Below are 57,671 nucleotides of genomic sequence, written 5' to 3' on the forward strand. Positions count from 1 at the left end.
CGATACCAGCACGTCGACCTGCCGAAGCTTCGCGACGATCTCTTCCGGCTTGTGTCTCTTCTGTCCCATTCGTTCGTCCTCCATCTGGCTCGAAAGCCTACTTCAAGAAGGACCACTTTTCTGGGGGCAGACCACTCCGCGTCAGACCCCGTCAATAGCCCCGGCCATATCGGCCAAACCCACCGCCAGAGTCTCCGTCAAACTGGATAAAACTTGGGGGCAACGTCACCTGGCGAAGCGGGCCGATCCGGCGTGAGTGTCGGATCGTGCCCGGCGGGACGCAGTCCCTCGGCCTGATCCAGCGCGCAGGACCGCAGGCTTGCTAGAAGCGCACCTCAAGTCTCGCGTTGGCGCCTTGTTCCACGGCATTGCGTCCGAAGCGCCCCTGATAGGTGAGCCCGACCTTCGCGCGGTCGCTGAAGTTGAAGCGAACGCCGGCCTGCAGGAGTGCGCTGTCGCGATCGATGGGCGCTCCCTGAACGGAGAAGCTGTCCAGGCCCGCAATGGCGAGGCGCCTCTCGGCCGTGACGCTGCCGATGGCATGCTGCCAGCCGAGACGTCCGGTCAGCTCGGTGGTCATGCCATCGCGCGTCGCCAGGGTTTTCGACAGGCGCATGCCAAGGTTCGTTGTCCCGAAGAACTGCCCTGAGGCCTTGCCGGAAAGCGCCACTTCGGCGGATCCGGTCTCCTTTATGGCGCCGGCATGGTGATGAACCACCGCGAGGCCGGCGTAGGGCTCAAGTCCGAGCCAGGGCGTCTCGACCCGATAGGAGAGGTCCGCGAAGGCCTGTGCGGTGCGCGATCCGTAGTCGGCGGTGACGGTCTCGTCGATGCCACCGAAGGCGACGTGACGGCTGGTCGATACCTGATGCCAGCTGTGGGAGACACCGGCGTCGACGCGAAGTGCGCCGGTGCGAACCGCGCCATAGGCGCCAAGCGTGAAGCTCTCCGCCGTAGCATTTGATCCGCGGTTGTCGACGCTTGCCGTTGACCGCCCGAAGCCGGTCAGGAGGCCGAGCCTGATATCCCGCGTCGGGCTGGATTCCACACCGAACAGCCCTCCACCGGTGCTGCTCGAAAGCCGGGCGGCATTGCCGTCACCATTGAACATCGCGTAGGCGCCCTGAGCCTGGCTCCAGATCTGCAGGTTCGTGAGAGGCTCCTGCGCTGTCGAGGGAGCCGCCTCGCCGTTGTTTTGGGCGAGGCTGTCGAAGCCGCTGGCAATGCGGTTGGTCACGGCATCGCGCAGACGGCCACTTTCGCTCACGAACATCGCCGGCAAGGAGGCGTGGATTTCGCCGGACAGACTGTCATAGGCGGCGCGGGCCGACGCGGCGTCGAGGCCGATCAGCGCGCCATAGAGCGTGGCGGAGGTTGCCGGACCGTCGAGGCTCGTGGCGACGGCCAACTGGTTGGCGGTCCGTGCCTGCGAGGCGAAATTCGCGCTGTTGCGGGTCAGCTCAAGCACCACCGCATTCGGCTGGTAGACGAGCGTTGCATCCAGGAAAGCGAAGCTCTCCGTCACGCTGTCGAAACTCCCGAAGACGCCGCTAGCGCCGGTCATGATCGTGTAGCTGGTCGACGGGGCAAGGGGAGCCGTACTTCCGCTCAACAGCGAAACATTGACCGTTCCGCCCGTCAGGTCGATGCGTCCAGTCGCCGTCGTCAGATCGCTCGCGCCGGTATCGTCCACCTCGACGGCGTAAATGCTTCCCGGGCCGAAGGAGGCGTCGCCGGCCACATTGATGGTCCCGATCGAGTTGCCGGGCGCAAGCGTTCCCCCCGAGGCCAGCGACAGACCGCCGATCGTGCCGTTGCCATGGAGCAGGGCGCCGTCGTTGACGGTAAAGCTGCCGGCAAGCGTGGTGTCGAGCGCATAGACGACACCCGAGTGCAGTTCGACATCGCCGGTGAAGTTCGATTGAAGCCGTGCCGCACCGGTGCGGTAGATCTCGGCCGAACCGGTAAAGCCGGAATAGTCACCCGAGAGCAGCGTCTCGCCGTTCCGGAAGGCGAGCGTGCCGTCGCCGGTGACGTCGGCTGCAAAGTCATAGGCCGCATCCCCGTGATTGAAGACGATGCTGCCGTCACCCGCGCCGAAAGCGACCGTGCCGGCCAGCAGCGTCCCCGCGCCGACCGGGGTCGCACCTTCCTCTGAGCCGAAGACGAGCGTGCCGCTTGAGTCGGCCGATGTGCCGAGTTCCAGCGTCCCGGTTCCGCCGCCGATTTCAGCAACGCCGTCTTCCGACAACACAAGCATTCCCTGCCCGCCGGAGCCGCTTCCCACCGCCGCAGCGGTTGCAATTGACAAGCGGCTGTCGGCCCCCGCGACAGTGACCTTAGCGCGGGAAGAGCTTCCGACGTCGAGGCTCGCGGCGTTGACCACGGCCTTATCCCAAATCCACAGGTTGCCGCTTCCGCTGCCGCCGGTCTCGCCCAGGGTCAGGTCCGAGCCGATGGTCCACAGCGTTCCCGCACCGGAAATCTCGAACTCGGCATCGCTTGTGCCGGCCGCGGTGATTGACCCACGCCCGCTCGACATGGTCTTGCCACTGCCGAAGCTGAGAACGCCCTCGTCGACGCTGATCGCGCCGGAGACGGTCGTGTCGCCGCGCAGAAACACGGTTCCGAACCCCGTCTTCGTGAGGTCGCCCAAGCCGGAGATTTCGCCGGAAAAGCGCGTGACGTCATCCTGATCCAGGACCAGGTCCGCTTCAGAGCCAGTGCTGGTCAGCGTGCCGCCGGTTCCCCACAGCCTCGACATCGTCAGGTCATGGCCCGCCAGGTCGAGGGTTCCGCCGTGGATCTCGTATTGGGTGTTGTCGGCGAAGGCGTTTGCGCCGCCGGCGCGCAACGTGCCGCCGTTCACCACTGTCGTGCCGGTGAAAGCGGAGTTGTTGCCGGTCAGGGTCGTGGTGCCGGCGAGGCCGGCGATCGTCCCGCGGCCTTGTATGTCGGTGGCGAAAGTGTAGCCGCCATCGGTGTGGTTGAAGACCAGAGAACCGTTACCGTTTCCGAAGGTGAGCGAACCGGCGGTCATGGTGCCGGCCGCTGCTGCGGTTTCGCCGGCTGCGGCGCCGATGTTCAGGACGCCCGCGCCACTGAAGCGCGCCACATAGACGGTCGAGGCTGAGTTCAATGCGCCGCCGTCGGTCAGGGTCAAGGTGGCGCTTTGCCCGTTCTGGCCGATGGTCACAACGCTGGCGGCATTGATTGAAGATCCCGGGCCTGTGACCGTGACCGTGGCGTTTGAGTCGGTCATAAATCCCAGGATAAGCAAATTTGATGTCTTGAGCTCGGCGCCATTGTCGATCGTGACCGTGCCGTTGCCATATGAGCCGATGAACATGTTGTCGCTTGCTGTGAAGGACGATCCCGGCCCAGATATGTTGAGCGTCCCCGTTGAACCGCCGAGGTGGCCGACGCGGGTGATTTCCCCCACCGACACTTTCGCACCGTTCGCAATGGACAGGTGACCGGTGCCCAGATAGCCTACCCTGAGATTCTCCGTAATTGACCAGGAAGAGTTCGCCCCCGTCACATTGACGGTGCCTGTGCTGTTCGCCGCCTCGCCGAGAAAGGCATTGTAACCGGTGGTCAGGCTGGCGCCCTCCGAGATGGTCAGGCTCCCGGCATCACCGCCCGCATAGCCGAGATAGGCACTATTGGAGCTGTTCAGTGACGTTCCGCTTCCCGAAACGGTCAACGTGCCTGTCTTTCCCACCTGGCCGCCCAGGTAGATGCGGTAGCTGTTGATGCCGGACCCGTTCGAGACCGTCGCCTCGCCATCCGCCACGTGAAAATTGCTTACGCTCGCCGTTGCCCCGTCGAGGTTGAGCGAGCCGCCTGAAACCGTCAGGTCTCCGAGCGCGGCACCGGCTGTGCCGGTCATGGTCCAGGTGGAGCTGCCTGTCTTCGACATGGCTTCAAAGCCGGTGTATTTGGTGCCGATATCGCCCAGATCGAAGCTCGCGCCAGGGCTGGTATCTCCTCCCAGGACAAGTGTGTCGCTCCCGCCACCCGCGACGACATTGCCGGTGATCGTTGAACCGGATCGTAGCTCCAGTGTGTTGGTGCCTGAGGTGAATTCGATGGCATTGGCGCGGACGCCGTCGCCGGAGAGCCCGCCGGCAATCGTGCCGCTGTTGACGATCGTCAGGTCTGAGCCGGAGATGCCGGTCCCGCTGACACCTTCGTTTCCGGCAGACCCCGTGCTGGCCATTATGGAACTACCGCCCGCGCCCCCTTGACCTCCCGCGCCACCGGTGATCGTCCCGGAGTTGTCGATGGTGAGGTTGCTGCCCGCGATGCCGGCCCCACCCGCACCGCCATTGCCGCCCCTCCCGCCATTGTCGGAGTGACGGAAGCCGCCATTGCCTCCGTTGCCACCGTGTCCGCCCGTGAGTGTGCCGCGGTTCTCGATCATGCCGTCGCTGCCGGAGACGGCGGCGGCGCCAGCTCCGCCGCCGCTGGCGTTCGCATTGACGGAGTCATAGGCGCCATTGCCGCCTGAACCGCCGTTGCCGCCGGTTGCGGACCCGGTCAGCCGCAGCGAAACCCCGCTCCCCGTAACGGCTGTCGTGCCAGAATCTCCCGCAGTGCTGGCGGCAGCGTCTGTTGCGTTGCCACCGTTGCCCCCATTCCGGCCGGCCGCAGTGCCCGACAAGGCGGCGGTGAGTGCATTGGTGGACGACTCGCCCGACAGCACCAGCGATGTGCCGGATGCGGCGAAGGGAGAGCCGGTGATCTCGACCGGGGCGCTTGCACGGACCGTGACGTTTGCCGCAAAGGCGGGCAATGTTCCAGTGACAGCAATGTTCGCGATGCCGGGATCGATCTCGATCACGTCGCCGTCCGACGAGGCATTCGCAATTGCCCAACTCAGCGACCCTGCGACCGTTCCGCTTCCGTCATCCGTTGCCTGCGTAACCGCATAGGTCGCCGCCTGTACCGTCTCGACGGACAAGGTCATGAGCGACGCGGCGCACAGGGCCGTCGAGGCGAGAAGCCGCACGGCACACCGGCGCGCGGGACTCGTCCGGCGGGCTTTCTGGCGGCTTTCATGCCTGTGAGCCCAGGGCCTTTCTGCACGGCTCGACATGTCATGTAGCGCTTCGCAAGGTGCGCGAGATGTCGTGTCGATCATGGCCATGGTTTCTCCCTCGAGCCGCACCGTCAGGTCATGTGACGGCGCGCCGCAGGAAAGCCGGCACGGCTCTCCTGCGGCGCAAGTCGTTTTCACAAGCCGCTTATGGCGTCGGAGGGGGAGGGAGTTGTATCCCCTGTTTAGGGGTTATTGTTCGATATCAGGCCTTTGCCGAGCCACAGAGCCATCAGGCTTGAGCGGCTGGAAACACCATATTTGCGGAAGATCCGCTTCACATGGTCATGAGTGGTATGCGGGCTCTGGTTGTTCTGCTCCGCGATGCGCTTCTCTGTCAGACCGAGCAGCAGCCCCTGCAGGACGAGCTGTTCGGTCGGGGTGAGTGGTGCCGAGGCGACACCAACCCCTTCGCCAAGCAGCTGGTGCCGGTAGAACCAGCGAAGCCCGCGCAGCGCATGGAAGATCAGGGCCTGATCCTCGCGGGAGAACGGCGTCTTTTCGAAGCTGCGGTGGAACCCGATTTGCAACTCCGCGTCGGCGCTCACGGGAATGCCCGCCCAGATGGAATCGTGCCGGTCCAGGGCTTTGTAGTAGCGCAGATAGGACGGCCCCTCGAACCACTCCGGCGTGGCCAGTTCGCTCAACAGCAGGACCCGGAACGTTCCGGCCAGTTCCACATTGCGCGTCGTGGTGATGTCCGGTTCGCCCTCGTCCATCTCCGCAAAGGCCTGGTCGATCGCCTCACTGGTGAACTCGCAAGGGTTCAGCGTGAAGAGACTGCGGGGCCGCCATCCCTTCATCGGATCGCCGCCCTGGTTCCAGTCCAGCCGCACGCAGCCGATCCAGTCCGCATTCTGCGCATCCACCATGGTGCAGATCTCTTCCAGCAGAAACCTGCGCGACGCCTGTATATCCACCGCGTCGAAGGCGGAAAGGTCGTCCCATAGCTCGTAGATCCTGTCGAGACTGGAAAAACCGATTTGCATGAAGAGTCCGTGAAATGATGAGGGAGCGTCGTAGACAATATAGCGAGTGCTGGCCCATGGTGTGATCCGGTATAACCACCTGATCGCAGTGCGCCTCATGGCGCTGCCAGTCCTCCCTTATGATCAAGGGGGAAAACTCCGCGATCCGGCGGTCCACGCTTGGGGAGCCGACCGCCGATGATTCCTCTCAAGCGAGGCTCTCGTTTTATCTTCGTTCTGTCGGCAGGACTGCTAGTCCCCAGTCCTCATTGAAGCCTTGTCATCGATGCTGACGGCGGACATCCAAAAAGTTGCAAAACTGCGCTCCCGATCAGCCAATGGAACCGCCTTCGACGACGCTGACGGGCATCAGAAGATGCTGAGCTTCTGCCCCTTCCGCGTCGATCAGGCCGATGAGTATCTTACTGATTTCATGACCGATTTCATAGGCAGGGGAGGCAACGCTGCACAGGGTTGGCTTGGAGAACTTCTGGAACAGGAAGGCGTTGTACCCGGTCACCATGAGGTTGCCGGGAACGGAGAGCCCGCATCGCTCTGCAGCCTGCATTGCCGCAAGGCCAAGCTGATCGTTGCCGCCCATCACCGCATCGGTGTTCGGGTGGCTCCGCAACCACGATTCGATCTCGTCGATGGATGCTTCGAAATCGTCTTCACTACAGGACAGATAGTCGATGCCCGCCCGGTTTCCCGCAGCCGCAGCCGCAGCGGCCGCCCGTCGCTCCATGGCCGGCCAAACCTGCCGAGAAGCTACGAACAAAATACGCTTGGCTCCCTTGTCGAGCAGTCGTTCGACAAGCATTCTTGCCCCTGCGCCATCGTCCTGGCGGACCGAAGAGACTTCAGGCAGGTCCGGAGGAGGTTCGTCCTGGATGACGACCATGGGGGGCGGCAACTGCGCAAGCTTTCTATAGACCTGCACCCTCTGTTCGCGTTCACCCGAGACCATGACGGCAAACCCGTCACAGCCGAAGCTGCGCTCCATCAGCGTGTCCAGTGCCTCCGGGCTGCGCAACCCGTTCACCATGAGACTGTAGCCTATGGTGGCGAGATAATTGCTCATCCCGGCGGCAACCTGGGTAATGTAGGGATCATCGAGAAAGCGTCGGTCTGGGTGCAGTACGGTCAGGCCGAGCGCAAATTCCTTTTGCAGCCTCAGGCTGCGGCCACTGCGTTGGGGCCGGTAGTTGAGTTCGCGAATTGCCTCGCGCACGCGCGCGGTCACTTCGTCGCCAACACGGGCCATGCGCCCGTTGATGACATTAGACACCGTCATCATGGAGACATTGGCAAGTTTTGCCACGTCCTTGAGGCTCGGCTTTTGTGACCGCCCGACGGCGGACTTCTTGGCCATATCGCGTTCAACCCAACTACCGCCCCGCCACAGGGGCCTTCAGCTTGCTTCCATTGATATACGCCGAATTGCGGCTGGAAGACCCTGGAGACTGTGGATAATCGGAGACTTATGCGCCCGGAAATGCGCTTATCCGCCCTTCCGGGTGCGTCCTTCAGCAGTTTGGCGCCTTCAGGCGGTGTGAAGAGACTTCACCAGTTCGATGGCGGATTGCCGGAAAACGGCTTCGGCATCCTTCGAGACATAGCAGGCAAGCTCCACCTCATAGCCGCCCTCGGCATAGCAGTCGGCTGGTGGCAGATAGCCTTCGGTGCCGTTTGTGTAGCCTCCAACAAAGGTCATTGCGAAGGGCGAAGCCTCGCGGATGGCAAGCCCCGTTGCCGAAAAGATCTCCATCGGAGCCGACACCAGCACCGCATCGCCGATGCGCAACGCGCGTATCGGGATCGGCACAGATGAAACATTCTGCACGCGCTGCGCCATGACGAGCATGATGTCGGCGCGCCGCGCCCGGAAATGGACATCGGCAAGCGTTTCGTGGTCCGCACCATTGTTCTTCAGCGCATGGAGTTCCGCCTTGGTTGCAGCCGCGCGTTCTTCCAGAACATCGATGGGTTCGAACGGCTTTACGGGCAGTTCGGCAACGGCTTCCGCCACGCGGATCGACGCGGGATTGTCGGCAAGCACCGTCTTCTTCTGAACACCGAGCGGGGCTCCGGATTCCACCACGTGGCTATAGTCCATGCGGTAGTTCATCGGAGACATCGCGGTAAGCGCAGTTGCGGCATCCGCCGCGATCCGGTTGCCGATCCGCTCGGCAAGCCGCACGTCGCCGCTCAGGGCTTCGAACGGGATCTGGTCGCCCGCGCTGCCCTGCAGGAACAGGCAGATACCGCCGACGAGCTTTTCGACGCCCTCTTTCAGGGCTCCGGGAAATTCAGCGCTGATCGCCGTATTCTGGTGTGCAAGCACGATAGGATGCGTGCCGTAGCCCACGACGCTCGCGATCGTGTTGCCGTCGAGATCGTCGAAACGCAGGAGCGCTATCGTCGTGTCGCGCAGCCCGCCCTGATGCGGGCTGACCACCATTCGCCCCTCAGGGGTGGAGAAACGCCGGGTCAGCGTGACCTCGCTTACACCATAGCCGGAGGCAACGCGGGCCGGCTGCAGGCTTTCAACCGCCAGGCGGCACGCCGAAAGGATGGCCTGCAGGGACTTCTCGCGCCATGCCGGCATCAGGTCCATGCCGGGCATGTCCGGCGACAGACCGTTTGTCGTCTCCGCATTCCAGACCGGTGCGCTGTGCGTGTGCGTGGCCCCTATGGAAATATCAGCGGCCGAAACGCCCGTTTCCCTCTCGATCGTCGCGCGTATCTCGTTGCAGACACTTGTCGGCAATCCCGTCAGATCAAGGTCGCAGACCAGAAGTCTTGTCCCGTCGTTTTCAAGGCAAAGCGCCGTCGCATGCAGCGGCAGGTGAATGCTCTCGGCAAGATCGACGGTACGCGCGCCCCACAGGATATGAGGGATACCCACCGGCGGTGTCATGTCCGCACGGCCCACTCCGCATTTCAACAAGGTCGTCTCCTCCATCATACGTAGTCCCGTGCCACGGCGGCGCCGCGCCGCCCCTTGAGAAGCTCGAAATCGCAGCCTTCATCCGCCTGCAGAATCTGATCTGAAAACAGCCGCTCGAAACCACCGGCCGGCGAGGCCGCCGGCACCCAGCTTGCCCTGCGACGCGCAAGGTCCTCGTCCGATACCTCAAGCACGATCGAGTTCGCCGATGCGTCGAGGGAGATCATGTCCCCGTTTTCCACCAGCGCGAGGGGGCCGCCGATGGCTGCCTCCGGTGAAACATGCAGGATGACCGTGCCATAGGCCGTGCCGCTCATGCGGGCATCGGAAATGCGCACCATGTCGGTCACGCCCTTCTGGAGCAGCTTGCGCGGAAGCCCCATGTTGCCGACCTCCGGCATGCCCGGATAGCCGCGCGGCCCGCAATTCTTCAAAACCAGGACACTGGTTTCGTCGACCTCCAGATCGGGGTCGTCGATCCTTGCGTGATAGTCGTCGATATCCTCGAAGACGACCGCCGCGCCGCGATGCGTCATCAAGGATGGCGTTGCGGCGGACGGCTTGATGATCGCCCCGTTCGGCGCCAGGTTGCCGCGCAGCACCACGATCCCCCCGTTCTGGGTAAGCGGGGCGGACATGGGGCGGATGACCTCATCGTTGAGAACCCGGATCGCGCCATTGTTCTCGGCAATCGTCCGCCCGTTCACAGTGAGGCAATCTCCGTGAAGACGCCCGGCATCCAGAAGCCTGCGCAGCACCGCCTGCATGCCCCCTGCATTGAAGAAGTCCTCCATGAGGAAGCGCCCCGAAGGCATCAGGTCAACGATGGTCGGAATATTGAGGCCGATACGGTTCCAGTCGTCGAGCGAGAACGGCACCTCGACCCGGCCTGCCAGCGCCTGCAGGTGAATGACCGCATTGGTCGAGCCGCCAATCGCGGCATTGGCGCAGATCGCGTTTTCGAAGGCCCCGCGCGTCAGGACACGCGACATGCGCAGATCCTGATGCACCATCTCGACAATGCGCTTGCCACTCATGAATGCCAGCACGCGCCGGCGCGCATCCACGGACGGAATGGCGGCATTTCCGGGAAGCGTGATTCCCATTGCTTCCGAAAGGCAGGCCATGGTCGAGGCGGTGCCCATCGTGTTGCAGGTTCCGGGCGAGCGGCTCATGGCCGCTTCCGCCGCCGAAAACTGTTCCGGCGAGATCGTTCCGGCCCGCATTTCCTCGCTGAGCCGCCAGACATCGGTGCCTGAACCCAGAACCTGCCCGTTGAAGTTCCCGCTCAGCATCGGCCCGGCCGACACGAGGAGAGCTGGCAGATCGCAGCTTGCCGCCCCCATGAGAAGGGCGGGCGTGGTCTTGTCGCAGCCCGCCAGCAGCACCACCCCGTCGATGGGGTTGGCGCGAATGCTCTCTTCCACTTCGATGGCGGCAAGATTGCGGAACATCATCGCGGTCGGGCGCATGTTCGATTCACCCAGCGACATCACCGGAAACTCGACGGGAAAGCCGCCCGCCTCGAAGATGCCGCGCCGCACATGTTCGGCCAGGTCGCGAAGCTGGCCGTTGCAGGGCGTCAGTTCCGACCATGAATTGCAGATGCCGATGACGGGCCGGCCGTCGAACAGGTGTGGAGGGAACCCCTGGTTCTTCATCCAGCTTCGGTGAATGAAGGCTCCCTTTTCATGCCCTCCGAACCATTCGGCGGACCGCAATGGGTCTTTTTTCTGGGTCATTTTGTGTCTCGCAAGGCTGGCGCGATGGTCCTGGTGATCTTCCGTTCGTGAAATCGGGGATATTCTGTCAGGCTGCGGCGGCCTTCAGCTCCTCGGCAAAATGGCAGGCCACCTGGTGGCGCTCGCCCAGTTCCCTGAGTGCCGGAGGCTCGCTTCGGCAGAGATCGCGCGCGAACGGGCAACGTTGGCTGAAGCGGCACCCCGGAGGCGGGTTGAGAGCGCTGGACACCTCCCCGCCAAGGCGCGCGCGGTTGCCCCGAAGGCGCGGATGAGCCACCGGGATCGCCGCCAGCAGCGCCTGCGTGTAGGGATGGCGCGGGGAGGCGTAGAGGGCATCCTTCCCGGCGATCTCCACCACCTCGCCCAGGTACATCACCGCAACGCGATCGGAGATGTGCCGCACGACCGAAAGGTCATGCGCGATGAAGAGGTAGGAGAGGTTGAACTCCTCCTGCAGGTCCTGCAGCAGGTTGATGACCTGAGCCTGGACCGAAACATCCAGCGCCGAGACCGCCTCGTCGCAGACGATGAAGCGCGGATCGGCCGCAAGGGCGCGCGCAATGCCGATGCGCTGGCGCTGGCCGCCCGAGAATTCGTGCGGATATCGCGTGATATGTGCCGCGTTGAGCCCCACCCGGTCGAGCAGCATGCCTGCGCGCTCGCGCATGGCCCGGCGCGTCATGGCACCCTGCACATAGAGCGGCTCGGTCACGATATCCTCGACCGTCATGCGTGGATTGAGGGAACTGAACGGATCCTGGAAGACGATCTGGATCGACTTGCGGATGGCCTTGAGTTCACCCGCATCGAGCTTCAACAGGTCGCGTCCCTGGAAAAGGACCTCTCCCTTGTCCGGCTCCATGAGGCGCAGAAGCAGCCGCCCGGTCGTGGATTTGCCGCAACCGGATTCTCCGACCAGACCAAGCGTTTCTCCCTCGCTGATATCGAAGCTCACCCGATTGACCGCCTGCACCGTACCGATGATCGTGCTCCGGAAGGGGCTGCGGATGGTGAAGTGCTTGGAAAGGTTCCGAACGGATAGAAGCGGTGCTTGGCTCATGCCTCGGCTCCCTCTGGTTGCGCCGCCGAGGCAAGGAGTTCATCCGCCCGGATACAGGCCGAGGCATGATTTTGTCCCACAGCGATCATTGGGGGTCTGCCGGTCTTGCAGGCCGGTTGCGCAAGGTCGCAGCGCGGCGCGAAGCGACAGCCGGGCGGCAGCGCGCCAAGGTTCGGCAGCGCGCCGGGGATGGTGGTGAGCCTGCGGGGGTTGCCGGTCAGCTCCGGCGTGCACTGCATGAGGCCCTTCGTGTAGGGGTGCGCTGGGCGGTCGAATATCTCCGTCACCGGTCCCTGTTCCGCGATCCGCCCGGAATACATGACCACCACCTTGTCAGCGCATTCAGCGATCACTCCCATGGCGTGGGTGATCAGCACGATAGCCATCTTGGTTTCGGCCTGGATTTCCAGAAGCAGGTCGAGAAGCTGAGCCTGGATGGTAACGTCCAGCGCCGTGGTGGGCTCGTCGGCGAGAAGCAGCTTGGGAGAGCATGACAGGGCGATGGCGATCATGACGCGCTGCCGCATGCCGCCCGAAAGCTGATGCGGATAATCGTTCATGCGTTGCGCAGGTGAGGGGATGCCGACCTTGGTCAGAAGCTCCAGTCCTCGGTCGAAGGCCGCGCGGTAGCTGATGCGCTCGTGAATACGGATCGGCTCGATCAGCTGGTCGCCGATCTTCAGAACCGGATTCAACGAACTCATTGGCTCTTGAAAGATCATGCCGATGGAGCGGCCACGCAGCCGGCGCATCTCCCGGTCGGAAGCGCGTGCAAGGTTGTGGCCGTTGAACATGATGCGTTCGGCTGTGACCTGCGACGTGCTCTTCGGCAGGAGCCCCATGATGGCAAGCGCTGTTACGCTCTTGCCTGAGCCGCTTTCACCGATAAGGCCGACGATCTCGCCCTCGTTCACGTCGAAGCTGACGTCGTCGACAGCTACCACCGTGCCTTCGTCGCCTGTGAAGGTCGTGCGCAGCCCTTCGACGCGCAGAATTGGCTCTTTTGGCATGGTCAGTGTTCCATCTTCACACGAGGGTCGAGAACGTCCCGCAGACCGTCGCCCAGAAGGTTCAGGCCCAATACCGTGATCGCGATGGCCATGCCGGGAATGACCGTCATCCACGGAGCCTCGCGGATATAGCTGCGGCCTTCGGAGATCATTATGCCCCAGCTGGGATCGGTGGGTGCTGCCCCGAGCCCCAAAAAGCTGAGCACTGCTTCCGAGAGGATCGCATAGGCGAAGACGAAACTGAGCTGCACCACCAGAGGCGCCATGCAGTTGGGCAGGATATGGCGCCGCAAGATATGGTAGTCGCCCGCACCCGCCGCCCGCGCCGCATTGACGAATTCGAGCTGGCTTACCTGCAGGACGGATGCTCGCAGGATACGCGCGGTGCGCGGAATGTAGACGACCGCCAGCGAGATCACTGCCGTCATGGCCGAGGCTCCCATCGCCGCGGCAATGCCGATTGCAAGCAGCACCGAGGGAAACGCCATAAGAGCATCCGACAGGCGCATGAGAATGCCGTCGAGACGCCGAAAATAGCCCGCAAGTGCCCCTAGAAGCACACCGAACACCGCATTCAGGAGAACGACGCCCAGACCGATCGCAAGGCTCAGCCGCGCGCCCCAGGCTACGCGGCTGAAAAGGTCGCGGCCCAGATTGTCGGTGCCCAGCAGGAATTCGAACGATGGCGGCTGGAAGCGGGAGCGGATGGCCATCTTGTTCGGATCGGCTGGTGAAATGATCGGTGCGAGGATGGCGATGGCCGTCACGAACAGGCATAGCCACAGGCCGATCATGAAGGAGCGGTGCCGGATGAGGCGACGCACGCGCCGCCCCGCGAAGAACCGTCTCAGGAAAGACGGAGCGCCTTGGCTGTCGTTCATTTCGAGACTGCTCATTGGACGCGCACCCTGGGATCGAGCCAGGCATAGAGCACATCGACCGCGATGTTCAGGATCAGAAGGACCGCTGCCACGAAGATGAGGCCTCCCTGGATCATGGGATAATCGCGGCCGAGGATCGCATTGCCCAGAAGCGCGCCGATCCCCGGCACGGCGAAGATGGTTTCCACGATGACTGACCCCGACAGAAGCACCGAAAGGATCATGCCGAGCACAGTGACGACGGGGATCAGCACATTGCTCATGGCGTGCTTGATGATCACCCGTGGCTCACTCGCGCCCTTTGCGCGGGCTGTGCGGATATAGTCTTGGCCGAGCACCTCCAGCATGGTGGAGCGGGTCAGGCGGGCAAGCAGGCCGATCTGCATCATGGCGAGCGAAAGAGCCGGCATGGTTGCCGCCAGGAACCAGCCCAGCGGGTCTTCGAAGAAGGGCACGTAGCCCCCCGTCGGCAGCCAGCCGAGATGCACCGAAAACAGGACGATCATCACGAGACCCAGCCAGAAATTGGGGACGGAAACCCCGATCAGCGCGAAGGCCATCGCCACCTGATCGATCCAGCAATTGTGTCTCATCGCCGCGATGACGCCGATGGAAAGCCCGAGGATGATTGTCAGGACGAGCGAATAGAGCGCCAGCGATATGCTGATGGGCGAACGCTCCAGCACCACCTTCAGGACCGGCTCTCCCAGAATGATGGAGTAGCCGAGATCGCCCTGAAAGAGGTTTCCGTAGAAGATCATGATCTGCGTCAGAAGGGACTTGTCGAGCCCCAGGGTCTGCCGCAGTTTGATGAGCTCGTCGGGCGTGGCGTTGGGGCCCGCCAGAACGGCGGCGGGATCCCCAGGCACCAGCTGCATGATCCCGAACGAGATCAGGCTGACGAGAAGCAGAATCGGCACGGCCTGGGCTATGCGCCTCAGCGTGTAATCAAGCATGTGACCTCCGAACGTTTTCGTGCCGGTTCACGCATGGCGGAACATGGGGCAGAAGGGCTGGCTATTCGGCCAGCCAGACGTTCGAGACACGCGTGTTGAAGAACGGCACATAGCCCTTCACATTGGCGCGCGTTGCCTGGTTCTTCGGCGTGACGCCGAAGGGAATTGCCATTACCTGCTCGAACACCCGCTCCTGCGCCTTGGCGAAAGCGGCCTGGCGCTCTTCCAGATCCGGACTCGTGCTCAGAACCCGGAATTCCTTCATGAACTCGGCGTCGGACTTGTTGTCCTTCGGCTTGTGCACGTTGGACGGGTCGGCAAGGTTGCGCAGCGACTGCGCGCCGCCCTGGGCGGTGACCGTGATCCAGCCGGTGTAGAAGAAGTTCCAGCCCTTCGTCTCGTTCACGCTCATGCCAAGCGCGGTGGGCCAGTCCAGGACCACCAGTTCGGCATTGATGCCCACGGCTTTCAACTGCTCCGACATGACGAGGGCCGCCGTGTAAAGGCGGGGAATATCCCTTGTCGTCAGGAGCTTGACCGTCTCGCCGTTGTAACCGGCTTCCTTGAGCAGGGCCTTGGCCTTCTCCGGGTCGTTCTGATTGTAATACTGGCTGCCGGCTTCCGAATAATAGGTCTGGCCGGGAAACTGGAACGACGGGTTGAGGCTGTAGGAGCCGTCGCTCATCGCATCCATGATTTCATCGAGGTTCATGGCCGCCTGGATCGCTTGGCGCACCTTCAGATTGTCCGTCGGCGGCTCCGAAAGATTGGGATAGGTGAGCCACAGAGCGGCATGCTTGAGCTGCGCCTGAACAATGTCCTTGTTGCCGGTGAGACGCTCCTTGGAGAGCGTCGGCACATCCTCGACGATATCCACCTCGCCCGTTTCGAGCGCTGCAAGACGAGCGCCGGGTTCTGCCAGCGTGCGGAACGTGACGGTGTCGACGCAAGCCTGCTTGCGTCCGGCAAAGCCTGACAGGCCTTCAAGCGTTTCGTTGGGCTTGTAGTCCTCGTAGCGCTTCAGTTTCACATGGCTGTCGGCCACGAATTCCTCAAGCTGGAACGGTCCGGTGCCGATGGGCTCGAGCCGGGTTGCCTCCGCGCTTGCCTGTTCCGAGGGAACGATGACGATCGGCACGGTCGATGCCGAAATGCTCTCCAGGAAACTCGCCTGCGGCTCCTTGAGAACGACGGCGAAAGTACCTTTGTCCGGCGTTTCCCAGTGATCGACTCCGCCGAGAGCGGACCGATCCACGCCGATGCGGCTGTACCGGTCGAAGGAAGCAGCCACGTCCGCCGAGGTCAGCGGCTTGCCATTGTGGAACTTCACACCTGGGCGGAGCTTGAAGGTGTAGGTCAGTTTGTCGTCGCTGACGTCGAGGGCTTCCGCGAGGTCGAGGACGGGCGCCATGTTCTCGTCGCGCGTCATCAGCGTCTCGAAGATGTTCATGGCGACATTGCGCGTCGCGTTCGCCGCATTCACATGCTGGTCAAGTGTGCCGAGCTTTGCCTCCATGCCCAACACCAGATCACCGCCCACATGACCGCAGAGTTCAGCATAAGCCGGGCCTGCGGCGACCACCATTGCGCCGGCGACCAGCAGGCCGTGCAACCGGTTTTTCGAGTTTCTGTGCGTCATTTCGCTCTACCCCTCTATTTTTTCTTGGCGTCATTATCCGAGGGCGCGGGTCGTGCCACGCTCTCGGATTTCGCTTTCTGGCAAGTGCGAGTCAGGAGGACTTACAGGATGCCATATTTCGCGAACACGGTTGCGAGGCGCTCTCCCGCCTCGAGATCGGCCAGCGTGTTGCGCTCGCCGCGCAGGCGTTCCTGCGCGACTTCGAGAACCCTGGCCTCTATCTCCTGCGGAACGACGACGACACCATCTGCATCGCCGAAGACGAGATCGCCGCTGTTGATCTTCACGCCGGAGCACTCGATGCCGACGTCAAGCGCCACGACCTTGCCGCGCCCCTTGCAATCCAGTGGCGCGATGCCTCCGTGAAAAACGGGAAAGCCCGAGGCAAGGATTTCGCGCGTGTCGCGCACCAGGCCGTCCATGACCGCCCCTGCCGACCCGCGAACCTTTGCAGCCGTGCTCAAGAGACCACCCCATGGCGCCATGCGTCCTGAGGTGCCGCATGCGAAAACCGGGATCTCATCGACCTTCAGGTCGTCCACCAGCTTGATCTCGAGCTCGTAGGGATTTTCGCCCGGAGCAGGACGCTCATAGACGTCCATGCAAAGCGCCGTACGCGCCCTTCCGACCATCACCAGAGAACTGTCGAGCGGCCGGATCGTGTGATGCATGGCCTGGTTCATGTACCCGAGATCGTCGAGGACGTCGGAGAGAAGGGCGGTGAAGAAGCGCTCCCTGAGTTCGGTCAGGGTCGGCTGCGGTTCGGTTTCCAGGGGGGCCATCTGTGCGGTCGCCTTCGTGGTGTTTGCATACTTGAATTGCAACAGGTTTATCGTTAAATCTTATGCGAAGGTCGCGCCGAGTCAATAGCCAATTTCGACGGCCGCCCCTCAAGCTGATGAAGGATGGAAAATGGGTTCACTCACAGGAATGACCGCCCTCGTCACCGCAGCGGGACAGGGAATAGGCTTTGCAAGCGCCCGAGCCCTGGCCGAGGCGGGCGCAATGGTGCACGCCACGGATATCAATGGAGAACGTCTCTCCGCGTTGGCCCGGCAAGCGGGCTCCATCGAGCCGCACCTGCTCGATGTCCGCGACATGAATGCCATCACCGCGCTGGTCGCAGGGATCGGCAAGATCGACATTCTCTTCAATTGCGCCGGCATCGTTCACAGCGGAACCGTGCTCGACGTCCGCGATGAAGACATCGATCTTGCCATGGACCTCAACGTCAAGGCGATGATCCGCACAATCAAGGCCGTGCTTCCTGGAATGCTGGGTCGGGGCAGCGGCAGCATCATCAACATGGCGTCGGTTGTATCGAGCGTGAAGGGCGCCCCCAATCGGTGTGTCTACGGCCTCACCAAGGCCGCGGTGGTCGGGCTCACCAAATCCGTCGCCGCCGACTATGTGGGCAGCGGAATTCGCTGCAATGCGATTTGCCCCGGCACCGTGGACAGCCCCTCGCTGCGCGAGCGGCTTGAAGCGACCGGCGATTATGAAGCGGCCCGCAAAGCCTTTGAGGGCCGTCAGCAGATGGGGCGACTGGGGACTGCTGAGGAAATCGCCGATCTCGTCGTGCATCTGGCCGGCGCCACCTACACCACCGGTCAGGCCTACGCCATCGACGGCGGCTGGACGGTCTGAAGCCATAGCGAAAGATGATGAAACTTGTGCGCTTTTGCGCAACCGGTGCAGAAAAGCCCGACCTTGTCGACGACAGCGGCGAACTGCGCGATTTCTCGTCCTATGTTGCGGACATTGCCGGGGAAACGCTTTCGTCCGCAGGGCTCGCGGCTCTGGCGGCACTCGATCCGTCGTCCCCGCCTTGTGTCGCGGCACCAACAAACTCATCTGCATCGGGCTGAATTACGGCGATCACGCGCGTGCTGAATAGCCCCGAGTTTGGTGGACACCGTCGGCGTACGTTTCCTGCTGCCGTTCGAACTCGACGGGTGGCAGTATCCCGTTCCTTACGCGCTTGCGCTTCGGGTTCTATAACATCTCGACGTAGTCGAACACGTCCTTCCTTGCCTCCTCGCGCGCTTGAGGAGATTGAAGAAGCTCTCCGCCACGGCATTGTCAGGGCAGTTGCCGCGCCGGCTCATCGAGTGCTCAAGAATGTGGTGCTTCAGGAACGCCGCCCAGTTCATGCTGGTGAACTGCGAGCCCTGATCGGACTGGACCAGAACCTTGCTCTTCGGCTCTCTACGCCACACCGCCATGAGCGACACCTGCAGCACGACATCAGTGGTCTGCCTGCTCTGCAGCGACCAGCCGATGATGCGGCGCGAGAACGGGTCGATCACCGCGGCCAGCCTGGCGAGGCGCACGATGCGGTGGGGCAACCGGTCTCTCCCTGATCGAGGAGGTCGTCATGCCGCTTGCGGTAGCCGTGGACCCTGTCGCTTTCCTTCCACGCCTTGCTGAGGAGTGCGGTCTGACAGGGATCTTCCCGAGCCCGTTTGCTCGGCGGGTTTTTCAGCCATGCATAGAAACCACTGGGCCGGATACGCAGGCAGCCGCACGTCGCACGCGCCGTGAACTGCTGACGATGCTCGGCGACAAACGCGTATTTCACTTTGCGTCCTTGGCGAAATACGCGTTCGCTTCCTGATGGCTTCGATAACTTCTTCTTCCACGCGTGGAGCGAGTGTTGGCTCACGCCCGGCCGCTGCGACACCTCCGCAGCCGGATAGCCCCGCTCGGTGATCTGCGCGACAGCATCGCGTTTGAACTCCTCACTGAAATTGCCGGATCCCATCATGGCCTCCTTGCCTCAAAATCAGGGAAGAAGGCATCCACAAATCCAAGGTTTGTTCATCTTATGTTCGTTCCAGTGGCACGAAAAACCGTTCCCTTCTTTGCGCTCCGACAACTTCTCCGATCGTGAAACAGGCTAGGGCTTTTGCGATCCGCAACAGGGAACAGGTCGGTCACGATGTCTGAAATCCTTACGAAATCGCGGGCGCGGAACATCTTCTATGGAGGGTCACTCTTCTTCATAGCGGTCTTCGTCGCCCTCACGGTCCAAAGCCACCGCTATGTCGTCTCCACCTCCACGGCCGGAATGCCGCTCTCAGACGAGGTGCGCCTCGGCAAGCATGTTTGGGAGCGAAACAGCTGCATCAATTGCCACACTCTTCATGGCGAGGGCGCCTATTTCGCTCCCGAGGTCGGCAACGTGATGACCCGCTGGGGCGTGCTGGAGGACAAGCAGGCCGCCTACGAGATGCTCGACGCCTGGATGAAGGCGCAGCCCTCCGGAATCGAGGGGCGCAGGCAGATGCCCCACTTCGAGATCACCGAGGAAGAGATGCGCGGACTGGCCGAGTTTCTTCGCTGGGCCGATCAGACGGATACGCAGAACTGGCCACCGAACGACGCGGGCTGAGGGAGAACACTCATGAGATATGCATCGCAGAAAGTTGCCCTTGCCTACTTCGTGGCGGCCATGGGCCTGTTTGCCATCCAGGTTCTGGGCGGCCTGCTCGCCGGCTGGATCTACGTATCGCCGAACACGCTTTCCGAAATCCTGCCCTTCAACATCATCCGCATGATCCACACCAACGCTCTGATCGTGTGGCTTCTTCTCGGCTTCTTCGGCGCTGCCTACTATCTGGTGCCTGAGGAAAGCGAGCGGGAGATCTATTCGGTCAAGCTCGCGTGGCTGCAGCTTGCCATTCTCGTCATTGGCACGCTGGGCGCCGTCGCGAGCTATCTGGTCGGCATTCACGGCGGACGTGAGTTCCTGGAACAGCCGCTCTGGGTGAAGTTTGGCATCCTTGTTGCCGCTGTGATCTTCCTCTTCAACATCTCCTTGACCGTTCTTGCGGGACGCAAGACGGCCATCACGAATGTGCTTTTGATGGGACTCTGGCTCCTGTCGTTGCTGTGGATCTTCGCTTTCATCAACCCGGACAACCTCAGCCTCGACAAGATGTACTGGTGGTTCGTCGTGCATCTGTGGGTGGAAGCCACATGGGAGCTGGTGATGGCCTCGATCCTCGCCTTCCTGCTGCTGAAGCTCACCGGCGTCGACCGCGAGGTCATCGAGAAGTGGCTCTATGTGATCGTTGCAACGGCACTGGTCTCCGGCATTCTCGGCACCGGTCACCATTTCTACTGGATCGGCCTGCCCGCCTACTGGCAATGGGTCGGGTCGGTGTTCTCGACTTTCGAGGTCGTTCCGTTCTTCGCCATGATGAGCTTTGCCTTCCTGATGGTCTGGAAGGGGCGTCGCAACCATCCGAACAAGGCCGCTCTGCTGTGGTCGCTCGGCTCATCGACGGTGGCCTTCTTCGGCGCCGGCGTTTGGGGCTTCCTGCATACGCTGCACGGCGTCAACTACTACACCCACGGTACCCAGGTGACGGCGGCGCACGGCCATCTCTCCTTCTACGGAGCCTATGTCGCGCTGAACCTGGCGGTCTTCACCTACGCCATGCCGATCCTGAGGGGCCGGGCGCCTTATAATCAGGTGCTGAACATGGCGAGCTTCTGGCTGATGACCGGTGGCATGGCCTTCATGACCTTTGTGCTGACCTTCGCCGGAACGATCCAGACCCACATGCAGCGGGTCGTGGGCGACTACTACATGGACGTCCAGGACCAGCTTGGCCTGTTCTACATGATGCGCTTCGGCGCGGGCATCGCGGTCGTACTCGGGGCATTGCTGTTCATCTACGCCATTCTGTTTCCGCGCCGCGAGGTTGTCACTCCGGGAACCAAGGTGGCCGCGCCTGAAGGAGGTCTGGCATGAGTGTCCAGAAAAGCACCGGGCCTTTGCGCGAAGTTCCCTTCTACCAGTCGACCGGGAACGAGTGCACGCTCTTCCAGGCCGCCTATGAAAACGGTCTGCCCCTTCTTCTGAAGGGGCCGACCGGCTGCGGCAAGACCCGCTTTGTCGAGCACATGGCCGCCTGCCTGAACCGGCCGCTCTACACGGTCGCCTGCCATGACGACCTCTCGGCGGCCGATTTGATCGGCCGCTACCTCCTGCGTGGCGGCGAGACGGAATGGGTGGACGGTCCGCTGACCCGCGCGGTGCGCGAAGGTGCGATCTGCTATCTCGACGAGGTGGTCGAAGCGCGCAAGGATGTCACCGTGGTGCTGCATCCGCTTACCGACAACCGCCGAACGCTTCCCATCGACCGCACCGGAGAAGAGCTCAAGGCGCCACGAGAATTCATGCTCGTGGCGAGCTACAACCCAGGTTACCAGAACATTCTAAAGCGCCTGAAGCCTTCGACCCGTCAGCGGTTCCTGTCGATCAGCTTCACGTTCCCTGATGTGGCGACGGAGACGGCTGTCATCGTTCGCGAAAGCGGATTGCCGGAGGAACGGGCTGCGTCACTCGTCCGGCTCGCCGGACATATCCGCGCGCTTTCGGGCATGGACCTTGAGGAAGGCGTCTCGACCCGGCTGCTGATTTACGCCGCGACCCTGATTGCCGGCGGCATGACGCTGGAGCGCGCACTCGATGCGGCGGTGATCGAGCCCATGAGCGACGAACCGGACGTGCAGCGCGCGCTGCGCGATCTCGTCGCGACGGTCTACGGCTAGGAGCGGTGCGGCCATGTTCAATCCCCTGGACCTGCTGGAGCCGGAAGAAGCTGTCGGCAATCTCTGGCACGACTGGGCGAGCCGCCTGGCCGCGCCTGAGCAGAATACCGGCAGTGCGGTGACGCTGGAGGCCGTGCGCCCCAGTATCGCCGTGCTCTTTCGCGCACTCGGCGGCGCAAGCGGCGTCGAGATCGCCGAGGCCCCGGCCATAGGCGCAGCTCATCGGCGTGGCGCAGCCGAAACGCTTGCCGACGCACGCCCCATGGAAACGCCCGCCACCTTCGATGGCGAGCATCTTCGCCTGCCGGGCGTCATGGACCATTTTGCGGATCCGCGGCTGAACAAGGCCGCCTATCTCTGGCTTGCCGCGCTTTGCGCGCACACGACACATGTCGAAACCCTGCCGGAAGATCCGCTGGCGGCGGATCTTGTTCGCCTTGCCCGCCTGCGCGAGGCAACTGCGATGACGCTCAAGACCTGTCCCGGGCTCGGTTTGAGCCACCGCGCCCTGCGCCGCCAGGTGCTGGCAACCCGCGTGGCACAACCGCGCGGAGAGGCAGAGCAGGCGGTCGAAGGCCTCATCCGCGCCAGCCTCGGGTCCACGAGCCCACTGTCACGGCTGGCGCGCGAGCTTGCCGGAAGCTCTTGCGAAGAGATTGTGGCACCGCGCGGCTACCGTTCGCCGCGCTCGGTCGCGATATGGCCACGGCTCATCGCCCGCAGGCCGGGCAGCGCTGCGGCAGAGGAAACTCCGGGCGCCTCTCCGCAGGGCCTGGCGACGACCACGCGCAAGGTTGGCAAGCGCGAGAACCGTGACGAGGCGAACCGTCGGGACAGCTTCATCATTCATCGCTTCGAGGCGATCATGAGCTGGGTCGAGAGCCTCAACCTGAACCGCTCGGTCGAGGACGATGATGACGAAAACGCTCAGAAGGCGGCCGAAGACCAGGAGCATATCACCCTGTCACGCCATGACCGGCGCGCGGCAACCCGTCTGCGGCTTCATCTCGACCTTGCCCCGCAAGATGCAGATCACGAGGCGCTTGCGGACAGGCATGTCTATCCGGAATGGAGCCACAGAAGCCGCACCTATCTGCCGGGCCACTGTCGGGTCCTGGAGAGCGAGGCGCCGGTCTCCGCACGTCGGGAGGCGAGTTCCGATCCCCGTCTTGTCGAGCGCGTGCGCCGCCAGTTCGAAAGTATGCATCCGCGCCGCATCATGCGCGCACGCCAGACAGACGGGACAGAACTCGACCTCGATGCAGTCGTTGCCAACCGCATCGCTCTTCGGGCGACGGGTGAAAGCAGCGACCGGCTCTACCGCGACCTGCGGGTGACCGAGCGCGATCTTGCCGTCGCGGTGCTCATGGACTGCTCGCGCTCCACGGAAGCGGTGATCGGCGAGCGGGCGATCATCGATACGGCCCGGGAAGCCCTCGGTGCGCTCACGTCTGGTATCGATGCGGCAGGTGACAGGGTCGCCGTGTGGGGCTTCTCCTCACTGCGCCGCGACCGCGTTTTCCTGAGCCGCTGCAAAGACTTCGCAACACCGATGTCAGAACAGGTTCAGGCCCGTATCGCCGGCCTGAAGCCCGGTCACTACACGCGGCTGGGTGCCGCCATCCGGCACGTCTCGGCAAAGCTTGGCGAGGAGCCCGCGACCCGCAAGCTGTTGCTTGTGTTGACCGACGGCAAACCCAACGATCTTGATCACTACGAGGGTATCCATGGCATCGAGGACAGCCGCATGGCGGTGCGAGAGGCCAGGAGCGCGAGCCAGGCGGTGCACGCAATCGTGGTGGATGCCGACGGGCAGGACTGGTTCGCCCGTATCTTCAACCGGTCGGGCTTCACACTCCTGCCTGATCCTGCGCGCCTGACGGGCGCTCTTCCCAAAATCTACCGTTCCCTGATCGAGGAGACCTGACATGCGCGCGCTTTCCCTTCTTCGCACTCCGATCGCGGCTCTTGCAGGCATGGTAGCGGGCCTTTCGCCAACCTTTGCGAAGACCTTTGACCGGCCAATCCCGAAGCCGCAGACCGGCGAAGCCGAGGTCTGGTTTCTCGTCGCCTCTCTTGCCCTCGTCCTGTCGCTTGCTGCGGTGCAATGGTTGGTCGCGCGCCGATGACCGCTCGGCCAGGCTGGCGGCTTGTTGCCGCACTTTTTCCCTTTGGCGCGGGTGCGGCGGCGGTCAATCTCTTCTTCGCCTCGCTCATCGCGAGTTGGGTCGGTTGGCCGGTTCTCAGTCCGTACCAGGCCGCCGTCGGCGGGCTGGTGCTTGGCGCACCGGCCACCTGGTTCTTTGCGCAACACATGACGAAGCTGATGCGCCGCGCCGATGGCCAGTCCCGGATCGAGATGGAAGGTGCCCCGCCCGACGACGGCTCAGTTCCCTTCAAGTGAAACAAGGTAACGGCGAACGCTTTCCGCGTCCTGATCACTCTCCGACGCGCTGGAACTGCGCATTTCGGCAGGCGCCATCCAGCCGGGCTCGACGTTTTCCATGTTCGGAAGCTGGTGGGCGATCCCCTTGTGGCAGTCGATGCAGGTCGCCTCGCCTGAGATCAGGAACCGCCGGTGAATGTCCGCTGCCCGGACGGTCTGTTTGCCGAAGTCCATGGCAGCGTCGGAATGACAGTTACGGCACTCAAGACTGTCGTTGGCCTTGAGGCGCGCCCATTCGTGCTTGGCGAGCTCGAGCCGGTGATCGAGGAATTTCCTGCGCGTATTGATCGTGCCGAAGATATGTCCCCATACCTCCTTCGAGGCCTGCATCTTTCGAGCGATCTTGTCTGTCCAGTCATGAGGCACATGGCAGTCGGGGCAGGAGGCTCGCACCCCAGAACGATTGGAAAAATGCACTGTACGGGTCAGCTCCTCATAAGGGTTCGCCTCCATCTCGTGGCAGCTGATGCAGAACGCCTCCGTGTTGGTGATCTCAAGGGCGGTGTTGAACGCGCCCCAGAAGATTACACCGCCTATGAACCCACCAAGCGTCAGAAACCCCAATCCGAAATGAACGCTGGGCCGCGCGAGAATTTGCCAGGCCCAATGACAGGCAGCCTTGATCCGCCTCCACATGGCTCACCGATCCCCGGCCGGTTTCGGCCCCAGTTCGCTCATGTCGACAAAGGTGTTCTTGACCAGCGGCGACACATCTCTTTGAGGGACATGGCACATGGTGCAGAAATAGCGACGCGGTGACACGTCCGCGAGCATCTGCCCCTCCCGGGTCATGAAATGGGTGATGCTGATCATCGGTGCTCCTGCGGCTTCCGCAAACTCGCGCCGGTGACAGGACAGGCAGCGGTTGGCATTCACGGTGAGCTGATAGCCCTCGATGGAGTGCGGGATGACGGGCGGCTGTTCCGGGTAAGCCCGGGTTTTGCGGACATCATCCGTAACCTGCTTGGGAACCGGCGGGGCCGCAGCGTTTTCCATCGGGTGCGTTTCGCCCGTCAGTCGCGGAGCGTCCTGGGACAGGGCAGGGATGGCAAACGCGACGACACATGTGAGGATCAGCGCGGCGACGGGCCACGTTTTTCCTGCCGTCTCTGGTTTCAGACGGCGGCTATCTGAACAGCGCATTTCTTGAAGTCCGTCTGTTTGGAGATGGGATCGGTCGCGTCGAGCGTGACCTTGTTGATGAGCACGCTGGCATCGAACCACGGCACGAACACCACGCCGCGGGGCATGCGGTTGCGGCCCCGGGTTTCGACCCGCGTGCGGATCTCCCCACGCCGCGAGCGTAGAACCACTTCCGCCCCTTGGTTCAAGCCGCGCTCGCGCGCGTCCTGCGGATGCATGAAAACCCGCGCGCCGGGGAACGCTTTGTAGAGTTCTGGAACACGCATCGTCATCGAGCCTGAGTGCCAATGCTCGAGCACACGGCCCGTCACCAGCCAGAGGTCGAACTCGTCATCCGGACTTTCCGCCGGAGGCTCGTAGGGAACGGCGAGAATGACCGCTCGCCCGTCGGGTCGGCCGTAGAACTCGACCTCTCGTCCCTTGCCGACATACGGATCGTAACCCTCGCGGAAGCGCCAACGCGTTTCCTGACCATCGACCACCGGCCAGCGAAGGCCGCGCTCCTGATGATAGCGGTCGTAGGGTGCGAGATCATGCCCGTGTCCCCGCCCGAACGAGGCATATTCCTCGAACAGCCCCTTCTGGACGTAAAAACCGAAATGCTGAGATTCCTGGTTCGCGTAGTCGGGATTTGTCTCGGACAGTGGGAACGCGTTGACGTTGCCGTTCTCAAACAGAACCTCGTAGAGGGTCTTGCCTTTGTAGGAGGGATTTGCGTCGAGAATCTCCTGTGGCCAAGCATCATCGGTCGTCAGGCGTTTCGAGAACTCCATGACCTGCCAGACATCGGATTGAGCCTCACCTGGCGCATTGACAAGCTGGTGCCAGACATGGGTGCGCCGCTCAGCATTGCCGTAAGCCCCTTCCTTCTCGACCCACATGGCTGCGGGAAGTATGAGATCGGCCGCCATCGCCGTTACAGTCGGATAGGCGTCCGAAACGATGATGAAATTGTCCGGATTGCGATAGCCCGGATAGGTCTCGCCGGAGCTATTGGGAGCCGCCTGGAGGTTGTTGTTGACCTGTATCCAGTACCAGTTGAGCTTGCCGTCATGGAGCATCCGGTCTTGGAGAACGGCATGATAGCCGGGTTTCTCGGGGATCAGACCTTCCGGCAGCTTCCACGTCTTCTCCGCACGCCTTCGGTGCTCCGGGTTCGTGACCACCATGTCCGCTGGCAGCCTGTGTGCGAAGGTGCCGACCTCTCGCGCGGTGCCGCAGGCCGACGGTTGCCCCGTCAGCGAGAACGGGCTGTTGCCCGGTTCGGAAATCTTCCCGGTCAACAGATGGAGATTGTAGGCCATCTGGTTCGCCCAGACGCCACGAACGTGCTGGTTGAACCCCATGGTCCAGAGCGACATCACCTTCTTGTCAGGGTCAGCATATAGTTCGGCGAGTTCGAGCAGGAAATCCGGCTCGACGCCGGAGATCTCTGACACCCGCTCCAGCGTGTATTCGGCGACATGCGACTTGAATGCCTCGAAGTCGATCGGCTCCATCTTTCCGGCTGAGGCGGCACCGGTTGCACGCTGTTGCAGCTCGTGCTCGGGACGAAGGCCATAACCGATATCGGTCTGCCCTTTCATGAAGGTCGTGTGCCTGTTTACGAACTCCTCGTTGACCCGCCCTGTCTGTATGATGTGGTTGGCGATGAAGTTCAGGATCGCCAAATCCGTTCCCGGCTTGAACACGATCGGGATGTCGGCCAGATCCATCGAGCGGTTTGTGAAGGTTGACAGGACCGCACAGCGCACATGCTCGTGGCCCAGCCTGCGGTCTGCCAGACGCGTCCACAGGATCGGGTGCATCTCGGCCATGTTCGAGCCCCACAGCACAAAGGCGTCGGCGTGCTCGAAATCATCGTAGCACCCCATGGGTTCGTCGATGCCGAAGGTGCGCATGAACGCGACGGCGGCGGATGCCATGCAGTGACGCGCGTTGGGATCCAGGTTGTTGGAGCGAAGCCCCGCCTTCATGAATTTCTGAGCGGCATAGCCTTCAAAAATCGTCCACTGACCGGAACCAAACATGCCGACGGCCTCTGGACCCTTCTCCTTCAGAACTGCCTTCGCCTTCTCGGCCATCACATCGAAGGCCTCGTCCCACGACACGGGTTCAAACTCGCCGTCTTTGGAATAGACACCGTTCTTCTTTCTCAGAAGCGGCGTCGTCAGCCGATCAGCGCCGTACATGATCTTCGAAAGGAAATAGCCCTTGATACAATTGAGGCCTCGGTTGACCTCAGCCTGGGTGTCGCCGTGGGTGGCCACGACCTGTCCTTTCTTCACGCCGACCATCACGCCACAGCCGGTCCCGCAGAAGCGGCAGGGAGCCTTCGACCACTTGATGTCGAGAGACTGGACGCCGCCCGGAACGGGCTGTCCGTGCGCAGGCACGCTTATCCCGGCCGCCACGGCAGCAATTCCGGCCGCCTGCGCTCTGATGATATCGCGTCTCGTCAGTTCGAGGTTCATGAGGTGCCCTCCTCGACGTGTTCGAAAACCATGTTTGCTGAGATGACGCCGTCCAGCGTTGCAATCTCCGTGAGTCGTCCCCCGACCATTTCCCGGGTGGCTCCCTCCAGGAGGATCACGAGCTTGGTTCCCTTGCTGGCCGTGACCTCGATGTCGGGCATGGCGGAGAGACAATCCCGCACGCCTGCAACGCGATCCGGCATGGCGGTCACAACGGCACTGGAGATCACGAACGTTGGAATGTCAGGCATTGGCGACCTCACGCATAGGGGCGAGCCCGGTCGCGCCGGCCGGACAGGGGGCGATGCAGGCCCCGCAGCCCGTACAGGCGGAGGCATTGATTTGGGGAAGAAAGGGCCCGCCGATGCGCGGAGGAAACCTGATCGCCATTTCCGGGCACGCATCGCCACAAGACCGACAGGTCACGCCTGCATAGGTCAGGCAGGAGCCTGAGATCTCCACGACATGCTCGAATGGTATGGTGGACAGATCGAACAGGTGTTCCGGACAGGACTCGGCGCAAGCGCCGCAAAAGGTGCATTCGCCCTGCGTGAAATCCACCGTCGCGGTTCGTTCCACAATGTGCACCACACCGGTTGGGCAGGCTTCGGTACACGAGCCGCATCCGGTGCAGCCAAGTATGGCGTCCTCAAGTAGCCATGGCGGACGTAAGGAGGGTGTCGGAAAAGGTGTGTCGCACCTGCCGCCAGTAAGAAAGAAACGCCTGGAGAGGTCGGTAGGTCGTTCCATGGCGGCCTCAGTGCAGCCCGGCCGGTGGCCCGGGTGGCCCAAAAACGATCTGGCTCATCCATACAATAAAACCAAATCCGCCGACGACACCTACCGCAATAAAGGGCCAAACCCCGAATGCAAGTACGAGGAATGCGATAAGTTCAGAGCGCCGGCTCGGGCGCATTCCGTCTTGTCGCGGGCTGGACATAGGACCGACAATCCTTTCATATCTTTTTACAATTGTGTCTCATATTCCTGATATTTTCAAATTACAGAAAAATATCTATTTAAGGATTTGGGGAACTATACGGTAAGTATATGATTTTTCTTGATGATCAAGGTGGAGAAATGCAACCAATGGCTGTGTTCGCTGTGGCGTCGGTGGAACCGATGGAACCTTAGCGCCGCATCCAAACCGCATAGGCCTCGCCGCCAAGCCCGTCGGACCTGCCATGGGTGGCGATCTGGATGCCCGGCAGCGACGCGTTGTTCTCCTCGAACGCCTGTTTGATGCGGCTGAAGACGATGATGCCAAGGATGTTGGTGTTCTGCGTCATGCCGCCCGGCATCGAGGTCGCCTTCGCCATCATGGAGAGGGGCCGGGTTGGCCGCTGGCTTTCGTGGCGAGAGAGGTGGGGGCAATTCTCTTTCGCCGTGTCCCAAAGGCACGCGGGGAGGGGGTGCCGAAAGGGGCAGCGCGAGCTCTTGCCAGCTCCTGCAAAGCTGCCGGCATCTAAGTGGGACGCCAGGCGTGGCGGAGTTAACGCCAGCAAGGGGCATGGCTGAAGACGCTGGAAAACGAGATCGCTTGGCTCAAGCCACTGGTTGCCGCCCCGCCAGGCAACACGTTGTCGCGTGAGTTTCCCGATGGGGAATGGCAATGGCCGTGCTGCATCCGTTGTGACCGCGCCGCGCTCTTTGCGCTTCTCTCCATTTTCGATCTCGCGGCGTCTTGATATATATCTATATATATATCGAATATAAATGTTATTTAGTCACTGACAAAAATATCTATACGTATTATTTGATGGCGATCCTAATATATGTATTTTCTGCATTTCCTATCAAAGGTAAGAGTGTCTTGACAGTTGGGGAATGTCATTTAGGATTGTGCAAATCAGCCACCTGACACGCCGTGATTGCATCTCGTGCGTCGTCGGTCAGCCATCGATGGATGTTGAGGCAGGGTTCGCCCTCCTGAGCACGTTGGCGGGGCGGTGGCTGTGGTTCTCTCTGGGCTTTTTCCAACGCGGGCTTTGCTTGGCGCCTTTCTGGCGAGGCTCGGCCGCCAGTGGCTCAGCTTCTTCCTGCTGTTTGTCGTGCTTGCTGCCGCGATGGCGGTCTGCGTCGTTCTGCTTGGCGCCGTCCGGTATTACTTCGCGCCGGGGCGTCTGGTCGACGCCGATCTGTGGCGCATAGACACCGTCTGGACGTCCGGCCATACCAGCGAAAGCGGGCACTGGGCCACGTCACCCGACCCACTGGCCCGTCTGATCCGGCAGGAGCATGGGGCGCTGGCAGTTGCCGGACGCTTTACTCCGGTGAGATCGCAGGTGGTGATTGATGAACTGTCGCTGCCGGGCGGTGCCGTCTTCCGCAGCGACCAGCCCTCGCTCGCGGTGTTCGACTGGAAGATACAGAAGGGGGCATTCGCGACCGGACAACCCGGGCCGGGCGATGCTCTGATCAGCGCCACCGAGGCGCGACGCCTGTTCGGGAAACGCGATCCGATCGGGCTGCGTATCTCCCTCTCCCGGGTCGACAGGCATGGCCAGGCATCGACCCATACCGTCGCGGCGGTGTTCACCCCTTTCGCGGAGAACGCCGTTTTTCGACCGGACGTGGTTCTCGTCGATCCGGTGCCCGGCGCGATTGACCGCGACCTGCTGCCCAGCTCCCTGCGCCAGTTGCCGATGGAATGGCTACGCCCGAACGCCTACACCTTCGTTCGTATTCCGGGCCAGGGCGCGCACGAGCGGGCGGAGGTGATCGCCGCGGACCTGACCGCCCGCGCACCGTATCTCGGTGGATGGGTGCCGGACTTCAGGGCGCGGGCGGCGGCCGACATCTGGCTGTCGAACGGGGCCTACGAGGAACTTGTGGCGGCCATATCGCCGGCCCTGGCGCGGTTGCTGTGGCTTGGCGCTGCGGTTCTCGCTTGCGTCGCGCTGGCGGCCTTCGGCTATGGGGTCGCCCTGGCGCGGCTGCAGACGGCGGCATTGTTCGAAACCCTGGGCAGTCTCGCCGTTCCGCCGGCCGCCGGCCGGATGGCGCTCGCGGGTATGATGGCGGCGGCGGCGGTCGGCTTCTGCACCCTGGGGATCGCCGGAGGCATCTGGCTGTCCAGGCTGGTCGCGAACCTGCTGAGGATGGATCCGTCCGCCTTCGCGATCACGCCACGGGAGGGCATTGCCGTCCTTGCTGCTTGCGTTTTCGTCTTCGTTGCCGTCGGCCTGTTGTCGCTGACCCGCCGTCCGACCGCCTCCGTGCGGGCCCGCCACCGCCCCCTGCCGCTCTGGGCCACTTTCGTCGTCGGCAGTACGGCGGCCGGTCTCTCGCTCGTGCTGCTCCTGCAGCAGCTCTATCTGGCGCGGCAGGACACCGGCATGTCACTGGAGGGCACGCTGGCCCTGCGGGTCGACCAGGACGGCGTCCTCGGCATCCGCCACGATGCCTTCCGGCAGGAGTTGCTGTCTCTGCCGGGCGTGCGCGAGGTCGGCTTCGCCAAGACACTTCCCGGCACCCTGCAAGACTACAGCTACATGGAGCTTCGCGCGGCCACCGACCGTCGGAAGACGGAAAAGCGCTATCAGGCGCTGTCGGCGGATGCGGGATTCCTGAGAAGCATCGGCGTGGAGTTGATTGCCGGGGAGCTGCCGGAGAACTGGCGGGAGCGAACCGACCAGGCCGTCCTCAACCGGAGCGCTGCCGAGCAACTTGGCTTCTCCGTCCCGGAGGAGGCTGTTGGCCAGACACTGCTGAGTTTCGACGGTGGCCCGCGTGTTCGCCTGCATGTCGCGGCCGTGGTTGAGGATTTTCGCCTGAACGGACGGCATGTCCCGAACTCGCCGCTCGTTGTCTATCACGATGCCAACCTGTTTCGCGCGGTTACCATCCGCTTCGACACCATCGAAGGGCCTTCCCGGCTTGGGGAAGTCGTCCCGGTTTGGTGGCGGCTGTGGCCGCATGTGACGCCTTCGCGGATCGAGCTTTCGGCACTTTACGGGGCGGCGAACCGACCAGCGGAAGGTGTCGCCCTGCTCATCCTGGGAACCTGGATCACAGCCCTCTTTGTTGTCGGCGGTGCGCTGTTCGCGGTGATCCGCTTCCAGTCGGTCACCTGCCGGCGGGAACTTGGTCTGCGCCAGTTGCTTGGCGCACGGCCGGTGCAACTGGCGCCGGTCCTGGCCAGTCGTCTGGTGATGCCGCTGCTATGCGCAATCCCCTTTGCCGGCGCGGCCACGATCATGCTCGGCCAGGCATGGCTGTCTGGGCAAGCGGAGCGGATCTCGGCGGTGTCGCCAGCCGTGCTTGCGATCGTCTTCCTGGGGCTCGTTCTTTCATCCGTACTGGCTCTCGCGTCTTGCATCGCGGTCGAGCTCTTTCTCATATCTCGAAGAGATCAGTTCTCATCAATTGCGAATGGAGGTGCATGAGAAAATCAATCTGAATTTTCAGTATTATGATAAGTAATGCAAAATTTTACTTACGTTAAACATGAGAAGGAGGAATGAAATGCGGCATGTTCTTGATATTTGTGCCCCCTCTCATTCGGAGGTCTACGAAAGCTACATCGAGGAAATCGAGCCGACTTTGGCTCGGGCTACCACCAGCGACTGTCTCTCGACCGGAACGACGGTCGGCAGCGGTGCCGGTTCAACAGTCGGAAGCTTCTTCTGCATCGGCTGCATAACGGGCACGGGCGGTTACGACTCGGGCTGTAGCAGCTGCCACGAATGAGTTGAAGTCCTCCCCGGAGATGAGAGTTCGATGACCAATTCTAGTGTTGTTGCGGCACTGCGTGGCGGCTCTTCTGTCACGCTCGGGCGTAGCCGGCTTCGCATCTCCGGGGATCCCGTTCCGTCGGGGCTTGTCTCGAGCGGGTTGTGCAAGCGCTATGGCGGGCAGGTGGCGCTCGACGGCGTCAGCCTCGAATGCAGGGCGGGGACCCTGACCTCGTTGCTCGGGCCGAACGGGGCGGGAAAGACCACCCTGCTCGAAATCCTGGTCGGGTTGCGCAAGCCCGACAGCGGCCGGACGACGATCCTGGGAGAACCCTATTCGAGCCTGTCGCTCGACCGGCGGCGCAAGGTCGGTATCGTGCTGCAACACCAAAGCCTGCCGTCCCTGCTGCGCACCGACGAATATCTGGCGATGGTGCGCAAGGCCTATCGCAGCCAGGATCTGCCTTTCTCGCTGATCGAGGCGTTTTCTCTCGACGGCGCCTGGAAGAAGAGGATCGGTCAGCTCTCCGGCGGCCAGCAGCGCAAGCTCGCGCTGGTTGCCGCGCTGGTGGGGGACCCGTCCGTCCTGATCCTTGACGAGCCAACGGCGAGCCTCGACCCGTTCAGCCGCCTGGCATTCTGGAAGGAGTTGCGGCGGCTGTGCGACAGGCAAGCCGCGCCGTCCGCCATCCTGCTTTCCACCCACGACATGGCCGAGGCGACCGAGTTGAGCAGCAATGTGGTGATCCTCGAGGACGGCCGGGTGCGCGAGACCGGAACCCCGGACGATCTGATCGCGCGCAACGGGCACCCACCGCGCCTGACGATCGCGCTGATCGACGCGGAAGTGGCGGGGCGGATCATCGACGCCGATGCGGACATGCGGACGAAGCTGACGCTTGAGACGTCGCGGGAAGGCGTGGCGCAGGTGGTGTTCGAAGCCGGGTATCTCGACGGCCTGCTTGCCTCGCCCTTGCGCCCCCATCTCGATCTGGCGCGGCTGGGCCAGCGCCGGTCGACGCTGGAGGACGTCTTTGTTGCCCTTCTTGGGCCGGAACGGAAGGAAGCACGGGGATGAACGCGCCACTGCTCGCCATCCTGATGCTCAACAATTTCCGCGAATATCTGCGTGATTTCACATCGAGCTTCTTCACTTTCGTGTTTCCGCTGATCTTTGTCGTGATCTTCTTCCTGACGGGGTCCGGCGGGAGCGGATACGGCCCGCTGCCGCTCTCCGTCGAGGGGGACGTGGACACGCCGCAGGCGCAGGCGGTCATCGAGGCCCTTGCAGCGGTGCCGTCCGTGCGCGTGCTGCCGGCAGGCCGTACGGGGGCCGGCACCGTCATGATCACCGTGGCAACCGACGGCCGTGTCGGGCTTGTGATCGCGGCCGACCCGGTGCTGGCACCGACGCTTCGCACCATCGCGCTGGCGGCGGCCGGCCGCCGGGCCGATCCGGCGCCTTTCGACTACAGCTTCGAGCCGGTGCAGCGGACGTCCGAACTCGTGCAGTTGCTGCCTGCATTCTTCGCCATGTCGCTGCTGCAGCTTGGCTTGTTCGGAACCTCGACGCCGCTGTTGCAACAGCGGGCACGCGGTGTCTTCCGCCACATGAAAACCCTGCCGATTACCGTGTTCCAGATCGTCGTGGCGCTGCTGACCACCCGGTTGGTGATCGCACTGGTGCAGATGGCCGGCCTCTATGCCATCTCGACCGCCTTCTTCGGCTTTCGCATCGAGGGCAGCGGGGTGCTCTTCGCCGCGCTTCTGACGCTGGGAACCTGTTGCTTTGTCGCCATGGGCTTCGCCCTTGGCGGCATCGTCCGCAACCAGCAGGTCGGCATGCTGCTGACGCTCGGGCTCAACTTCCTGATGCTGAGCTTCGGCAACGTGTTCTTCCAGGTGCCGCCTGGCGGTGGCCTAGCGCTGATCTCGGGCCTGCTGCCCATCACCTACCTTGTCGAGGGGCTGCGGATGGCGGCGACAGGCGAAGCGCAAGGCGTCTCCCTGGAAGTCGCGGTCGCCGTGCTGGCGGCGGCAACACTGGTGCTGACGGTGGTCTCGGTTCGTTTCTTCAGGTTCGACATGGAGCGGGGGACATGACTGTGTCGCATGGCGCAAGCTGGATCTATTTCAAGCTCTACCCGGGGTTGTTCGGTTCCGGCTTTGATCACCTCGTCGCCACCGACCTGGCGCAAATCGGTGCCCGGCCAGAGGTTGGGAAATGGCACTTCCTGCGCATGACCGATGATGGCGGGCCGCATCTGCGCTTGCGCTTTCTGCCGGCCTCCCCTGAGGCGCTACAGTCGCTTGCGGTGCAGCTCGAGCGGCAGCTCAGCACCTTGGTGTCGGAACTGGCGGTCACGCCGGAAAGTCCCTTTACCCCGCTTGTCGGCACTGCGAGGGGGGCCGGGCCGGCCCCCGGCTTTTCGCGCGCGCTTGTCCAGCGCGACACCTATGAGCCGGAAACCGGAAAATACGGGACGGGCGAGATGCTGGAGGCCTGTGAGACCCACTTCCAGCTGTCGAGCGAGATCGCAGCGGCGATCATCGGGGCGGAGCTTCTGGAGGGGCGTTCGCGCAAGTGGATGGCTCCGCTGCTGATGGCGCGCTGCGTGCAGCTGTTCGACCTGCCGCGCTCCACCCACCAGTTTCTGGCGGACTACAGCGATTACTGGATGCGTGGCGCGAATGCGGCGCAGTCCCAGTTCGACGAGAAGATCACCGAGATCCGCAAGACCGCGTTCGATCCGCTCGACGCCGGGGCGCTACTTACTGACGATGAGACGGCGCTGCTCGCAAAGTGGGAGATCTCGGTGCGGGCCATGTCGCGGGCCGCAGCCCATCACATGCCGCAGAACGACAATTTCCGCGACCAGCTTGCCTTCAATCTCTGCCACCTGATGATGAACAGGCTCGGCTTCCCGGCGGCGGACGAGGCGTATCTCGCGCGCCTCGTCTCTGCTTTCGACGGGGTGGCGGCATGATCGAGGTTTTCGAGCGGAACGATTTCCGCACCCGGTTTTCATGGTCATCGATCCTCAGCCCCTCCTGCGGGATCGTACGGAGCGTCGCACCGATCGATGACGAGGAACTGGGCGTGCCGGACTTCCGGCGGCGCACCGCAAGGCTTTGCAACGTGTCGCTGAGCTATCCCTGGATTCGCGCCGGCGACGGAAGCAGCGCGGCTGCGACGCTGACCGCCGGCAATGGCGGTGATCTGAACGCCGACATGGCCTATGTTCGCGCCGTCGCCGAGGCCGCCGAGCGCTACGCCAGCTCGATTTTCGACGAAAACGACTACATCCTCACCAGCGCCAATGAGTTGGGATCAGCGGCGCTGGATCATCGCCGCTGGCCGAAATGCGATGCAGCCGAGCTTGCCGATCCGCATTGTCAGTTGCATGCCTTCGATCCGGACCGGCCAATCCGTTGGGTCGAGGGGTATTCCCTCACACAGGGGCGCAAGGTCTGGCTGCCGCTGGTGATGTCGCACCTGGTGTTCGAGTTGCTGCCGGGGGAGGCGTTCTGGGCGCCGATCACGACGGGGATCGCCATCCATAGCTGTCCCTACCGGGCGGCCGTCTCGGCAATCTGCGAGAGCATCGAGAGAGATGCCATCGCGCTCACCTGGATCTGCCGGCTGCCGTTGCCACGGCTCGTCGTCGACTCCGAACCTCCGGAGCAGGCGGCTCGCACGCTGGCGCGGATCGGCACCCTGCCGCTGCAACATGAGTTTTACGACGCGACGACCGATCTCGGCGTGCCGACCGTCTATCTGCTGCAGAAATACGAAGGGCATCCGCAGCTCTCCACTTTCGTCGGCTGCAGCACCGAGTTCGACCCTTGGACTGCCTATGGCAAGGTGGTGCGCGAAGCCTGTGTGGCGCGTACGGCGATCCCCTTCTTCCAGGACATCCCCGACGATCCGCTCCACTTCTCGCGGCTGGAGTATGGTGCAAGCTACATGGGGCGGCCGGAACAGGCAGCCGCCTTCGACTTTCTGTCGACGGGGCGGCGGGAGACCCTGATCTCGAGGCTTGGCCCCGATTGCGGTCCGGATCCTCGCGATGAATTCGACTGGCTTGTGGCCCGCTTCAAGGCGCTCGATTTCGAGTTGACGCTGGTCGACCTCACGACCGACGACCTGAGGGAGGCCGGCCTGAGCGTCATCCGCGCCTTCACTCCGGATCTGATGCCGCTCGATTTCCTGCCCTCCGCCCGATACCTCGGCCACGCGCGGCTTCAAAGCTACCCGCCCAAGGCAGGCTACGGGCATTTCGACCGGGCTGCCGCCAATCCCTATCCCCAGCCGTTCGCGTGAAAGGAACAGAGATGGCCGCCACGCCTGCCCGCACAGCTGCCAATGACCCGACGACCCTGCAATGCGTCATTTCCGGCGTCTTTGGTCATCGGGTTCTGGACGAGTTGAGAGCCCAGGGGCTGCGTATCGAGCCTGTCGTGGATCTTGACGCGGAGGCGGGGCTTGAGCCGCTGCAGGTGACTGACACTCTTGCGGTTCTGGATTTCGACCGACCCGACAGCATGGCGAGCCTGTGGGACAGGCTGGCCGGCTCCGGCTGCCGGCTGCATCTGATCGCCTTGTTCGCAGACACGCTCATGGTCGGGCCGCATTTCCGCGCCGACCTGCCGGGCTGCCCCGACTGTTTCGCCAGGCGGCGCCTGTCCACTGCCACCCTCGACGATGCGGGGCGGCTGGAAAAGCTCGACAGGGCGTTCCTGTGCCGCGCGCCATCCGCGCGGCCGGGCTTTCCACCCTATCTTGCCGCCCTTGCCGCCCAGGCCTTCGCCGCGCGCCTGCACCAGCCAGAGGAGGACTGCCGGGGACGCTTCCTGCGCTTTCTCTCCGATGGGAGCTTCCTTGAGGATGGCATGGTCCTGGCGCTCCACGGCTGCCGCTGCCGCCGCGAGACGGCAGCTTCCGGTCGTCGAACCAACCGCCACCTCGGCGAAATGCTGAACCTTGGCCCTGCTGCCCCGGCAACGGATACGTTGAAGGAACCGCTATGCTGAATGTCGAGCGCAGTCACGCCCGGGAGCTTGCCGCGCAGCGGGTTCGCGATCCCGAATTGCTGCGGCTCGCGCCGTTGGCGCCCTATTTTCCACCGGATTTCGCAATCCTGCCCTTTGGGCCAGCGCGATTGGCGATCCTGTGCGGCAATCGCCGCGAGGTGCTGAGCAGCACCATCCCGCTCGACCTGGTGAAGCGCATACTGGGCCTGTGCGACGGCACGCGCGCACGGGAAGAGATCGCCACTGCCGTGGCGGTGGAGTTCGGCGGTCTCGACGAAGCAGCGAGGAATGTCGACGAACTGGTCGCGTTGCTGGACCGCAATGGGGTGCTGCAGGATGGATCGCCCGGCCCGCAAGGGGGTGTCCATTTGCGCGATCCGGAGACGGAGCGGTTCTGGGAGCAGGTCTGCGGTGCTGACAGTGTTCACCGTTCGAGGCGGGCGCTGCGCGAGGCCTTTGATCGGTTCCGGGTCCGGGTGTCCGGGCCGGAGCATCTGCGCCAGGCAGCGGAGCGTGCGGTGCGCGGGGCCGGCCTGGAGCTGGACGGGGCGGGTGCCTGCAACGGCAGTGTCCACGATGTCAGCCTGGTGCTCTACGATGATCCCGCCGGCCTGCAACTGTCGAACGAGGATACCAGGCCCGGCGCGCTGACGCTCTTTGCCGGAAGCGATCGGGACAGTTTCAGGCTCGGACCGCTGGTTCCGGCCGAGACCGCGAGCGCCGTGGCCAAATGGCTTTCCGGGGCCTGGCTGGCAAGCGGGCGTCCGGTGCTCAGCGGTCATCCGATGAAGGAAATGTGGGCGACGATCACTGCCGCCAGGCTGTTCCGGCTCGCCTGCGGTCTGGAACGGGGCCGGAAGTTCAATGCCGTCGAGATCTTCAGCCGGTGCGCGACCCACGAGGAGTTGCTCCGGCGCGCCGTCCTGGTGTCGCCCTATGTGGCGGTGGAGGCGGGTTCGTCTGCGCCAAACGAGGCGCTGCTGGTGGCGGCGGCGCAGTCGGGCATCGAGGAGCCGTTCAGCCGCCACCTGAGCTCGCGCACCTATCTGATGCACTACGCAACCAAGAACCGGAAGTTGGCGAGCGGGCCGGCTCCGGCCTTTTTCGGTGCCCCGGCATTCTTCTTGCCCGAAGCGGTGGTTGAGCGGCAGGGCACCTTGTCTGAACGCCTGTCGCTGGCGTGCAAATGGGCCTTCGGGCTGGATGGCGGCCGACGCATAACGCCCTCCGGCGGCGACCTGCGCTCGGCTGAGCTTCTGGTCAACCTGCCGTGCGCCACCGATCTTCCCGCCGGCCTCTACCGGTACCGCGACACCGACCATGCGCTGGAGAGGCTCGGGGAGGTGCGGGCAAGCAATGAAACAGGGTTGAGCGAGAGCGAGCCGTCTTTCCTGATCGTGTCACGGCTGCGGCGGGTGGCGCGCAAGTACCAGGATGCGGCCTACAAGATCTGCGGGCTCGATGCGGGCGTCTGTGCCGCCGTGCTCATGCAGGTCGGAGCAAGGCTCGGGATGCCTCTGACGGTTCGGACCGATCTGGATATGCGGCCGATCGAAAGGCTCCTGCCGCTTTCCTTCGTCGATGATCGCTATCTGCTTTCGGCATGCCTGACATCCGGAACATCGGTCGCAAGCGAAGGTCCCGGCGCAGAGCCGGTGTTCGGGCCGGACCCTGCCGCCCTGTCGGAGCAGCGGGCGTTGCTGTGGGTTGCTGCGCTGGGCCGGAGGCCGCTGGCCCCGTCGCAACCGCGCGCGGTTCCGGGGGAGCCGCAGGCATCGTTGGGTGGGCTGGCCGATCTCGGCGCGACGCTGTCGGCACGCCGGGCGGTGCGACTGCTGCCGCCTGATGCCCTCCCGTGCGACACGATCCTGGAGTTGCTCGCGGAAGCCGAGACGGGTGTGGCGCGGTACGTGCCGGGGCTCGCCCGCCACATCCGCATTGTCGCCGTCGATCGGGCACGGGGGCGCGTCTTCAATCGCGGAGCGGGACTGGCGGGCTGGAGGCCGGGGGCACGGGATGCGCGGATCTTCTGGCAAGGCGTACCCGACATGGCTCCGGCCATGTTGGTCGGCGGACTGGAAATGGGCCCTCTTGCCAGTGCCCATGGCGCGGCCGGGTACCGTAATGCGTTGCAGGCCCTCGGCGCTGGCCTGCACCTCGCCTGGCTTGGCGCCTGCGCCCGTGGGCTGCAAGGAACGCTTCTCGGCGGCGTCTTCAACGAGGGGATGAACGCCTGCCTGCCCGCAGATAGCTGGCGGATCGCCCCGATTGCCGGGCTGGCATTCGGAGAGGCCGCGCCGTCATGAGGCCGCCGTCCGTCCCAACCGCCACCGAGGCCCCTCCGATGCTGGTCCGATCCGGAGGCAGGCTGTTCATCATTCCACGCCTGCCCATGCCCTATGTCCGCGTGAGCGGCCCCCTGTCGCGGGCCGTCGTCGCGCTGCTGGGAGGCCGAAAGCGCGATGTTGTGCTCAAGGAACTGGTGGTGTCGGGCGAACCCGCAGCCGAGGCGGTGCTCTCCGCCGCGGAAGCCCTGATCGCCCGTCATTCGCTGGCGGACCTGGGCGCGCGCGCGCCGGCGAGCCCGGCAGGGCATCTCGTCACGGCGCTCGGCGGTGCCCTGACAATGGCCTCGGCCATCTTGTGCATCTCCTTCCTGGCGGCGCAATCCGCCGCTCCCCTGGACAGTGGCGGTTTCCCGCTTTCGGTCGCCACGCTTGGCTGGCTGCTGCTTGCGGTGCCCTGCCTTGTGCTGCTGCACGAACTCGCACATCTGCTTGTTGCGCGCCTTTTCGGTGTCGCGCCGTCGGCGGTCGGGTTTGATCGCGGCAAGACGGGACTGCCGATGCCCTGGCTCGATCTGCGGGAGGCATGGGACCTGGCGCCGCGCGACCACGCGCTTATCCATCTGGCCGGGCCGGCTTGCGATCTTGTCCTGACGGGGCTGGCGGTCCTGGTGCTCTGGGCCATGCCCGCTCCGATCGCCCCGCTTCAGGCGGTGGCGCTCGCCGGCGCTCTGTTTTTGATGGCCAACCTCAACCCGTTCGGGCGCAGCGACCTTGTCAGCGCCTGCCGCGCCGCTCTTGGCGACCCGGATTACGGACCTTGCCGCTGGCAGGGCGTGGGCCTTTTCGGACCGCCGGGCCTGAAACGGATGACGCGGGTCTACGTCCTGCTTCTGGCTGTACTGCCGGTTCTCCTGTGTCTCGTCTTCCTGGGAAAGATCCTGCGATGAAACCATTTGTCCGTATCGCGCTCGGCCTCCTCATTTTCGTTTCGCCTTCCGCCTGGGCGCAGCAGCCCGTGGCGATACCAGGTCCGAGCGATCTGCCCGCCTGGTCTGCCAGGGCACCGGAGATGGATGTCGAGACCGTTGGTTTCCTGCGCATCGCGGTGGACGACCTGCCGGCCACCGAGCGCTGGCTGAGCGAGGAAATGGGGTTCAGCCCCTGGCCGCTGGGGCAGCGGGCGAGCGGAGAGGAGAGCATCATGGTGATGCTGTCCTCAGGCCAGAGCGTCGAGTTCTTCAGCCGGCGGCCGTTTTACGAACAACTGGAGATGAAGGCGGCGAGGACGGTTGGGCTTGCCTTCTATGTTCCGAGCATTGCCACCGCGATGATGTCCCTTGCCGGTACCGGAGTGCCGACGACCGAGGTCATTTCCCTGCATGCCGGCGGCGAGCCGACCTATCCACGAATACTCGATCTGCTGTTCATCCGCTCGTTCGAGTTTCCCTTGTGGAACTTCAGTTTCGCCGAGCGGAACGCTGCAGGCATCGAGAAGGTCCGGCAGGACTATCCCCAGTATGATGACCGCAAGTGGCAGGACCATCCCAATGGCGTCACGGGGATTTCAGAAGTCTGGTTCGGGGTTCGCGACCTTGAGGGCAGCGAACGGGCGTTGGCCGCGCTGGCGCTGGTTCCGGACGAGGCGCGGAGCGCGCCCGGGGAGCGGGTCTATGCCCTTGACGGGATGGTGCTTCGCCTTGTCTCGGCCGAACATCGCGAACGGGGGGAGGAGATCGCGCGTCGGATCGCAGGCGGTGGTGAGGGGGCTTTCCACCTGGTCTTCAGCTCTTCCGGAGGCGCGGTCGAGCCAGGCGCGCGGGCAATCCCGGAGAGTGAGCTTCTGCTGGAGGTGCAATGAGCTCTCCCGGCGCACCCCGCCCCCATCCATTCGTGCACCCAGGAGCGGGGGGCGGGCGGAACGATGGCGCCGGTGGCAACGCGGCGCCGGCGGAAACTCCTGTCACGCAACGGCGCCTTGAGTCGATGGACCGCCCGCTGAAGCGGATTTGGTGGCGGCGCCCGCTCGGTTTGGTGGCCGCCATCGTTGCTGCCATCGCCGTGATGGCCATGGCGGCGACACAGGTCGACTGGTCCGATGACCGGGTGATCCGCCTGGCAGGCGACGAGGTGGTTCTCGACCGCGTCAGGCGAGGGGCATTCCAGCCGGTGCTGCATGCCACCGGACTGGTCAAGCCGCGCACCTCCGTTGCATTGCAAAACAGCATCTCGGGGCGGGTCGACGCGGTGCATGTGAAGCCGGGCGACCGGGTCGGAGCCGGCAAGCTCCTGTTCGAGCTATCGAACCCGGAAACGGAAATGAGCTTCTTCAATCTTGAGGTGCAGGTGGCCGAGCAATTGAACGCGCTGACGCAGCGCGAACAAAGCCTCGAGCGCGGCCGCCAGGAGGACGAACTGGAGGTTCTGCGGCTGACCAAAGAGATTGGCGAGATCAAGATCGAGCTGGAGCGCCGCCGCCAGTTGCTGATGAGAGGCCACGACAAGCCCTCCGAGGTGAAGGGTCTGATGCGGCAGGAAACCTATCTCGATACGGTTCTGGAGAAGCGGCTTGTGATGCTGAAATCGCGGATCGGGTGGCAAACCGATCAGATCCTGCAGGCCAAGACGCTGTCGGGCAACCTGATGCGCAATCTCGAGACGGCGCGGGACTCGCTCGACGCGCTGAACATCCGGGCGACGATGGATGGAACCCTCTCCGATTTCAGTGTCAAGCGGGGCGAGGTGGTGGAGCGCGGCAGCAACCTCGTCACCCTGTTCGAGCTCGGCACGCCGATCATCGAGGCGGAGGTCGACGAGATCTATCTGGACCGCCTCTCGGTGGGGGACGAGGCAAGCTGGAGAGACGCAGAGGGTGCCTGGCGGGCCTTGCGGGTGCGCCGGATCCTGCCCGAGGTGATCGACGGCAAGATCACCCTGGAAATGGACTTCGTCGAGGCACCGCCGGAGGGGCTCGTCCACGGCCAGCGGCTGGACATCCAAATCCGCACACGGGCGCTTGCCGACGACGTGCTCATCGTCGCGAATGGCGGGTTCCTCGCCCAGACCGGCGGCAACTGGATCTTCGCGCTGGACGAAGCGACGGGCCGTGCGCGCAAGGTGCCGGTCGAGATCCTGGCCACCACCCGCGAAGAGGTCGCGCTAAAGACTGGCCCCCAACCAGGGAGTGTGGTCGTCGTCTCATCCTATCTCGGCTTCGTCGAGGCCGAATATCTCAAGATCGAGTAGGCCGGTCATGCACATCGAGCTCCACGGCGTTACCAGGCGGTTCCGCAGCCGCGATGTAGAGACAACTGCGCTGAACGCGCTGTCGCTGGCGATCCCCTCGGGCCGGCTCACCACGGTGATCGGGCCGTCGGGGTGTGGCAAGACGACAATGCTGGCGATCATGGGGCTGCTGGACGCCCCCGACGAGGGGGAGGTGCGGTTCGATGGCGAATGTGTGTCGCGTCTGAGCGCGCGTCGAAGGTTGGCGCTGCGGCGGGAAAAGGTCTCCTTCATCTTCCAGTCCCTGAACCTGATAGAGGAAATCTCGGTCACCGAGAACGTGGCCCTGCCGGCGCGCTACATGTCGCTGCCGGCACGCGAATGCCGGGAGCGGGCCGAACAGGCGCTGGAGGATCTCGGCCTTGGCTTTCGCGCCGGACATTTCCCCTTTCAGCTGTCGGGCGGGCAAAGGCAACGTGTTGCGATTGCCCGCGCTCTGGCGATGCGCTCGGACGTTATTCTCGCCGACGAGCCGACCGGCAATCTCGACCGGGAAAGCAGCGCCGGCGTGCTGGAGGCGCTGCTCGCCTGCCGCGCGCGCGGCACGACGGTCATTCTCGTCACCCATGATCCGGACATTGCCGAACTCGGCGACTTTGTCGTCGAAATGCAGGGCGGGCATGTCACACTGGAGCGGGCTGGAGAGCTGGGCGAGAGACGGGCCGCACCCTCGGAGCGCTGGGTCCGGGCAATCGGGACATGAGGCAAGGCGCCGGCCGGGTTCCTGTACCGGAGGTTCCAGGCAAGATGATTGGAGACGGGCCGCGCGCGGCGGCGGCGGACATCCTCGTCCTGCGGCTTGCTCCCTTGCCGGCGGAAACACTCGAGGACCTGGTCTCGACCGGCTTCCGACAGGCGTTGGACGCCGTGCAGGCGGCGCAGGCCGACTGGGAGACGCAGCGCACCGTCGTGCTTGCTGCCGGAGACAAAACGGCAATTCGCTCGACTTCCCGACAGCTTCGCAGGACGCTCGTCGCCGGCACGTTCCGGAGGGTTCCGGTTCTTGTGCGTCAAGAGCCGGGACCCGGTGCGGACCTGACGGAGCTTGCCGCTGCCGCACAGCGTCTCTCGAACGCGTTCGACCTGCTCGAGGATGGGTACGGTGCAGAGGTGGACAGGATATTGGCCGCGCTTGCCGGGCTGGCCGGGGAGGAGCGGACACGGTGGATCTTTGACGAGGTACGGGAGCGGCTCGCCCGGTTTGCACGCTGCCTGGGAGATATGGACGAAAAGCCGGGCCGCAGGGTCAAGGCAGCGATGCGGCTTTTTCGCTATCTCGCACGTGTCTCACAAAAGACCAGCCCGTTTCAGCGCTACATGGGGGTCGGCCTCTGCCGAGACGGCTCCTCCGGCGGACCGGGACCGATCCGCTTCGACCTGCAGGCGAGCGAGAGCCTCGCGCAGGAGTGGGCCGCGGTGTTGCGCAGGAACCATGCGGGGATGCTGGCCCCGGCGGAACTCGAGTTGGCCGGGGCATTTGCACCTGGTACGGACCGGTTTCACGTCGAACTCCGCAGTCTGTCACAGGCACGTGGCTCGCTCTGGGAAAGCGTCCAGCCGAGGAGTTTCCGTCTGCGCCCGCCGATAGATCGGGTCTTTCGGGATCTGGCGTCGCGGCGCTTCCGCGTGGAGGAACTTGCCGAAACCTGCGCGAGGCATGGCGTGGCGCGGGAGCAGGCGGCGGAGCTTGCCCAGAGCCTGATAGACAAGGGGTTGGTGCGGCTTTGCCTGCCGGAGGTGAGCGAGGCGGCGGTGGCGCTGTCAGGCGAGCCCGATCCGTCCCTGATGGCGCGGCTTGAGGCTGATCCGCTTCTGCGGGGCGTACCTCGGCTTCATCGCGACTGCTGGGTGCGCTTCCGGCGGGAGCCGCACTACGATATCGCCGGAATCCGGGATCGGGTCTGCCGGACCATCGCGGACCTTTCCATGCCCTCGCCCGAGCATCGGCTGCTGCGCGACCTCTTCCTTGCGGTGAAACCGCCGCAAGCCGGCTCGATGCCACTTTCGCATTTCGCCGGAGAGATCGAACGGGCCATGCCCGGGCTGGTGGCGCGGCTGTCGGATCCGGCGCTGGCGCGGCGGCTCTCCACCGAGACGCTCGGGCCTGGCAGCGGCCACCATGCGTTTTGTGCCCATGTCCAGCCGTTCCGGGAGGATGGCGCGCTGCGGCTCGCCCTGAACGGCACCTTCAACGAGCCGGTCTGGCTGCTTGCCCGCTATAGCCACGGCGGCAGCGGCGAGGCGGAAACCCTGCGCCGTCATCTGCGCGCCTGGCTGGCTCGGCAGACAGAGCTGACGGGTGAGCGGTTCGCCGGACTGTCCAGAGGCAGCGACGTCAACAGTCTGCAGCGACACCGGGGTCTGGTCGACCGCTACCTGGAGGGGTTCTCTCCTCCCGGCGGCAACACTCCGCTGTTGCACACCGGGGAGTGCCATGTGTCGCTTGCGCCGCAGGGACAGCGTCTGATCGTTCGCGACGGCTCGGGGAGCCTGCTGCGTTTCCTCAACCTCGGCAGCGTGCTCGCCACGCCCGCCTGGGGGCTGCACTACTGGTTGATTCATCTGACCAGTCCGCTCACCGTCGCGCGGCCGGATCCAGGTGCGGGCTTCGTCGGCGACGAAGAGGGGCGCCAGCGGCATCGACCGCGCGAATATCACGGCGACTGCGTCCTCTTCCGCGAGACCTGGTATGAAACCTCGCAGGACCTTCTCGATGCGGTCTGGGAGGGGCCAGGCGGAGCCCATCTGCCCTCGGTCGATGTCATGGTGCGGCTGGGGCGGTATTTCCGCGCGCGCGGCATGCCCGAGCAGGTGTTCGTCAGCCGCAAGCCGGGCATGGATTGGCATGCGAGCAACTCGATGGCCAACCGGCACCGCAAGCCGCAATGGATCGACGTCGCCAATCCGGTCTGCGTCGCGCTGTTGCGCCGGATTCTGCGCGAAAGCCGGACGGTCGTGTTCCAGGAGGTGCTGCCGGGACCGCAAGACCGCCTCGTCTCGGCAGGCGGCGGGACGCATGTGGTGGAGCTGCATCTGGAGGCGAGCCTGACATGGTAAGCGTGAGGAGGGGAGTGGCGCGGATCGCGGCGGCAGTCTTCGTGCTTGCCGGGCTGGATGCGCCGGGCGTGGCGGATCAGTGGGATGCGGATGTGGTGATCCTCGGCGAGGTCCACGACAATCGGGAAGCACATCTTCGTCAGGCGCGGATGATCGAAAAGCTCCGGCCGATGACGATGGTGTTCGAAATGCTGTCTGCGGAGGCGGCGCAGCGCGCCTCGCAGGCGGATCGCTCCGATCCGGCTGCAATCGCCTTGGCGACACAGTGGGACATGACCGACTGGCCAGCCTTCGAACTCTACGCACCGATCTTCATGGCCGGTCGCTCGGCCCGGATTGAAGGTGGTGGCGTTTCGCGTGAGGACGCGCGCCGGGCAATTTTCTCCAGCGCCTTTCGGGTGTTCGGGCCCGACGGCCGGCGCTTCGGCCTTGATCGCCCGCTGCCTCGCAAGGAGCAGGCGGCGCGCGAGACGCTCAAGGCGAAAGTGCATTGCGGCGCGATGCCCGCGGCTCTGATGCGCGGCTTCGTCGAAGCGCAACGGCTGCGCGACGCGGCACTGGCGCGGGCCGTGCTGGCCGCACTGGAGGCGCATGGGCCGCCGGTGGCGTTGATCGCGGGGCACGGGCATGCCCGCAAGGATTGGGGGGTTCCCCGCCTGATCGCTCTGGCCGCGCCGGAGGTGAAGGTCCATTCCATCGCCTATGTCGAAACGCAGAGCGATGCTCCGTTCGATGAGACGGTGCTTGTGCCTGCGACGCAACGCGATGACCCCTGCGTCCAGCTCAGACAGAGATGAAAGGTCGTACGAAAGCCCGTTGATCCAGTTTCTTGGGACACGACATGCCGTTAGGGGGCATTGCTGTGTACGGCGAGTATCCGCAGCCGCGTTTCCTCATGTATAAGGACCGCGTCCTTCGATACGCCACGAGCGGCATCGAGCTTCTGGAATGCTGTAGCCAATACTGGAACTTGAAAATTGACCACACTCTATGTCGATGCTGACGCGTGCCCGGTTAAGTCCGAAGTGGAGCGTGTGGCAACACGGCTGGGCATTCCGGTTGTGCTTGTCTGCAATGGCGGAATACGGCCTTCAAGCAACCCGCTTGTCTCGCTTCGCATCGTCGCTGAGGGGCCGGATGTGGCGGACCAGTGGATTGCCGCGCATTGCGGTCCCGGCGATGTCGTGATCACTGCGGATATCCCGCTTGCGGATCGCTGCCTGAAGGCCGGGTCGCATGTCTTGCAGCACGACGGGCAGATCTTGAGCCTCGCCAACATCGGCGAGCGGCTCGCAACCCGGGATCTGATGCAGGACATTCGCGCCGCGAACCCGTTCCACCAGGGCGGCGGCCGGGCCTTTTCAAAGGCCGACCGGTCTCGGTTCCTGCAAGCCCTGGACAGGTTGGCCAAACTCGCTTTGCGCCAGGGGTAAGGGAACGGTCCGGCGTTTCGCTGATACTTTCAGGTCAGGCTGTCTGCCTTCGTTCGAGCGCCTCCTTCCCTATGTTATCGCTGGTCCGCTCGCGCTTGCGCGCGGGCAGGAGGGTGGTCTGCCGTCCGGCTCTGGCAAAGGCATGGACAGGCGGGGCGGAATCAAGAAAAATCAAGGGATATTCAAATATCGAAGGATGTCCCGATGGCAGGACCTGCGCGACGCCGATTGACGTTTGACCGGCTGGCGCTCGGAACTTCCATTGCTGCAATCCTTGTCTCAAGTGCCGCCTGGGCCGATGCGACCACGCTGCCGGCCTGCGACATGCAGGGCGGAGCAAGCCCGCTGCACATTGCCCGAGATGGCGGGGACGGCGCCGACGGGCATGGCACGGTCCTTCCCAGGGCCGGTGCGCGTGGCGGGGCCGTTTCATGCCGGGTGGAACCGGCGTCGGGCGGCGAACTCGTCCCGACCCTTGTCAGTTCCAACGGTGGCACCGGGGGCAATGGCGACGAGTTCAACGCTGGCATCGTGGTCGTTGGAGCGCCCGGCGGGGCCGGCGGCGGCGGCGGGACGATCAATCTCGCAATCGATGGAACCCTCGACAGCAATCAGTTTGGGTATGGCGTGGGAGCGGTCGGCGGTATCGGCGGCAATGGCGGTCTGTCGTTCAAGAGCAGGCTCGCGACCGGCGGGACGGGTGGCGCGGGTGGCGATGGCGGCGATGTGACGCTGACCCACGGCGGCACGCTGACGGTCAGCGGTGATGGCAGCTCCGCGCTCGAGGCAACCAGCACGGGGCGCATTGGCGGTCTCGGGGGCGGAAGCGTCAGCGATGTGGTGGTCGGAGCGTGGCAGGGGGTCGCCGGCGGCTTTGGCGGCGCCGGCGGCGACGGTGGTGCGGCGGCCATCGTCAACACCGGAGATATCGTGATCGGCAATGGCGCCTATGTCGGGGTGCGGGTGCGCAGCATCGGCGGCGACGGCAACACGGGGGGGATGTCCGCCAAGGGGCTCCTGGATACCGTGAAAACCGGCGCCAAGGGGGGCGATGGCGGCCATGGCGGGGTGGCCTCGGTCACGAATTCAGGCTCGATCAAGACCGATGAAATAAGGGTAACGGCGATCCTCGCACAGACCTCGGGAGGAAATGGCGGCGCTGGCGGCGGGGGCATCGGCGGTGTTGGTGGCAAGGGGGGCGACGGCGGTACCGTCAACGTCACCAACAGCGGTTCGATCCTGACCACGAGGATGCTTTCCGACGGCGTTTTTGCGCAATCGGTCGCAGGGCGGGGCGGCTCCGGTGGCGAGAGCGCCGCCGGCGGAGGCGGTGGGGATGGCGGGGCCATTTCTGTCACCAACTCGGGCACGATCACGACCCAAGGCTATTTCTCCACCGCGATCTACGGGATCAGCGTTGCCGGCGGCGGTCAGGATGGCGGCGATGGCAAGGGCGAGATCGCGGTTGGCGGTAGCGGTGGGGCCGGCGGCAGGGGCGGCAACGTCATCGTCAACATGACCGGCACGTCCCTTGGCGCGGGAGACCGCAGCGTCCACACCTCGGGGGCATTCGCCAACGGCATTCACCTGATTTCCGTCGGCGGCGGCGGAGGGCGCGGCGGCAACGCGGTGGCAACGGGCGTTTTCTCGGCGGTGGCCATCGGTGGCAAGGGCGGCGCGGCAGGCGATGGTGGCGCGGTCACGGTGCATCTTGGCAAGGCCGCCAGCATCTTGACCGAAGGCGACCTTGCCAATGCGATCATCGTCCAGTCGATCGGCGGTGGCGGCGGATCGGGCGGCAGCGCCAGGGCACAGGCCTATTTCTCCTCCGTCGCGGTGGGCGGCTCCGGCGGCACCGGGGGAAATGGCGGCACTCTGGATGTCACGCTCGGCGATCAGGCGAGCATCGCGACGCGCGGGCATCACGCCTCGGCCATCATCGCGCAGTCGATTGGCGGCGGTGGCGGCTCGGGCGGTCAGGCACATGCCTCTTCCTCCGCGCCGATCCTGGCCACATCCGTGTCCATGGGCGGCAAGGGGGCCTCCGGCGGCGATGGCGGCGCGATCACGATTGATCTCGGCGCCGGCTCGTCGATCACGACGGGCACCGAGAACACCGCCAACGCCGGGTTGATCGATGGGGCCGGCACCCATTCTGTCGGTGTTCTGGCCCAGTCGGTCGGCGGCGGTGGCGGCAATGGCGGTTCGGCGGGGTCCTCGTCCGTCTCCTACGGTGACGGCGTTTCGTTCTCCGCCTCGGTCGCCATTGGCGGCTCGGGGGGAACCGGCGGCAACGGCGGCAGGATCACCGGCATCGCCGACGGCGGGGTGACCACCTACGATGCGAATTCCGACGCCATCGTCCTGCAGTCCGTGGGCGGCGGCGGCGGCAACGGTGGCGGTGCGCATGCGTTCAGCCTGAGCGTGGGAAGCGATGTCGACAGCATTTCGGCAAGCGTCGCCATCGGTGGTCACGGAGGGCACGGCGGTGACGGCGAGACCGTAACGCTGAGCAGTGCCGGCGCGATCCGCACCGAAGGCGAGAATTCCGACGGCATCGTCCTGCAGTCCATCGGTGGCGGCGGTGGCAATGGCGGATCCGCGCTTGCCTTCAGCGCCGGCGTCAGCATCGGACCGACGCTGAACGCCTCGGTCGCCATCGGCGGCTCCGGCGGCACGGGCGGGATCGGCCGGGCAGTTACCTTCAAGGGGTCGGGCAGTGTGATGACGCTTGGCAGAAATTCTGCCGGCGTTCTGGCCCAGTCCATCGGCGGTGGCGGTGGCAACGGCGGCTCCGCGACGACGGTGAGCGTTTCCGCCTCGACGCAACAGTCCATCACGCTCGGAGCCTCCGTGGGCGGCGGCGGCGGCAGCGGCGGTCACGGGGATGCCGTCACCATCGACGGCGTCGGGGTGATCTCGACGACGGGTGAGAACTCCATAGGCGTGATCGCCCAGTCGGTCGGTGGCGGCGGCGGCAACGGCGGCAATGCCTCTGCCGTGACCTTATCGGCGTCCTCCGAGGGATCGTTCTCTGCACCGGTCTCCGTGGGCGGGCGCGGGGGCGATGGCGGCAACGGTGGCGCTGTCTCGCTGACCACCAAAGGCGGCAGCGTGACCACGGCGGGTGCGAATTCCGCCGGCATGCTCATCCAGTCGATTGGCGGCGGCGGCGGCAACGCCGGCACGGCCACGAGCGTCAACGCCAGCATCACCGCAGGGCCGGACGCCAAGAGCATCACGACCCCTGTTGCAGTTGGCGGCAAGGGAGGTCCGGGCGGCACGGCGGGAGAGATCGATATCGCCTCGGCGACGGCAATCGCCACGAGCGGCGACATGTCGACCGGTCTGATCGCTCAGTCCATCGCCGGCGGCGGCGGCAACGGCGGCGCGGCGATCACCGCAAATGTGACGATCTCTGATGCGGCCCGCGGATCCCTCGGGGGCGGCGCGGCTGTGGGTGGCGACGGCGGCAATGGGCACAAGGGCGGAACGGTCGATCTCGCCAGTTCCGGTGCGATCACGACCGATGGCGACATCTCCCACGGCATTCTCGTCCAGTCTGTGGGCGGTGGTGGCGGCAATGGCGGCGCTGCCTCGACGATCGCCTTCACCCTTTCGGCGCCTGCCGATCTGGAGAAAAAGAACAACGCCATCAACCTTGAAACGTCGATTGGTGGGACTGGCGGCGGTGGAAATCACGGTGGCAAGGTTATCGCCGCCAATACCGCATCCATCCGCACCAACGGCAATCACTCGACCGGCATGTTGATCCAGTCGGTCGGCGGTGGCGGTGGCGCGGGCGGCAACGTCGCTTCCGTCTCCGGCGCGGCGGGAAAGTCCGTCACCAACATTGGCGTCGACATCGGCGGCAAGGGGGGAGCGGGGGGCGATGGCGGCGATATCTCGGCGAAGAACACCGGGACCATCGCGACCGTTGGGAACAATGCGTTCGGCGTTCTGCTTCAGTCGGTCGGCGGCGGGGGCGGCTTCGGCGGCAATTCGGCCCGGCTTGCGGCCGGCGCTGGATCCAAGGTCAAGAACCTCAACGCTGTCATCGGCGGCGACGGTGGTTCGGGCGGCAACGGCGGCAGTTCCGGCGAGGCGAAGCAGGTCTTCACAAATTCCGGCACCGTTGCAACGCAGGGCCATCGCTCGGCGGCGGTTGTCGTGCAGTCCATTGGCGGCGGCGGCGGTGCGGGGGGCGACATCATCACCCGAACCGCAAGCCTGGGGGCGAAAAATACCGATCACGGCAAGCGCTCCGTCACCAGCGGCACGACGACCACGACCGTGGGCGGCGCTGGCGGCAATGGTGGCAACGGACTGGCCGTTTCCATCTTCAACAGTGGCAGTGCCTACACCTCCGGCGCCAATGCGCACGGCCTTGTCGGCCAGTCGCTCGGCGGTGGCGGCGGGATGCATGGGCTGGTTGACACGTTCGATCTCAAGAACGCGACTGATGGCGGCGACAGTGGGGCATCCGCTCCCTCGCCGCCGAACGTCAAGGCGGTGGTCACGCGCGAGATTGCGCGAAAGATCTTCGGCGGCGCGGAGACAGGCGCCGAGGGAAATGGTGGCAGCGTCGATATCGGCGCTGCGGCCGGCAGCGTTGCCTCGACCACCGGCGCCGTGTCTCACGCGATACTGGCCCAGTCCATCGGCGGCGGTGGTGGCGATATCGGGCACGTGGAGGCCTTGAGCCTGCGGGTGGGAGAGACGGCTCCGGCCAGCGAGAGCGCCGGCACTGAAAGCTCGACCTATGACTTCACCGTACAGCTCGGATCGAAGGATCACGCGCTGGCCAGCGCGTCTGGCAGGAGTTCGGTTACGCTCTCTGGCGGTGCCATGGCGATGACGGCCGGCGTCGGATCGCGCGGGGTGCTTGCCCAGTCGATCTCGGGTGGCGGCGGAACCTTCGCCACGGTTCTCGACAGCACCCATATCGCTGGCGACGTGCCGACCGCGACATTCGACGTCACCCTGGGCGGAGAGCAGGGATACGGCGGTCATCCGGCCCGCAGCGGTGAGGCGAAGGTGACACTTCAGCCGTCGAGCGGCAATGCCGCGCGCGTGGTCACGGGCGGCGATCTTTCGCATGGCATCGTTGCGCAATCGGTCTCCTCCGGTGGCGGAAGCGCTGGGGTGGTCGTCTCCGACGCGCTTGCCGTCGCCAGCCAGAGCATCACTGCCAGGCTTGGCGGAAGCGGCGCGGCGGAGGGAGCTGGCGGTCGCGCGACGGTTGCCGTCACCGGCTCTGTCGTCACCGGCGGAGCGGGCTCCTTTGGCGTTCTGGCGCAGTCCGTCGGCAGTGGCGGCGGCGAGTTCCTTGCCGATCTGGCCAAGAGCGACAGCGCGACATTGCGCCTTGATTTCGGGACACAGACGGCAGGCTACGCGGCTGCGGGCGAGGTCGAGGCCGGGCTGACAGGCACGATCTCGACCGCCGGCGATCTGTCGCACGCCATCGTGGCGCAATCGATTGGCGGAGGTGGCGGCATCGCGGGTGTCCTTGCGGATGGCATCGCCACGGTCGATCTTCATTCGACATTCGGCAAGACGACGACCGCGGGCGGCAATGGTGGAACCGCGATGGTCGCGCTGATCGGAGGGACGATCACCACGGGCGGAGACTTTGCCTATGGCGTTCTGGCGCAATCGATCGGTGGCGGTGGCGGGCTGTTGTCCCTCGACGCGGGGGGCGGTCCGGTCACACTCGATCTGGACCTTCAGGCAAGCGGCGGCGGGGGCGGAGGCGCGGTTTCCGTCTCACTGGACGCAGCCAGCGCGATCAGCACGACGGGCCGCCATGCGCACGCAATCTTCGCCCAGTCCGCCGGCAATGGTGGCGGGTTGGTCACGGTCAACGGCAAGGTTGCCGGAGTCCCGACGATACATGTCGGGGCGAGCGGGGCAAGCGGCGCGGTATCTGTGACGTCTCATGGCGACATCCGCACGAGCGGCGACTATTCGGACGGCATCTTCGCCTATTCCGCAAGTGGCGCGGCGCTGGTTCTGGAAAGTGATGACGGCGAGCGGGTGCTCAACGGATATGAAACCGGCGCGCAGTCCGGCCAGGTGAGTGTCACGCAAAGCGGCACGGTCTCGGTTTCCGGCGCTCATGCCTCGGGCATCTATGCGCTGGCGCGACGCTCGGACGGGCTTGGCATCTCGCTCGATGTCTCGGGCAAGGTGATCGCCTCGGGCGAGGGCGGTGCCGGCATCCGCGCGATCAACGGCATGGCGACAACATCGGGCGGCACGACGCTTTCCACGAAGGTTGATATCCGAAAGGGTGCCTTCGTGCTTGCGCGGGACACGGACACGGCGACCAGCGCTGTCCTGATCGGCGACGAGCGCTCGAAGTTCCAGCTCAACATCGATGGCACCGTCGCCGCGGTCGGTGCCGACGGCTCCAAGATCGCGACCTACGGCGGCAAGCAGCGCGCCATCAGTGCCAATGGCCGGGGCGAGATCGTGATCGGGACGAGCGGAGGCGTCGAAGGCACCATCGAGGCGACAGCCGGCAATATCTCCGTGCTCAACAGGGGCGTGCTCGACGGGTCGCTCCTTGGCATCGGCCTCTACACGACGGAGCAGGGCAGTCGCCACTTCCTGGAGATCGATCCGGGCGCCGGCACGTCGGCCTATATCTCCGCGCTTGCCGTGACACGCAACGGCGGCACGCTCAATCCCTATCTCTCGTCCTTCGGCAAGCTGGCGAATGCCGTCGAGATCGTCGACAGTTTCGGCGCGGGCGCGCTTGCCGGGCATGTCGCCAACACCCCGGTGCTGACATTCCAGACAACAAGCGATGCCGACAGCATCAAGATCACCGGCGTGAACGCCAGCTTCGGGCGCACAATGCTCTCCGGCAACGCGGCGGCGGTCGCCATTGCCGTGGATCCGCTGGTCGAGAGCTGGATGAGCGGCGCCGCCGTCGGTGTCGGCGACGACCGGCTCTATGCGTTCCTGCTCGGCGCGGCCAATACGCCGAGCCTGGAAGGCTTGTCGCAGACGCTGACGGAACACCTCGACGCCTCGCAGGACTACAGTCTGGCGCTGGACCAGCATACGGCTGCCATTTCGCACATCGACAACCTGCACAGTTGCGGCACCCAGTACGGGCCCTGGGCGGCCTTGCGCGAAGATGAATGCACCTGGGCGAAGGCAAGCCATCGTTACACCGACAATTTCGCGGCGCACACCACTGCGCGTCTTTCAGGGTTCTCGTTCGGCCGGCAGGCCGCAATTGCCGAGAACTGGCGGCTCGGGCTGGCCGCGGGCTTCAACGTCAGCGACAGCAGCGGCCGGGGCATCTCAAGCGAGGGGTACGGGGTTCACGCCGGCGGCGTGCTCAAGTACACGCAAGGGCCGTGGCTTGCGACCGCAGCGCTGTCCGCGTCCTACTCGTGGGGCGACTCCAGCCGGTTCGTGCCGATCTCGGGGGACACCGCGCAGGCGAGGCTTCGCGCTGCAGGCGTTTCGGGGCGTGTGCGTCTGGCACATGAACTGGACTTCGGCAGGGTCTTTGCGATCCCCACGCTCGATCTCGACATGTCCTGGATCCACGACTTCGGCTACACGGAGCGGGACGCCGGCAGTCTCGGCCTGGCGGTCGATCCCCACGACATGTTCCTTGCCGACCTGCATCCGCAGCTTCGCGTGGGAACGGATCTCCGGTTCGACGGTGATCTTGTGGTGCGCCCGTACCTTGAGGCAGGTGTTGCCTTCGCGCTCGACGACGGGCACCGGCTGACGCAGTCCTTTGCAAACGGGGCGTTGTCGGGTGTGAAGTTCTCCGTTTTCTCCGATCGCGAGAAGGTGCGGGGAACCATTGCCGCCGGCGTCAGCCTGCTACAGGGCGAGCGTTTCGAGGCCAAGCTGCGCTACGACGGCAGCTTCGGCGAGGAAAGTCGCTCTCACGCGGCGAGCTTCAAGGTCGGCCTGCATTTCTAAAGGAATGGCCGCGGCTCAGGCGCCGCGGTGGGCCTTGTAGACGCGGCTCACCGGAGCAATGCCGAGGTCGGTCTCGCAATAGGCGACCGCGTCGAGCAGCCGCTCCATCGACAGGCCGGTCTCGTAGCCCTCGCCCGCGAGCATGTAGAGGACGTCTTCGGTTGCGACGTTGCCGGTCGCGCCGGGCGCGAAGGGGCAGCCGCCCAGTCCGCCGGCCGCCGCATCGACGGTGCGGATGCCGAGGCGTACCGCCTCCAGCACGTTGACGACGCCCATGCCATAGGTGTCGTGGAAATGCGCGGCCATGTGCGACATGGGGACATGCGCGGCGACCGCCTCGACAACGGCTGCGATCCGACGCGGCGTGGCGCGGCCCAGCGTCTCGCCGAGCGCGATCTCGCCGCAGCCCATTCCGTAAAGCGCCCGCGCCACGGACGCGACCGCATCGGGCCGGATCTCGCCCGCATAGGGACAGTCCGTGATCGTGGAGATGTAGCCGCGCACGAAGACACCCGCCGCGCGCGCCGTTGCAACAAGGGGGGCGAAACGTTCGAGCGAGGCGTCCACCGTGCGGCCGATGTTCTTCTGAGCGAAGGCGTCGCTCGCGGCGGTGAACACGGCGATGGCACGGGCGCCGTTTTCCAGCGCCTGGTCGAGCCCGCGCCGGTTGGCGACGAGCACCATGTCGCCTGCCTGTTCGCGCGAGCCGGCCGCGGCCATCACCTCGGCGGTGTCGGCCATGCGCGGCACCCGGTCCGGGGCGACGAAGGCACCGACCTCGATGCGCGTGGCACCGGCCGCGCGCAGCCGCTCGACCAGACCGATACGCGCCTCGGTCGCGATTGGCTCGCGCCAGGCCTGGAGGCCGTCCCTGGGGGCGACCTCCACGATTTCGACCTGTTGGCTCACTTGCCGCCCCGAAGACGGGCAAGGATCTCCTCGGCGAGGTCCTGACGAACCTTCCCGAGCGCCTTGAGCTCGCTCGCCACCTGGTCGATCTCCGCGCCGATGGCGCCGACCATCAGGGCGACGTTCTGGGCGTGAAGTGCCATGTGACCCTTCTGGATCCCGGTCGTGGCAAGCGCGCGCATGGCCGCGAAGTTCTGCGCAAGGCCGATGGAGACGATGATGCGAGCGAGCGCGTCCGCGGTCTTCACGCCAAGGATTTCAAGGTTGGCCTGGGCGGTCGGGTGGACCTTGGTCGCACCACCGATCAGGCCGACGGCCATCGGCATTTCGAGAATGCCGACCAGATTGCCGTCCGCGTCGGCCTCCCAGCGTGACATGGAGCGATAGTGACCGTCCTTCGCCGCGAAGGCATGGGCGCCGGCCTCGATGGCGCGGGTGTCATTGCCGGTGGCGAGAACCACGGCGCTGACGCCGTTCATGATGCCCTTGTTGTGGGTCGCAGCGCGATAGGGATCGGCATCGGCGAAATGGAAGGCGGAGAGCATGTCGTCGCGGACCTGCGCGCCGCCGATCTCTCCGAGCGGCCACACGGCGCGGGCACGCACCAGGCGCCGGTCGGCGAGGTTGGTCAGGATGCGCAGCAGGCTGCGGGCGCCGGTCCATTCGACGAGCCTGGGGGCAAGTGCCTCGGCCATGCTGTTGACGGCGTTGGCGCCCATGGCGTCGCGCGTGTCGACAATGATGTGGACAATGGTCATCGGACCTTCGTCGGTCTCGATGACGCGAATGTCGAGATCGCGGAAGCCGCCGCCGAACTTGACCAGAAGCGGATCGGTCTCGTCGCAGATGGCGCGGATCTCGTCCATGCGCTCATAGACCTTGAGGCGGACGTTCTCCGGATCGCTGGCGCCGAGAAGCTGGATCTGGGCGGCCATCACCGGGCCGCTGCTGGAGGTCTTGAAGCCACCGGTCGGGCGGCAGCGCTTGGCGGCGTTGCAGACGGCGGCGACGACGGAGGATTCTTCCGTCGCCATCGGCACGAGCATCTCGCGCCCGTCGACGATCATGTTGGTGGCGATGCCCACGGGAATGGACATG

44 protein-coding genes and 1 pseudogene (1 of these 45 running past the window's edge) are annotated in these 57,671 nt (G+C 64.4%); 24 read left to right on the plus strand and 21 right to left on the minus strand.

The features are described from left to right. A partial coding sequence (locus ACN0WF_RS13795) for a hypothetical protein (protein ID WP_417773365.1) occupies positions 1 to 256 on the plus strand: 256 nt, incomplete at its 5' end. Between the two features lie 66 nt (positions 257 to 322). Here the strand turns inward: ACN0WF_RS13795 and ACN0WF_RS13800 are convergent. From ACN0WF_RS13800 to ACN0WF_RS13850, 11 genes are all read right to left on the minus strand, one after another. Further along, positions 323 to 4,972, minus strand: coding sequence for an autotransporter domain-containing protein (locus ACN0WF_RS13800; protein ID WP_417773366.1), 4,650 nt, complete (start codon positions 4,970 to 4,972; stop codon positions 323 to 325). A 314-nt stretch (positions 4,973 to 5,286) separates the two neighbouring features. Continuing rightward, complete coding sequence (locus ACN0WF_RS13805) at positions 5,287 to 6,090, minus strand: helix-turn-helix transcriptional regulator (protein WP_417280683.1); 804 nt, start codon at positions 6,088 to 6,090, stop codon at positions 5,287 to 5,289. Between the two features lie 310 nt (positions 6,091 to 6,400). Continuing rightward, positions 6,401 to 7,441 (minus strand): LacI family DNA-binding transcriptional regulator, encoded by a 1,041-nt coding sequence (locus ACN0WF_RS13810; protein WP_417280682.1) that lies wholly within the window; start codon positions 7,439 to 7,441, stop codon positions 6,401 to 6,403. A 171-nt stretch (positions 7,442 to 7,612) separates the two neighbouring features. Further along, positions 7,613 to 9,037: a neutral/alkaline non-lysosomal ceramidase N-terminal domain-containing protein gene (locus ACN0WF_RS13815; protein ID WP_417280681.1), complete on the minus strand. Its 1,425-nt coding sequence runs from the start codon at positions 9,035 to 9,037 to the stop codon at positions 7,613 to 7,615. Further along, positions 9,034 to 10,761 carry an IlvD/Edd family dehydratase gene (locus ACN0WF_RS13820; protein ID WP_417280680.1) on the minus strand — a complete coding sequence of 576 codons (1,728 nt, stop codon included), beginning with the start codon at positions 10,759 to 10,761 and terminating at the stop codon, positions 9,034 to 9,036. Before ACN0WF_RS13820 ends, ACN0WF_RS13815 begins: the two co-directional genes overlap by 4 nt. Before the next feature lie 67 nt (positions 10,762 to 10,828). Further along, on the minus strand, positions 10,829 to 11,821 hold the full coding sequence (locus ACN0WF_RS13825) for an ABC transporter ATP-binding protein (protein ID WP_417280679.1): 993 nt from the start codon (positions 11,819 to 11,821) through the stop codon (positions 10,829 to 10,831). Next, positions 11,818 to 12,831, minus strand: coding sequence for an ABC transporter ATP-binding protein (locus ACN0WF_RS13830; protein ID WP_417280678.1), 1,014 nt, complete (start codon positions 12,829 to 12,831; stop codon positions 11,818 to 11,820). The genes ACN0WF_RS13825 and ACN0WF_RS13830 overlap by 4 nt, the downstream gene beginning before the upstream one ends. Positions 12,832 to 12,833: 2 nt before the next feature. Continuing rightward, positions 12,834 to 13,727 carry an ABC transporter permease gene (locus tag ACN0WF_RS13835; protein ID WP_417280677.1) on the minus strand — a complete coding sequence of 298 codons (894 nt, stop codon included), beginning with the start codon at positions 13,725 to 13,727 and terminating at the stop codon, positions 12,834 to 12,836. Beyond that, a complete protein-coding gene (locus tag ACN0WF_RS13840) occupies positions 13,724 to 14,668 on the minus strand; it encodes an ABC transporter permease (RefSeq protein ID WP_417280676.1) in 945 nt (314 codons plus the stop codon). Before ACN0WF_RS13840 ends, ACN0WF_RS13835 begins: the two co-directional genes overlap by 4 nt. Before the next feature lie 61 nt (positions 14,669 to 14,729). After that, complete coding sequence (locus ACN0WF_RS13845; RefSeq protein WP_417280675.1) at positions 14,730 to 16,307, minus strand: ABC transporter substrate-binding protein; 1,578 nt, start codon at positions 16,305 to 16,307, stop codon at positions 14,730 to 14,732. A gap of 101 nt (positions 16,308 to 16,408) precedes the next feature. After that, positions 16,409 to 17,089, minus strand: a complete 681-nt coding sequence (locus ACN0WF_RS13850) for an RraA family protein (RefSeq protein ID WP_417280674.1) — start codon at positions 17,087 to 17,089, stop codon at positions 16,409 to 16,411. A 130-nt stretch (positions 17,090 to 17,219) separates the two neighbouring features. Here ACN0WF_RS13850 and ACN0WF_RS13855 point away from each other — a divergent pair, with 130 nt between their 5' ends. Continuing rightward, positions 17,220 to 17,954: an SDR family oxidoreductase gene (locus ACN0WF_RS13855; RefSeq protein ID WP_417280673.1), complete on the plus strand. Its 735-nt coding sequence runs from the start codon at positions 17,220 to 17,222 to the stop codon at positions 17,952 to 17,954. A 14-nt stretch (positions 17,955 to 17,968) separates the two neighbouring features. Then, positions 17,969 to 18,175 carry a hypothetical protein gene (locus ACN0WF_RS13860; protein WP_417773367.1) on the plus strand — a complete coding sequence of 69 codons (207 nt, stop codon included), beginning with the start codon at positions 17,969 to 17,971 and terminating at the stop codon, positions 18,173 to 18,175. Between the two features lie 10 nt (positions 18,176 to 18,185). Here ACN0WF_RS13860 and ACN0WF_RS13865 read toward each other — a convergent pair. After that, positions 18,186 to 19,071 (minus strand): annotated as a pseudogene (locus ACN0WF_RS13865) (DDE-type integrase/transposase/recombinase). A gap of 177 nt (positions 19,072 to 19,248) precedes the next feature. Here ACN0WF_RS13865 and ACN0WF_RS13870 point away from each other — a divergent pair. From ACN0WF_RS13870 to ACN0WF_RS13895, 6 genes are read left to right on the plus strand one after another with little or no spacing between them, the layout of a single operon-like run. After that, a complete protein-coding gene (locus tag ACN0WF_RS13870) occupies positions 19,249 to 19,701 on the plus strand; it encodes a c-type cytochrome (RefSeq protein WP_417280671.1) in 453 nt (150 codons plus the stop codon). 12 nt (positions 19,702 to 19,713) lie between these two features. After that, positions 19,714 to 21,069, plus strand: a complete 1,356-nt coding sequence (locus ACN0WF_RS13875) for a cbb3-type cytochrome c oxidase subunit I (protein ID WP_417280670.1) — start codon at positions 19,714 to 19,716, stop codon at positions 21,067 to 21,069. Then, positions 21,066 to 21,872 carry a CbbQ/NirQ/NorQ/GpvN family protein gene (locus tag ACN0WF_RS13880; protein WP_417280669.1) on the plus strand — a complete coding sequence of 269 codons (807 nt, stop codon included), beginning with the start codon at positions 21,066 to 21,068 and terminating at the stop codon, positions 21,870 to 21,872. The genes ACN0WF_RS13875 and ACN0WF_RS13880 overlap by 4 nt, the downstream gene beginning before the upstream one ends. Positions 21,873 to 21,885: 13 nt before the next feature. Further along, a complete protein-coding gene (locus ACN0WF_RS13885; protein ID WP_417280668.1) occupies positions 21,886 to 23,799 on the plus strand; it encodes a nitric oxide reductase activation protein NorD in 1,914 nt (637 codons plus the stop codon). 1 nt (position 23,800) lies between these two features. Further along, entirely contained in the window at positions 23,801 to 24,001 is a 201-nt protein-coding gene (locus tag ACN0WF_RS13890) for a protein NnrT (protein WP_417280667.1), read from the plus strand. Beyond that, positions 23,998 to 24,276 (plus strand): NnrT protein, encoded by a 279-nt coding sequence (locus tag ACN0WF_RS13895; protein ID WP_417280666.1) that lies wholly within the window; start codon positions 23,998 to 24,000, stop codon positions 24,274 to 24,276. The genes ACN0WF_RS13890 and ACN0WF_RS13895 overlap by 4 nt, the downstream gene beginning before the upstream one ends. On the opposite strand, the gene ACN0WF_RS13900 is transcribed toward ACN0WF_RS13895, so the two are convergent. The 7 genes from ACN0WF_RS13900 to ACN0WF_RS13930 all read right to left on the minus strand — a co-directional run bounded on the left by ACN0WF_RS13900 (position 24,259) and on the right by ACN0WF_RS13930 (position 29,257). Further along, entirely contained in the window at positions 24,259 to 24,954 is a 696-nt protein-coding gene (locus ACN0WF_RS13900; RefSeq protein WP_417280665.1) for a NapC/NirT family cytochrome c, read from the minus strand. The genes ACN0WF_RS13895 and ACN0WF_RS13900 overlap by 18 nt on opposite strands. A 3-nt stretch (positions 24,955 to 24,957) precedes the next feature. Further along, positions 24,958 to 25,461 (minus strand): nitrate reductase cytochrome c-type subunit, encoded by a 504-nt coding sequence (locus ACN0WF_RS13905; RefSeq protein ID WP_417280664.1) that lies wholly within the window; start codon positions 25,459 to 25,461, stop codon positions 24,958 to 24,960. Continuing rightward, the gene (gene napA, locus ACN0WF_RS13910) at positions 25,434 to 27,935 is read right to left on the minus strand and encodes a periplasmic nitrate reductase subunit alpha (RefSeq protein WP_417773368.1); all 2,502 of its coding nucleotides are present in this window, start codon (positions 27,933 to 27,935) and stop codon (positions 25,434 to 25,436) included. The genes ACN0WF_RS13905 and napA overlap by 28 nt, the downstream gene beginning before the upstream one ends. After that, positions 27,932 to 28,186, minus strand: coding sequence for a chaperone NapD (locus tag ACN0WF_RS13915; protein ID WP_417773369.1), 255 nt, complete (start codon positions 28,184 to 28,186; stop codon positions 27,932 to 27,934). The genes napA and ACN0WF_RS13915 overlap by 4 nt, the downstream gene beginning before the upstream one ends. Further along, positions 28,179 to 28,685, minus strand: coding sequence for a ferredoxin-type protein NapF (gene napF, locus ACN0WF_RS13920; protein WP_417773370.1), 507 nt, complete (start codon positions 28,683 to 28,685; stop codon positions 28,179 to 28,181). The genes ACN0WF_RS13915 and napF overlap by 8 nt, the downstream gene beginning before the upstream one ends. Positions 28,686 to 28,692: 7 nt before the next feature. Then, positions 28,693 to 28,875, minus strand: coding sequence for a periplasmic nitrate reductase, NapE protein (gene napE / locus ACN0WF_RS13925; RefSeq protein WP_417773371.1), 183 nt, complete (start codon positions 28,873 to 28,875; stop codon positions 28,693 to 28,695). Positions 28,876 to 29,065: 190 nt separating this feature from the next. Continuing rightward, the gene (locus ACN0WF_RS13930; protein WP_417773372.1) at positions 29,066 to 29,257 is read right to left on the minus strand and encodes a hypothetical protein; all 192 of its coding nucleotides are present in this window, start codon (positions 29,255 to 29,257) and stop codon (positions 29,066 to 29,068) included. Positions 29,258 to 29,923: 666 nt separating this feature from the next. Between ACN0WF_RS13930 and ACN0WF_RS13935 the strand changes: the two genes are divergently transcribed. From ACN0WF_RS13935 to ACN0WF_RS14005, 15 genes are all read left to right on the plus strand, one after another. Further along, positions 29,924 to 32,323, plus strand: a complete 2,400-nt coding sequence (locus ACN0WF_RS13935; protein WP_417773373.1) for a hypothetical protein — start codon at positions 29,924 to 29,926, stop codon at positions 32,321 to 32,323. Positions 32,324 to 32,657: 334 nt separating this feature from the next. Beyond that, on the plus strand, positions 32,658 to 33,689 hold the full coding sequence (locus ACN0WF_RS13940; RefSeq protein WP_417773374.1) for an ABC transporter ATP-binding protein: 1,032 nt from the start codon (positions 32,658 to 32,660) through the stop codon (positions 33,687 to 33,689). After that, positions 33,686 to 34,714, plus strand: a complete 1,029-nt coding sequence (locus ACN0WF_RS13945; RefSeq protein ID WP_417773375.1) for an ABC transporter permease — start codon at positions 33,686 to 33,688, stop codon at positions 34,712 to 34,714. Before ACN0WF_RS13940 ends, ACN0WF_RS13945 begins: the two co-directional genes overlap by 4 nt. Beyond that, entirely contained in the window at positions 34,711 to 35,598 is an 888-nt protein-coding gene (locus ACN0WF_RS13950) for a thiopeptide-type bacteriocin biosynthesis protein (protein WP_417773376.1), read from the plus strand. The genes ACN0WF_RS13945 and ACN0WF_RS13950 overlap by 4 nt, the downstream gene beginning before the upstream one ends. Further along, entirely contained in the window at positions 35,595 to 36,935 is a 1,341-nt protein-coding gene (locus ACN0WF_RS13955; protein ID WP_417773377.1) for a YcaO-like family protein, read from the plus strand. The genes ACN0WF_RS13950 and ACN0WF_RS13955 overlap by 4 nt, the downstream gene beginning before the upstream one ends. A gap of 11 nt (positions 36,936 to 36,946) precedes the next feature. Next, entirely contained in the window at positions 36,947 to 37,645 is a 699-nt protein-coding gene (locus ACN0WF_RS13960) for a hypothetical protein (RefSeq protein WP_417773378.1), read from the plus strand. After that, a complete protein-coding gene (locus ACN0WF_RS13965) occupies positions 37,639 to 39,951 on the plus strand; it encodes a hypothetical protein (protein WP_417773379.1) in 2,313 nt (770 codons plus the stop codon). The genes ACN0WF_RS13960 and ACN0WF_RS13965 overlap by 7 nt, the downstream gene beginning before the upstream one ends. A gap of 38 nt (positions 39,952 to 39,989) precedes the next feature. Further along, positions 39,990 to 40,880, plus strand: coding sequence for a hypothetical protein (locus ACN0WF_RS13970; protein WP_417773380.1), 891 nt, complete (start codon positions 39,990 to 39,992; stop codon positions 40,878 to 40,880). Beyond that, entirely contained in the window at positions 40,877 to 41,791 is a 915-nt protein-coding gene (locus tag ACN0WF_RS13975) for a hypothetical protein (RefSeq protein ID WP_417773381.1), read from the plus strand. The genes ACN0WF_RS13970 and ACN0WF_RS13975 overlap by 4 nt, the downstream gene beginning before the upstream one ends. A gap of 125 nt (positions 41,792 to 41,916) precedes the next feature. After that, positions 41,917 to 43,176, plus strand: a complete 1,260-nt coding sequence (locus ACN0WF_RS13980; RefSeq protein WP_417773382.1) for an efflux RND transporter periplasmic adaptor subunit — start codon at positions 41,917 to 41,919, stop codon at positions 43,174 to 43,176. A gap of 7 nt (positions 43,177 to 43,183) precedes the next feature. Continuing rightward, positions 43,184 to 43,918: an ABC transporter ATP-binding protein gene (locus ACN0WF_RS13985; RefSeq protein ID WP_417773383.1), complete on the plus strand. Its 735-nt coding sequence runs from the start codon at positions 43,184 to 43,186 to the stop codon at positions 43,916 to 43,918. Between the two features lie 44 nt (positions 43,919 to 43,962). Then, complete coding sequence (locus tag ACN0WF_RS13990) at positions 43,963 to 46,272, plus strand: hypothetical protein (protein WP_417773384.1); 2,310 nt, start codon at positions 43,963 to 43,965, stop codon at positions 46,270 to 46,272. Then, complete coding sequence (locus ACN0WF_RS13995) at positions 46,266 to 47,069, plus strand: ChaN family lipoprotein (RefSeq protein ID WP_417773385.1); 804 nt, start codon at positions 46,266 to 46,268, stop codon at positions 47,067 to 47,069. The genes ACN0WF_RS13990 and ACN0WF_RS13995 overlap by 7 nt, the downstream gene beginning before the upstream one ends. A gap of 180 nt (positions 47,070 to 47,249) precedes the next feature. Continuing rightward, positions 47,250 to 47,705 (plus strand): YaiI/YqxD family protein, encoded by a 456-nt coding sequence (locus tag ACN0WF_RS14000; RefSeq protein WP_417773386.1) that lies wholly within the window; start codon positions 47,250 to 47,252, stop codon positions 47,703 to 47,705. A 204-nt stretch (positions 47,706 to 47,909) separates the two neighbouring features. After that, on the plus strand, positions 47,910 to 55,664 hold the full coding sequence (locus tag ACN0WF_RS14005) for a hypothetical protein (protein WP_417773387.1): 7,755 nt from the start codon (positions 47,910 to 47,912) through the stop codon (positions 55,662 to 55,664). Between the two features lie 15 nt (positions 55,665 to 55,679). On the opposite strand, the gene ACN0WF_RS14010 is transcribed toward ACN0WF_RS14005, so the two are convergent. Next, positions 55,680 to 56,573, minus strand: a complete 894-nt coding sequence (locus tag ACN0WF_RS14010) for a hydroxymethylglutaryl-CoA lyase (protein ID WP_417773388.1) — start codon at positions 56,571 to 56,573, stop codon at positions 55,680 to 55,682. Then, a protein-coding gene (locus ACN0WF_RS14015) for a hydroxymethylglutaryl-CoA reductase, degradative (RefSeq protein WP_417773389.1) crosses the window boundary here: on the minus strand, positions 56,570 to 57,671 show its 3' portion. It continues 176 nt past the right edge of the window; only the last 1,102 of its 1,278 coding nucleotides appear in the window; its start codon lies off the right edge, out of view; the stop codon is at positions 56,570 to 56,572. Before ACN0WF_RS14015 ends, ACN0WF_RS14010 begins: the two co-directional genes overlap by 4 nt.

Source organism: Stappia sp. (assembly GCF_048268045.1).
GTDB lineage: Bacteria > Pseudomonadota > Alphaproteobacteria > Rhizobiales > Stappiaceae > Stappia.

Coding starts and splice junctions, on each gene's coding strand:
- ACN0WF_RS13800 (WP_417773366.1), bottom strand. CDS start 4,972: ATGACCTTGTCCGTCGAGACGGTACAGGCGGCGACCTATGCGGTTACG.
- ACN0WF_RS13805 (WP_417280683.1), bottom strand. CDS start 6,090: ATGCAAATCGGTTTTTCCAGTCTCGACAGGATCTACGAGCTATGGGAC.
- ACN0WF_RS13810 (WP_417280682.1), bottom strand. CDS start 7,441: ATGGCCAAGAAGTCCGCCGTCGGGCGGTCACAAAAGCCGAGCCTCAAG.
- ACN0WF_RS13815 (WP_417280681.1), bottom strand. CDS start 9,037: ATGATGGAGGAGACGACCTTGTTGAAATGCGGAGTGGGCCGTGCGGAC.
- ACN0WF_RS13820 (WP_417280680.1), bottom strand. CDS start 10,761: ATGACCCAGAAAAAAGACCCATTGCGGTCCGCCGAATGGTTCGGAGGG.
- ACN0WF_RS13825 (WP_417280679.1), bottom strand. CDS start 11,821: ATGAGCCAAGCACCGCTTCTATCCGTTCGGAACCTTTCCAAGCACTTC.
- ACN0WF_RS13830 (WP_417280678.1), bottom strand. CDS start 12,831: ATGCCAAAAGAGCCAATTCTGCGCGTCGAAGGGCTGCGCACGACCTTC.
- ACN0WF_RS13835 (WP_417280677.1), bottom strand. CDS start 13,727: ATGAGCAGTCTCGAAATGAACGACAGCCAAGGCGCTCCGTCTTTCCTG.
- ACN0WF_RS13840 (WP_417280676.1), bottom strand. CDS start 14,668: ATGCTTGATTACACGCTGAGGCGCATAGCCCAGGCCGTGCCGATTCTG.
- ACN0WF_RS13845 (WP_417280675.1), bottom strand. CDS start 16,307: ATGACGCACAGAAACTCGAAAAACCGGTTGCACGGCCTGCTGGTCGCC.
- ACN0WF_RS13850 (WP_417280674.1), bottom strand. CDS start 17,089: ATGGCCCCCCTGGAAACCGAACCGCAGCCGACCCTGACCGAACTCAGG.
- ACN0WF_RS13855 (WP_417280673.1), top strand. CDS start 17,220: ATGGGTTCACTCACAGGAATGACCGCCCTCGTCACCGCAGCGGGACAG.
- ACN0WF_RS13860 (WP_417773367.1), top strand. CDS start 17,969: ATGATGAAACTTGTGCGCTTTTGCGCAACCGGTGCAGAAAAGCCCGAC.
- ACN0WF_RS13870 (WP_417280671.1), top strand. CDS start 19,249: ATGTCTGAAATCCTTACGAAATCGCGGGCGCGGAACATCTTCTATGGA.
- ACN0WF_RS13875 (WP_417280670.1), top strand. CDS start 19,714: ATGAGATATGCATCGCAGAAAGTTGCCCTTGCCTACTTCGTGGCGGCC.
- ACN0WF_RS13880 (WP_417280669.1), top strand. CDS start 21,066: ATGAGTGTCCAGAAAAGCACCGGGCCTTTGCGCGAAGTTCCCTTCTAC.
- ACN0WF_RS13885 (WP_417280668.1), top strand. CDS start 21,886: ATGTTCAATCCCCTGGACCTGCTGGAGCCGGAAGAAGCTGTCGGCAAT.
- ACN0WF_RS13890 (WP_417280667.1), top strand. CDS start 23,801: ATGCGCGCGCTTTCCCTTCTTCGCACTCCGATCGCGGCTCTTGCAGGC.
- ACN0WF_RS13895 (WP_417280666.1), top strand. CDS start 23,998: ATGACCGCTCGGCCAGGCTGGCGGCTTGTTGCCGCACTTTTTCCCTTT.
- ACN0WF_RS13900 (WP_417280665.1), bottom strand. CDS start 24,954: ATGTGGAGGCGGATCAAGGCTGCCTGTCATTGGGCCTGGCAAATTCTC.
- ACN0WF_RS13905 (WP_417280664.1), bottom strand. CDS start 25,461: ATGCGCTGTTCAGATAGCCGCCGTCTGAAACCAGAGACGGCAGGAAAA.
- napA (WP_417773368.1), bottom strand. CDS start 27,935: ATGAACCTCGAACTGACGAGACGCGATATCATCAGAGCGCAGGCGGCC.
- ACN0WF_RS13915 (WP_417773369.1), bottom strand. CDS start 28,186: ATGCCTGACATTCCAACGTTCGTGATCTCCAGTGCCGTTGTGACCGCC.
- napF (WP_417773370.1), bottom strand. CDS start 28,685: ATGGAACGACCTACCGACCTCTCCAGGCGTTTCTTTCTTACTGGCGGC.
- napE (WP_417773371.1), bottom strand. CDS start 28,875: ATGTCCAGCCCGCGACAAGACGGAATGCGCCCGAGCCGGCGCTCTGAA.
- ACN0WF_RS13930 (WP_417773372.1), bottom strand. CDS start 29,257: ATGATGGCGAAGGCGACCTCGATGCCGGGCGGCATGACGCAGAACACC.
- ACN0WF_RS13940 (WP_417773374.1), top strand. CDS start 32,658: ATGACCAATTCTAGTGTTGTTGCGGCACTGCGTGGCGGCTCTTCTGTC.
- ACN0WF_RS13945 (WP_417773375.1), top strand. CDS start 33,686: ATGAACGCGCCACTGCTCGCCATCCTGATGCTCAACAATTTCCGCGAA.
- ACN0WF_RS13950 (WP_417773376.1), top strand. CDS start 34,711: ATGACTGTGTCGCATGGCGCAAGCTGGATCTATTTCAAGCTCTACCCG.
- ACN0WF_RS13955 (WP_417773377.1), top strand. CDS start 35,595: ATGATCGAGGTTTTCGAGCGGAACGATTTCCGCACCCGGTTTTCATGG.
- ACN0WF_RS13960 (WP_417773378.1), top strand. CDS start 36,947: ATGGCCGCCACGCCTGCCCGCACAGCTGCCAATGACCCGACGACCCTG.
- ACN0WF_RS13965 (WP_417773379.1), top strand. CDS start 37,639: ATGCTGAATGTCGAGCGCAGTCACGCCCGGGAGCTTGCCGCGCAGCGG.
- ACN0WF_RS13970 (WP_417773380.1), top strand. CDS start 39,990: ATGCTGGTCCGATCCGGAGGCAGGCTGTTCATCATTCCACGCCTGCCC.
- ACN0WF_RS13975 (WP_417773381.1), top strand. CDS start 40,877: ATGAAACCATTTGTCCGTATCGCGCTCGGCCTCCTCATTTTCGTTTCG.
- ACN0WF_RS13980 (WP_417773382.1), top strand. CDS start 41,917: ATGGACCGCCCGCTGAAGCGGATTTGGTGGCGGCGCCCGCTCGGTTTG.
- ACN0WF_RS13985 (WP_417773383.1), top strand. CDS start 43,184: ATGCACATCGAGCTCCACGGCGTTACCAGGCGGTTCCGCAGCCGCGAT.
- ACN0WF_RS13990 (WP_417773384.1), top strand. CDS start 43,963: ATGATTGGAGACGGGCCGCGCGCGGCGGCGGCGGACATCCTCGTCCTG.
- ACN0WF_RS13995 (WP_417773385.1), top strand. CDS start 46,266: ATGGTAAGCGTGAGGAGGGGAGTGGCGCGGATCGCGGCGGCAGTCTTC.
- ACN0WF_RS14005 (WP_417773387.1), top strand. CDS start 47,910: ATGGCAGGACCTGCGCGACGCCGATTGACGTTTGACCGGCTGGCGCTC.